36 protein-coding genes, 1 tRNA gene and 1 pseudogene (2 of these 38 cut by a window edge) are annotated in these 57,671 nt (G+C 59.9%); 22 read left to right on the top strand and 16 right to left on the bottom strand.

Annotated features, from left to right (window positions below; all coding sequences use genetic code 11):
• Both CZ322_RS00990 and CZ322_RS00985 read right to left on the bottom strand, forming a co-directional pair.
• Positions 1–31, bottom strand: partial view of a hypothetical protein gene (locus tag CZ322_RS00990; protein WP_087069850.1) — the beginning only. It extends 1,112 nt beyond the left edge of the window; 31 of the gene's 1,143 nt are visible here — the first part of the coding sequence; it begins with the start codon at positions 29–31; its stop codon lies beyond the left edge, outside the window.
• A gap of 246 nt (positions 32–277) precedes the next feature.
• Entirely contained in the window at positions 278–1,825 is a 1,548-nt protein-coding gene (locus CZ322_RS00985; RefSeq protein ID WP_087069849.1) for a zinc-dependent metalloprotease, read from the bottom strand.
• Positions 1,826–1,966: 141 nt separating this feature from the next.
• Between CZ322_RS00985 and CZ322_RS00980 the strand changes: the two genes are divergently transcribed.
• The 3 genes and pseudogenes from CZ322_RS00980 to CZ322_RS00970 all read left to right on the top strand — a co-directional run bounded on the left by CZ322_RS00980 (position 1,967) and on the right by CZ322_RS00970 (position 7,837).
• Positions 1,967–3,103: a YlbL family protein gene (locus tag CZ322_RS00980; protein ID WP_087069848.1), complete on the top strand. Its 1,137-nt coding sequence runs from the start codon at positions 1,967–1,969 to the stop codon at positions 3,101–3,103.
• A gap of 142 nt (positions 3,104–3,245) precedes the next feature.
• Positions 3,246–6,326 (top strand): UPF0182 family membrane protein, encoded by a 3,081-nt coding sequence (locus CZ322_RS00975; RefSeq protein ID WP_087069847.1) that lies wholly within the window; start codon positions 3,246–3,248, stop codon positions 6,324–6,326.
• A gap of 243 nt (positions 6,327–6,569) precedes the next feature.
• Positions 6,570–7,837, top strand: a pseudogene (locus CZ322_RS00970) (Na+/H+ antiporter family protein).
• 214 nt (positions 7,838–8,051) lie between these two features.
• On the opposite strand, the gene CZ322_RS00965 reads toward CZ322_RS00970, so the two are convergent.
• Entirely contained in the window at positions 8,052–12,329 is a 4,278-nt protein-coding gene (locus CZ322_RS00965; protein WP_101595339.1) for an FIVAR domain-containing protein, read from the bottom strand.
• 508 nt (positions 12,330–12,837) lie between these two features.
• Between CZ322_RS00965 and CZ322_RS00960 the strand changes: the two genes are divergently transcribed.
• Positions 12,838–12,911, top strand: a tRNA-Met gene (locus tag CZ322_RS00960).
• Positions 12,912–13,016: 105 nt separating this feature from the next.
• On the opposite strand, the gene CZ322_RS00955 is transcribed toward CZ322_RS00960, so the two are convergent.
• Positions 13,017–14,441 carry an IS3 family transposase gene (locus CZ322_RS00955; RefSeq protein ID WP_087069845.1) on the bottom strand — a complete coding sequence of 475 codons (1,425 nt, stop codon included), beginning with the start codon at positions 14,439–14,441 and terminating at the stop codon, positions 13,017–13,019.
• 293 nt (positions 14,442–14,734) lie between these two features.
• Between CZ322_RS00955 and CZ322_RS09795 the strand changes: the two genes are divergently transcribed.
• Together CZ322_RS09795 and CZ322_RS00945 are read left to right on the top strand one after the other, a co-directional pair.
• A complete protein-coding gene (locus CZ322_RS09795; protein WP_143231794.1) occupies positions 14,735–15,064 on the top strand; it encodes a hypothetical protein in 330 nt (109 codons plus the stop codon).
• A 101-nt stretch (positions 15,065–15,165) separates the two neighbouring features.
• On the top strand, positions 15,166–15,492 hold the full coding sequence (locus CZ322_RS00945) for a DUF3024 domain-containing protein (RefSeq protein ID WP_087069843.1): 327 nt from the start codon (positions 15,166–15,168) through the stop codon (positions 15,490–15,492).
• Between the two features lie 108 nt (positions 15,493–15,600).
• On the opposite strand, the gene CZ322_RS00940 is transcribed toward CZ322_RS00945, so the two are convergent.
• Both CZ322_RS00940 and CZ322_RS00935 read right to left on the bottom strand, forming a co-directional pair.
• Entirely contained in the window at positions 15,601–16,419 is an 819-nt protein-coding gene (locus tag CZ322_RS00940; protein WP_087069842.1) for a zeta toxin family protein, read from the bottom strand.
• Positions 16,412–16,687: a hypothetical protein gene (locus CZ322_RS00935; RefSeq protein WP_087069841.1), complete on the bottom strand. Its 276-nt coding sequence runs from the start codon at positions 16,685–16,687 to the stop codon at positions 16,412–16,414. The genes CZ322_RS00940 and CZ322_RS00935 overlap by 8 nt, the downstream gene beginning before the upstream one ends.
• Positions 16,688–17,113: 426 nt before the next feature.
• Here CZ322_RS00935 and CZ322_RS00930 point away from each other — a divergent pair, with 426 nt between their 5' ends.
• A complete protein-coding gene (locus CZ322_RS00930) occupies positions 17,114–18,022 on the top strand; it encodes a LysR family transcriptional regulator (RefSeq protein WP_087069840.1) in 909 nt (302 codons plus the stop codon).
• A gap of 20 nt (positions 18,023–18,042) precedes the next feature.
• On the opposite strand, the gene CZ322_RS00925 is transcribed toward CZ322_RS00930, so the two are convergent.
• A complete protein-coding gene (locus CZ322_RS00925) occupies positions 18,043–18,501 on the bottom strand; it encodes a MarR family winged helix-turn-helix transcriptional regulator (protein WP_234984401.1) in 459 nt (152 codons plus the stop codon).
• A 657-nt stretch (positions 18,502–19,158) separates the two neighbouring features.
• Here CZ322_RS00925 and CZ322_RS00915 point away from each other — a divergent pair.
• The 3 genes from CZ322_RS00915 (at position 19,159) to CZ322_RS00905 (ending at position 24,406) form a co-directional block, all read left to right on the top strand.
• Positions 19,159–21,669 carry a Rib/alpha-like domain-containing protein gene (locus tag CZ322_RS00915; RefSeq protein WP_101595608.1) on the top strand — a complete coding sequence of 837 codons (2,511 nt, stop codon included), beginning with the start codon at positions 19,159–19,161 and terminating at the stop codon, positions 21,667–21,669.
• Positions 21,670–21,786: 117 nt separating this feature from the next.
• Positions 21,787–23,379, top strand: a complete 1,593-nt coding sequence (locus CZ322_RS00910) for a SpaH/EbpB family LPXTG-anchored major pilin (protein WP_101595610.1) — start codon at positions 21,787–21,789, stop codon at positions 23,377–23,379.
• A gap of 100 nt (positions 23,380–23,479) precedes the next feature.
• Entirely contained in the window at positions 23,480–24,406 is a 927-nt protein-coding gene (locus tag CZ322_RS00905; protein ID WP_143231793.1) for a class C sortase, read from the top strand.
• 80 nt (positions 24,407–24,486) lie between these two features.
• On the opposite strand, the gene CZ322_RS00900 is transcribed toward CZ322_RS00905, so the two are convergent.
• The gene (locus CZ322_RS00900) at positions 24,487–27,402 is read right to left on the bottom strand and encodes a Rib/alpha-like domain-containing protein (protein ID WP_087069834.1); all 2,916 of its coding nucleotides are present in this window, start codon (positions 27,400–27,402) and stop codon (positions 24,487–24,489) included.
• A gap of 511 nt (positions 27,403–27,913) precedes the next feature.
• Between CZ322_RS00900 and CZ322_RS00895 the strand changes: the two genes are divergently transcribed.
• From CZ322_RS00895 to CZ322_RS00875, 5 genes are all read left to right on the top strand, one after another.
• Positions 27,914–28,837: a hypothetical protein gene (locus CZ322_RS00895; RefSeq protein ID WP_087069833.1), complete on the top strand. Its 924-nt coding sequence runs from the start codon at positions 27,914–27,916 to the stop codon at positions 28,835–28,837.
• Between the two features lie 503 nt (positions 28,838–29,340).
• Entirely contained in the window at positions 29,341–35,880 is a 6,540-nt protein-coding gene (locus CZ322_RS00890; protein WP_101657665.1) for a DUF5979 domain-containing protein, read from the top strand.
• A gap of 35 nt (positions 35,881–35,915) precedes the next feature.
• Positions 35,916–37,370 (top strand): SpaH/EbpB family LPXTG-anchored major pilin, encoded by a 1,455-nt coding sequence (locus CZ322_RS00885; protein ID WP_087069831.1) that lies wholly within the window; start codon positions 35,916–35,918, stop codon positions 37,368–37,370.
• Positions 37,370–38,257: a class C sortase gene (locus CZ322_RS00880; protein WP_087069830.1), complete on the top strand. Its 888-nt coding sequence runs from the start codon at positions 37,370–37,372 to the stop codon at positions 38,255–38,257. Before CZ322_RS00885 ends, CZ322_RS00880 begins: the two co-directional genes overlap by 1 nt.
• On the top strand, positions 38,199–38,999 hold the full coding sequence (locus CZ322_RS00875; RefSeq protein ID WP_087069829.1) for an isopeptide-forming domain-containing protein: 801 nt from the start codon (positions 38,199–38,201) through the stop codon (positions 38,997–38,999). Before CZ322_RS00880 ends, CZ322_RS00875 begins: the two co-directional genes overlap by 59 nt.
• A 46-nt stretch (positions 39,000–39,045) precedes the next feature.
• On the opposite strand, the gene CZ322_RS00870 is transcribed toward CZ322_RS00875, so the two are convergent.
• The 3 genes from CZ322_RS00870 to CZ322_RS00860 all read right to left on the bottom strand — a co-directional run bounded on the left by CZ322_RS00870 (position 39,046) and on the right by CZ322_RS00860 (position 40,519).
• Positions 39,046–39,408: a hypothetical protein gene (locus tag CZ322_RS00870; protein WP_234984400.1), complete on the bottom strand. Its 363-nt coding sequence runs from the start codon at positions 39,406–39,408 to the stop codon at positions 39,046–39,048.
• 390 nt (positions 39,409–39,798) lie between these two features.
• Positions 39,799–40,311 carry a hypothetical protein gene (locus CZ322_RS00865; protein ID WP_180948682.1) on the bottom strand — a complete coding sequence of 171 codons (513 nt, stop codon included), beginning with the start codon at positions 40,309–40,311 and terminating at the stop codon, positions 39,799–39,801.
• Entirely contained in the window at positions 40,289–40,519 is a 231-nt protein-coding gene (locus tag CZ322_RS00860) for a hypothetical protein (RefSeq protein ID WP_087069828.1), read from the bottom strand. The genes CZ322_RS00865 and CZ322_RS00860 overlap by 23 nt, the downstream gene beginning before the upstream one ends.
• Before the next feature lie 322 nt (positions 40,520–40,841).
• On the opposite strand from CZ322_RS00860, the gene CZ322_RS00855 reads away from it, so the two are divergent.
• Complete coding sequence (locus tag CZ322_RS00855; protein WP_087069827.1) at positions 40,842–41,576, top strand: YczE/YyaS/YitT family protein; 735 nt, start codon at positions 40,842–40,844, stop codon at positions 41,574–41,576.
• An 8-nt stretch (positions 41,577–41,584) separates the two neighbouring features.
• Here CZ322_RS00855 and CZ322_RS00850 read toward each other — a convergent pair whose 3' ends face one another.
• A complete protein-coding gene (locus CZ322_RS00850) occupies positions 41,585–42,376 on the bottom strand; it encodes a DeoR/GlpR family DNA-binding transcription regulator (RefSeq protein WP_026429210.1) in 792 nt (263 codons plus the stop codon).
• A 315-nt stretch (positions 42,377–42,691) separates the two neighbouring features.
• On the opposite strand from CZ322_RS00850, the gene CZ322_RS00845 reads away from it, so the two are divergent.
• The 5 genes from CZ322_RS00845 (at position 42,692) to deoC (ending at position 48,736) form a co-directional block, all read left to right on the top strand.
• Positions 42,692–43,678 carry a carbohydrate kinase family protein gene (locus CZ322_RS00845; RefSeq protein WP_159454963.1) on the top strand — a complete coding sequence of 329 codons (987 nt, stop codon included), beginning with the start codon at positions 42,692–42,694 and terminating at the stop codon, positions 43,676–43,678.
• A 2-nt stretch (positions 43,679–43,680) separates the two neighbouring features.
• Positions 43,681–44,445 carry a YczE/YyaS/YitT family protein gene (locus CZ322_RS00840; RefSeq protein ID WP_087069825.1) on the top strand — a complete coding sequence of 255 codons (765 nt, stop codon included), beginning with the start codon at positions 43,681–43,683 and terminating at the stop codon, positions 44,443–44,445.
• Positions 44,442–46,853 carry a glycyl radical protein gene (locus CZ322_RS00835; RefSeq protein ID WP_087069824.1) on the top strand — a complete coding sequence of 804 codons (2,412 nt, stop codon included), beginning with the start codon at positions 44,442–44,444 and terminating at the stop codon, positions 46,851–46,853. Before CZ322_RS00840 ends, CZ322_RS00835 begins: the two co-directional genes overlap by 4 nt.
• A gap of 115 nt (positions 46,854–46,968) precedes the next feature.
• The gene (locus CZ322_RS00830; protein WP_087069823.1) at positions 46,969–47,997 is read left to right on the top strand and encodes a glycyl-radical enzyme activating protein; all 1,029 of its coding nucleotides are present in this window, start codon (positions 46,969–46,971) and stop codon (positions 47,995–47,997) included.
• A 31-nt stretch (positions 47,998–48,028) separates the two neighbouring features.
• Positions 48,029–48,736 (top strand): deoxyribose-phosphate aldolase, encoded by a 708-nt coding sequence (gene deoC / locus CZ322_RS00825; RefSeq protein ID WP_087069822.1) that lies wholly within the window; start codon positions 48,029–48,031, stop codon positions 48,734–48,736.
• Positions 48,737–48,955: 219 nt separating this feature from the next.
• Here the strand turns inward: deoC and CZ322_RS00820 are convergent, their stop codons facing one another.
• From CZ322_RS00820 to CZ322_RS00805, 4 genes are all read right to left on the bottom strand, one after another.
• On the bottom strand, positions 48,956–49,999 hold the full coding sequence (locus CZ322_RS00820; protein ID WP_087069821.1) for a glycosyltransferase family protein: 1,044 nt from the start codon (positions 49,997–49,999) through the stop codon (positions 48,956–48,958).
• Positions 49,996–52,617, bottom strand: coding sequence for a sodium-translocating pyrophosphatase (locus CZ322_RS00815; protein WP_234984399.1), 2,622 nt, complete (start codon positions 52,615–52,617; stop codon positions 49,996–49,998). Before CZ322_RS00815 ends, CZ322_RS00820 begins: the two co-directional genes overlap by 4 nt.
• 502 nt (positions 52,618–53,119) lie before the next feature.
• Positions 53,120–53,317, bottom strand: coding sequence for a YbdD/YjiX family protein (locus CZ322_RS00810; protein ID WP_051278537.1), 198 nt, complete (start codon positions 53,315–53,317; stop codon positions 53,120–53,122).
• 12 nt (positions 53,318–53,329) lie between these two features.
• Positions 53,330–55,801: a carbon starvation CstA family protein gene (locus CZ322_RS00805; RefSeq protein WP_087069820.1), complete on the bottom strand. Its 2,472-nt coding sequence runs from the start codon at positions 55,799–55,801 to the stop codon at positions 53,330–53,332.
• A 542-nt stretch (positions 55,802–56,343) separates the two neighbouring features.
• On the opposite strand from CZ322_RS00805, the gene nrdD reads away from it, so the two are divergent.
• Positions 56,344–57,671: the 5' portion of an anaerobic ribonucleoside-triphosphate reductase gene (gene nrdD, locus CZ322_RS00800; protein WP_087069819.1), read on the top strand. Its footprint extends 832 nt past the window's final position; the window shows 1,328 of its 2,160 coding nt (coding positions 1–1,328); its start codon is at positions 56,344–56,346; its stop codon lies beyond the right edge, outside the window.

The raw sequence follows: 57,671 nt of genomic DNA, 5'->3' as shown, positions 1-57,671 counted from the left end.
AATACACCCCTAGCGGCGAGCGGATCATCATGAGAACACCTTGAACAACACCATGGGCACAGCATAAAAAGCACAGCGCCACAGCGCGACAGCCCATCCACAGGCCCGGGCGTTATCCCCAGGTGCACTCTCGCCACACTGTTCAGGGAGCTTAGTTATCCACAGATCGCCCCGCGGGCCCGGCCGAATCGCCATCGCCAGAGCTAGCGGGAGATCGGTCAGCTAGCCGTGCGCTCAGTCAGCTAGCCGCGCGATCAGTCAGCCAGCGGCGGATCAATCAGCTAGCAGAAGGATCAGTCGTTCCAGAGTCCCCGTTGGCCGCGGGCGGCGTCGTCGTACCGAAACCCGGTTCGTGCGGCGCGTCCCCGAAAGGCGTGCCTCCGTCACTATTGCTCAACAGTTCCTCGAGGAAAGCGTCCAGCTCCTCATCCAGCGCGGAAGGCTGCTCCTCCGGGGAGAAGAAACGATCCGGATCATCCAGATGCTCGGGCAGCGGCAGCAAATCGGGATGCTTCCAGAGCGCGTCGCGCCCCTCCATCCCGCGCTCGCGAGCGGCCCGCGCCCAGAACGCCGCCGCCTCCCGCAACCGCCGCGGCGCAATATCGAAACCAACAAGCGGACCGAAAACGCGGTTCGACGGCGCTTCGGTCACCTCGCGGCGCGTGAGAGCCTCCGAAAGTTTCATACTGTGGGGCAGCTGGGCCGCCACCGCGGTGCTCGTGACAGCGCTCACCCAACCGGCCACCAGCGAAACAATATGCTCGAGGCGCTCGAGCGTGGCCTGCTGTGCGGGGGTGCGGGTAAAGGCGAATACCTCGTTCATATCCAGCTGCGGCATCTGCCCGGACATGAGTTGCTCGGGATCGAGCTGGAGTTCGCGGACCTTCTCCTCGATGGCCTCGGTGTCGATGGCGATATCCGCGGCGTAGGCGGCCACGGCGTCCAGGATCGTGCTGCGCAGCCACGGGACCTGGGAAAAGAGCCGGGCCGCGGCCTGTTCGCGCACCGCCACGTACAGCTCCACTTCGCGCGCGTCCACATCCAAGCCCTCGGCGAAAGCGGACACATTAGCAGGTACCAGCGCGGCCGTTTCGCCCTCGACCAGCGGGAAGCCGGCGTCCGCGGTACCGAAAGAAATCTGGGCCAGTTCAGCCAAACCCTGGCCGTATTGCATTCCTAATAACGACGCCGTCATTCCGGCGAGCATCCCCTCGAGCCCTCCGGGGATCCCGCCGAGCATTCCGCCCGAGAGCATCTGGCGCATCTCCTCCGGGGCACGTTCCAGCTGTGAAGTGAGAGCCTCGCCGAAAGCCCGCGCGAGATTCGCGCCCACCGGCGCGGTGAGTTTACGGAACGTCGGGAGGGAATGCGCGATCCAATCCAGGCGCGACCACACCTGATTGGGGCCGCGCGGCGGATCGAAAACCGTGACCGGATCGAGCCATAAACTCGCCACGTCCATCGCCGAACGAGCCTGATCTCCCGCGGCCGCGGTGGGAAGTCCCGGGCCGGCCTTATTCACGGTATCCCGGGCCACCTGCTCCCCGATTTTCCAATTGACCGGCCCGTCACCCGAGGAGCCGAGCATGGCGCGGATCTGATTCATGACCAGCCCGATATCGGCGGGCATGCCCATCCCCGGCATGCTGCCCGAGTTTCCCGTGCCGCTGCCGGTGCCGGCAGCTCCGCCGGGCTGTGCATTGCCGCCGGGCTGTGCGTTGCCGTCGGGGGCGAGGGAGCGCAGGATTTCCTCGGCAGCGTCATCGCCGAGCACCGCCCGCAGCATCTTTTCCCATTCGTCACGCGGCTGTGAATTCTCAGTCATTCTTCTCCTCGAGGTCCACCACTAAGCCTAAAACACCGCCGGCCCGCGCGGGTAGGCGCCTCAGCCCCTGGCGCAGCAGCCGGTATATAAAGGTGAGCAGCGGTAGGCCTGCGCCGCGCGATCAGGCATGATGGATAGGTGATGAAAAAACGTGGTCAGGTAGGTAGTCCCCGTTCCGCGCGCCGCGGTTCCCGTTCCGCGCGCCGCAGCGGTTTCGCTTTTGCGAGCCTGGCGGCCCTCGCCCTTCTTATCCCGGGTGCTTACACGGTGGAAATGGCCGGCCCGGCCCTGGACGTGACCGGGGAAGTGGCCGGCACCCGGCTGGTGAAGGTGGAGGGCGTGCCCACCTATCCCACCGATACCCAGCTCTATATGACCACGGTTTCCGCGGCCGGCAATCCCGAGGTGGGAACCCTGGGCGCGCACGCCCTGTGGGCCCTGGTCGATCAGGAATCCCAGCTGGTGCCGGTGCGCCTGCTCTACCCGCCCACGCTCTCCAGCGCGGAAGATGATGCCCGCAATGCCGAACTCATGAATAATTCCCAAACGGTGGCGGCCGCCGTGGCCTTGGAAAAGGCCGGCCACCCCGTCACCATGAAGCTGCGGGTGGTGGAGATCCCGGAAGGTTCCCCGGCCGCCGGCCAGCTTGAGCCAGACGATATTATTACCGGCATTACCGCTCCGGGCGCCGCCCCCACCACCGTCTCCACCTTCAGGGATCTCTCGAAAGTCCTGCACGCCACCGAACCGGGCAGCACCGTGACGGTTTCCTACCAGCGCGGCGGCGAAGCCGGCACCACCACGATCATTACCGCGCCCTTCCCGCCCGACGAAACCGGCTGGGTCCACCCCGGCTCCCTCCTGGGCGTTTCCCTCGCGGTGGAGGATGTGCAGCTGCCGGCCACCGTCACCTACGCGGTGGAAGGCATCGGCGGCCCCTCGGCCGGCCTCATGTTCGCGCTGGGCATGTACGACGAACTCACCCCCGGCTCCCTGGGCGGGGCCGCCGCCATCGCCGGCACCGGCACCCTCGCCTTCAACGGGGAGGTGGGTCCCATCGGCGGCATCCAGCACAAGATCGTGGGGGCGCGCGAACGCGGCGCCACCGATTTCCTCGCCCCGGCCGCGAATTGCGGGGAAACAATCGGGTACGAACCGGAAGGCTTACGTATCTGGGCGGTGCGGAATTTTGACGACGCCGCAGCAGCCGTCCGGGACATCGGCGCGGGGCGTACCCCGAAACTCCCCACCTGCCAGGATGTGGCCGCGGGCCGGTAGGGGCGTGTTCGCGGGCGGCGTCGTCGTACCAAAAAACCGTTGACGCACGCGCGATTCTCAGCTTTTTCCGCTATGTTTGATAGGGAATAGTGATGGCCGGGCGCGCCTTGCGCTGCGCCGCGGAAGAAGTTGAGGATTTCGTTTGAGTACAACCGCACATCCCCGTTTGAGGCGGGAGACGCCGGGAGCTTTTTGGTGGACACTGGGTGTTCTGGCCATTCTGCTCGTGGCGCTCGTCGTCGGATCGGGCGTTTACACCGACGTTAAATGGTACGAACAAATCGGCGCGGCTCGCGTGTTCTGGACCCAATGGGGCTGGACCATCGCGCTGGGCACCATCGGCACCCTCCTGGTTGCCATCGTGCTGTGGCTGAATTTCCGCCTGGCGCGCAGCAAGGACGAGGGTATTATGGCCCCCAGCGTCGCGAACTACCGGAAGGCGGCGGAAAAGTACCGCTGGGCCACCAACCTGGGCCTGCCGCTGCTCGCCGGCGTGATTTTCGGCGCGCCGCTCTCCGGGGAATGGCGCACCTACCTCATGTGGATTTTCCGCACGCCTTTCGGGGATACGGATCCGCAATTCGGGCGCGATGTGGCTTTCTACGTTTTCACGCTCCCGGTGCTGCAATCGGCGCTGAGCTTCGCGATCACCCTGCTGGTGATCGGGGCGATCGGCGCGGTGCTGGGCCATTATCTCTACGGCGGGGTCACGGTGGATTCAGGCAAGGTGCGGGTACGCAACCGGGCCCGGGTGCATTTCTCCGTGCTAGGGCTGCTCGCCTTTATCCTGGTGGCCGCCTACTTCTGGCTGAGCCGCTACACCCTGCTGCTCTCCAATAATGATCGTTTCTCCGGGGCGTCCTATACAGATATTAACGCTAAGCTGCCCGGGCTCACGATCCTGGCGATTACCTTCCTGGCTATCGCGGTGCTCTTCGTGATTTCGGCGCTGCGCGGCTCCTGGCGGATTATTACCGCGGGCCTGGTGGTGGCCCTGGTGACCGGCGCTACGGTGGGCTGGGCCTGGCCGGCGCTGGTGGAACGCTTCCGGGTCACCCCGAACGCTATCGAGATGGAAACGCCGTATATTGACCGCAATATCTCGGCCACCCTCAAGGCCTACGGCCTGAACGATATCGAAACGATCCCCTATAACGCCCGCACGGATGCGGAAGCCGGGCAGCTGCGTAATGACGCGGAATCCACCGCGCAAATTCGCCTCCTCGACCCGAATATCGTCTCGCCTACGTTCAACCAGATGCAGCAGAACCGCCAGTACTACGGTTTCGCTTCCCAGCTGGCGGTGGATCGCTACAACCTCAATAAGACGGACCGGGATACCGTGATCGCGGTGCGTGAACTCAATCTGGACGGCCTGGGCCCGGACCAGCGCAACTGGGTCAATGACCACACGGTCTACACCCACGGCTACGGCGTGGTGGCCGCCTACGGCAATACCACCTCCGCTTCCGGCGCCCCGCAATTCCTCCAGTACGGTATTCCTTCCCAGGGTGAACTGGGCGAATACGAACCGCGCGTGTACTTCGGGCAGAAGAGCCCCGAATACTCCATTGTGGGCGCGCCGGAAGGAACCGCGCCGTGGGAGATTGACTATCCTTCTGACGCTGCGGAAGGCTCGCAGGTTCTCAATACCTATACGGGCGACGGCGGCCCCTCGGTCGGCAATTTCTTTGACAAACTCATGTTTGCCATCAAGTTCCGCTCCACGGATATTTTCTTCTCCGACCGCGTGACCTCCGAATCGCAAATCCTCTTCAACCGCGACCCGCACGAGCGGGTGCGCAAGGTGGCCCCCTACCTGACCTTGGACTCCAAGGCCTACCCGGCCGTGGTGGATATGGACGGGGATCCGGCCACCCCCAAGCGCCTGGTGTGGATTATCGACGGCTACACCACCTCGAATAACTACCCGTATTCGGCGCGGGAATCCCTGGCGGCGGCCACCACGGACGCCCTCAATTCGCGCGGCATGTACGGGGCGGCCTCAGGGCAGGATGTCAATTACATCCGCAACTCCGTCAAGACGGTTGTGGATGCCTATGACGGCTCGGTTTCCCTCTACAAGTGGGATGAGAAGGACCCGATCCTGCGGGCCTGGGAATCGATCTTCCCGGGCATGGTGCAGCCCCTGGAGAAGATGTCCGGGGATCTTATGGCGCATGTGCGCTACCCGGAGGATTTGTTCAAGACCCAGCGTTCGCTGCTGACCCGCTACCACGTCAAGGATCCGGCATCCTTCTACTCCGGTGGTGACTTCTGGAATGTTCCCAACGAGCCGGCGGTGGATACGGCCGGGGCCAGCGGGATCGCGGCGGCGCAAACCGATAGCAAGCAGCCGCCCTACTACCTGACGCTGCAGATGCCGGGCCAGGATTCCGCGGAGTTCTCCCTGTCCACGGGCTATATCCCGGGTGGTCAGACGGACCGCAATATTATGACCGGCTTCTTCGCGGTGGATTCCAATGCGGGCTCCACGCCGGGGGAGAAGCGCGAAGGCTACGGCAAGTTGCGACTCCTCGAGCTGCCGCGCGACCTCACGGTTCCCGGCCCGGGCCAGGCGCAGAACAACTTCCTCTCCGACCAGAATGTTTCCCGCGCGCTCAACCTGCTGCGTTCGGGCGGTACCACGGTGCGGATGGGTAATCTGCTCACCCTCCCGGTGGGGGGTGGCATGCTCTACGTGCAGCCGGTCTACGTGCAGGCTTCGCAGGGCACCACCTACCCGCTTATGCAGTACGTGCTCACGGCGTTCGGTGACGGGAATATCGGCTTCGCGCCCACCCTGGAGGAGGCCCTCAACCAGACCTTCGGCGGCGATTCGGGTGCCCAGGCCGGGGACGCCGGATTGCAGAACGTCAAGGAAGATATTTCCGCCGGGGATGGCAAGGCGCCCGCAGCGGGCACGCCCGGTGCTACGCCGGGTGCCACGCCTGCTCCCGGTACGACGACGCCCACCCAGCCCGCGCCCCAGCAGCCCAGCGCTGCGCCCGGTGCGCCGGCGCCCGCTCCGGCTCCGGCCGCGGGGGGTACCCCGCAGGAGCGTTTGGACGCCGCGCTGCAAAGCATGAAGCAGGCGGTGGGCCAGGCTGATAGCGCAATGAAGAGCGGGGATTGGGCGGCCTACGGGCAGGCCCAGAAGAACCTGCAGACTGCGCTGGACCAGGCCATCGCGGCCCAGAAGGAGCTGGAAGGGGCTAAGTAATCCCGCCTAGGGCGCAGCCCGGCAACCCGGTAGGGCTGGCCTGGCAACGCTCCTCTCACGTGGCGGCCACCTGAAACCGGGTGGCCGCCACTGGCGTATCTGGGGGCGGAAGTGGCGGCGTCGTCGATAAAAATGCGGCGGAATAGCAACGCGCAGCGGCCGGTAGTGCAATAAATAATAGAAAAGCTGCACATTTGTGGATACTTATCCAGGCCGCGGGCGGGACTGGGTATATTCAGCTTTATGAATGCTGTTGTGGTGGCTGTTTGTTTGATGCTCCTCCTCGCGGTACTTCGTGTGCACGTGGTACTGGCTCTGTTTATCGGCGCGCTGGTGGGCGGTGTGCTCAGTGGCATGGGGCTGGAAGGGACCATGGTGGCCTTCCAGGAAGGCCTGGGTGCTGGGGCGAAAATCGCGCTCTCGTACGCGCTGCTCGGTGCGTTCGCGATGGCGGTGGCCCATTCCGGGCTGCCGCGTTTGCTTGCCGATTGGATGCTCGGCCATCTGCGCAGTTCTGATGGTGCGGGCTCGCGCAAACGCACCTTCACCCGCTGGGCAATGCTTGCCGGGATTTGCGCGATGGCGGTTATGAGCCAGAATCTCATCCCGGTGCATATCGCTTTTATCCCGCTGCTCATCCCGCCGCTGCTGGTGGTCATGAATAATCTGCGGCTGGATCGGCGCGCGGTGGCCTGTGTTCTTACATTTGGCCTGGTGACCACGTATATGTTCCTGCCTATCGGCTTTGGCAAGATCTTCCTCACCGATATTCTGCTGGGGAATATCGCGAAGGCCGGCATGGATGTGAGCGNGGCGGCGCCGGTGCGAACGGTGCCAGCAGCTCGGGCGCGAACGGCGCGGCCCCGGCGATTTCCCGCTACCGCATCGTGGTCTCACTCGTGGCCATTCTGGTGTGTTTTGGGATCCAGCTGGCGCTCAACGCGGTGGACTCGGATGCCGACGCGCTGCTGGTGGGCGCGCTGGTCGGCCTGTGCGTCTTCATTTTCTCGCGCGCCGTCAAGCTGCACGAAGCCGACGACGTTTTCACCGACGGCATGAAAATGATGGCCCTCATCGGCTTCATTATGATCAGCGCCCAGGGCTTCGCGAATGTCATGAGCGAAAGCGGGCAGATCGAACCGCTCGTGCACGCCACGGCGGCGATGTTCGGGAGTAATAAGGCGATGGCTTCGCTCGCGATGTTGCTGGTGGGGCTGCTGGTGACGATGGGGATTGGTTCGTCCTTCTCCACGCTGCCGATTATCGCGGCGATCTACGTGCCCCTGTGCACCACGCTGGGATTCTCTCCGCTGGCCACCGTTTCGATTATCGGCACGGCCGGCGCGCTGGGCGATGCCGGTTCTCCCGCCTCGGACTCCACTTTAGGGCCGACGGCGGGGCTCAACGCAGACGGCCAACATGACCATATCCGCGACTCGGTCATCCCCACCTTTATCCATTTCAATATCCCGCTACTCATCGCGGGCTGGGTTGCTTCGCTGGTGCTGTAGCGGGGGCTTCCGCAAAGTGCAAGTCAGGAACGGGCCTGACAGAGTGGTACTGCACAACAGAAAATCAGGTGTTGGCCGTAGCTCCAGTACCACTTTGTTGGTGACCTGAGCGGGTGCCTGAACGCTTCAGGTATGCAGGGCGCAAAAACGAGGGTGGTAGGAAGCTTGGGAGCTTCCTACCACCCTCGTGGTGTATCAGGCCAATGCTAGGGCACTATGCCTTGCGGCGGCGTACGCTCACCAGCGCAGCGCCGGCCGAGACAGCCGCCAGCGCAACGAATGTGCTCATGGCGACTTCAGTACCGGTGTGCTGGAGGGCCTTCTTCTTGACCTTCTTCACAACCTTGCCGGGCTCGGAAGGCTGATCGGGCTGAGGCTCCTCAGCTTGGGGCTGCTCCGGCTTCTCGGGAAGCTTGACGCCGCTGATCTCGGCGCGAGCGTTATCGAGAGCCGCGGTTGCCTCATCAACCTGGGCCTGCGTGGCGTTCGCGTCGGCGAGCACTCGCTTGGCGTTGGCAAGCGCATCGTCATAGGACTTACGAAGATCTTCCGAAGCAGCGGAGTACTTCGGGTCAGCCTTCGTGGACTCGTCCTGGCCGATGGAGGCTTCGAGCTTGTCCTTAGCCGTCTTGGCGGCTTCGGTCAGCTTAGCGCGAGCATCATCCAGGTTCTTGGTCGCTTCATCTACCTGAGCCTGGGTGGCGTTGGGATCCTCGAGGACCTTACGCGCAGCCTCAAGGGCTTCGTCGTAGTTCTTCTTGGCTTCCTTGGCTTCGTCCGAGGCGTTGTCGCCGGAGGCGTTGTTGTAGGCCGGGCCGGCCTTGGTCGCGTCGTCCTGGCCGATGGAGGCTTCGAGCTTGTCCTTAGCCGTCTTGGCGGCTTCGGTCAGCTTAGCGCGAGCATCATCCAGGTTCTTGGTCGCTTCATCTACCTGAGCCTGGGTGGCGTTGGGATCCTCGAGGACCTTACGCGCAGCCTCAAGGGCTTCGTCGTAGTTCTTCTTGGCTTCCTTCGCTTCGTCCGAGGCATTGTCGCCGGAGGCGTTGTTGTAGGCCGGGCCGGCCTTGGTCGCGTCGTCCTGGCCGATGCTGGCTTCGAGCTTATCCTTGTCCGTCTTCGCGGTCTCTGTCAGCTTCGCGCGAGCGTCGTCCAGATTCTTGGTGGCCTCATCAACGGCAGCTTGGGTAGCGTTCGGATCTTCGAAGACCTTGCGCGCAGCCTCAACAGCCGCATCGTAATTCTTCTTAGCTTCCTTCGCTTCGTCCGAGGCATTGTCGCCGGAGGCGTTGTTGTAAGCCGGGCCAGCCTTCGTCGCTTCATCCTGGTTGATGGAAGCTTCGAGCTTATCCTTGTCCGTCTTCGCGGTCTCTGTCAGCTTCGCCCGTGCGTCATCGAGGTTCTTGGTCGCTTCATCAACCTGAGCCTGGGTGGCATTCGGGTCCTCGAAGACCTTACGCGCAGCCTCGAGAGCCTCGTCGTAGTTCTTCTTAGTTTCCTTCACCGCTTCGGGCGCGTTCTCGTCGCTCGCATTGGTGTAGGCAGGGTCAGCCTTGGTGGCTTCGTCCTTTCCGATGGAAGCTTCCAGCTTGTCCTTGACGGTCTTAGCCGTTTCGGTCAGCTTCGCCCGGGCATCATCCAGATTCTTGGTCGCCTCATCAACTTGAGCCTGGGTAGCATTCGGATCCTCGAAGACCTTGCGTGCGTTGTCCAACGCGGTGTCGTAGTTCTTCTTGGCATCCTTAGCCTCGTCCGAAGCGTTCGGGTCAGAAGCGTTCGTGTAAGCCGGATCAGCCTTGGTCGCCTCGTCCTTGCCAATGGACTCTTCAAGCTTATCCTTCACGGTCTTGGCCGTTTCGGTCAGCTTGGCGCGTGCGTCGTCCAGGTTCTTGGTGGCCTCATCGACTTGCGCCTGGGTGGCGTTGGGGTCTTCGAAGACCTTGCGCGCAGCCTCAACAGCGGCGTCGTAGTTCTTCTTCGCTTCCTTGGCTTCGTCCGAGGCATTGTCCCCGGAGGCGTTGTTGTAAGCCGGGCCAGCCTTTGTCGCCTCGTCCTGGTTGATCGAAGCTTCCAGCTTGTCCTTCACCGTCTTCGCGGTGTCCTCAAGCTTGGCGCGGGCATCGTCCAGGCTCTTGGTCGCTTCATCAACCTGGGTCTGGGTGGCGTTGGGGTCTTCGAAGACCTTGCGCGCAGCCTCAACAGCGGCGTCGTAATTCTTCTTCGCTTCCTTCATGGCCTCGGGCGCGTTTTCGTCGCTCGCATTCGTGTAAGCGGGCGTGGCCTTGGTCGCCTCGTCCTTGCCAATCGAAGCTTCCAGCTTATCCTTGACGGTCTTGCCAGCCTCGGTGAGCTTGGCGCGAGCATCGTCCAGAGCCTTAGTTGCTTCATCAACCTGAGCCTGGGTAGCCTTCGGGTCATCGAGAACCTTACGCGCGGCCTCAACAGCCGCGTCGTAGTTCTTCTTAGCTTCCTTCACAGCCTCAGGCGCATTCTCATCGCTCGCGTTCGTGTAGGCCGGGCTGCCCTTGGTGGCATCGTCCTGACCGACGCTCGCCTGCAACTTATCCTTGACCGTGGCGCGCTTATCCAGCGCAGCCTTCGCGGCCTCGAGCGCGTCCTGCGCGGCATTCGCCTCGGCCTGCGTCGCGTCGCCCTTGGCGAACAGATCGCGCGCGGCCTGAACCGCGGTGTCGTAGGCCTGCTGTTCTTCGGGGGTCGCGTTCGCGTAGATGGGATCGGTTTTTTCGACGACGCCGTTCTCATCCAAGGACTTCTTGAGCGGGACCTTGGTGGTCGTGTACTTCTCCACCTCGGTGCGTGCGGTATTCAGTGCATCAAGCGCAGCATCGACCTCATCCTGAGTGGCCGTCGGGTTAGCGATCACCTTCTGCGCCTCGGCAAGGGCTTGGTCATAAGCCTGCTTCGCGGCGGCTGCCTGGGTGTTCTTTGCGGTATCCGGGGTGCCGTCCTCATTGCGGAACACCTGGTCGTTGGTGTTCTGGTACTCCGGGGTCGCCTTGAAGGTCGGGTCCTCGTTCACCTTGGCGATGAGCGCGTCCTTGTCGGAGACGGTCACCGCGCGGATGGCTTCCAGGCCGTTCTGCAAGGCGGGGTCGATTTCGGACTTGTCGGCGACTGCCTTCAGAGCAGCAATGGCGGCATTCGCTGCCTCTTGAGCAGCTTTCTTGGCGGCTTCCTTATCAGCCGGCTGCGCGCCGGGTGCCTGGTCGATCTCAGCGGTCTTCTTTTCCAGTTCAGCCTTAATCTGGGCGAGAGCAGGAGCGATGTCGATCAATTCGTCTTTCGCCGTCTTGAGCTCTTCGCTCAGCTTCTTGTAATCCGCAGCAGTCTTGATTTCCTCGGAAGATACAGCCGCCTCAGCGGCAGCGATAGCCTCATCCAACTTGGCAATCGACGGGTCGGACTTATCAACAACCGTGGTTTCCTTGATCTTCTTGAGCGCCTCAAGTTGTTCGCGCAGCAGCTGCTTCGCGGCCGGATCAGTCTTCTGATCCACGTAGAAGGCCTCGAAAATCGGGGTGACGTAGTGCTTCACAGAGCGCTGCAATCTCAAGGTTTCCGGATGGTGCCAGTTCTCGAAAACCCCGCTGGTAGATGCGAAGTCAGGAGTGATCTGAACCTTGTAGTCCGTGATGCCCGCGGGAAGATCAATGGGCTTGGAAGTAAAGTGCCCCACAGCGCCTGACTTCACGCTAGTCAGATCAACCGGAGTCTTGTTCGTGAACTGAGTGGCGTGCTGCATAGCGCTTTGAGTAGTGGAGTATTGAATATAAGGAATACTCGTTCCATTTGCGATTTCCGTTTCCGTAGCAGGAGTCTTATCGAAAATCGGCTGGCCACTACCCCCACCAATGCCGGTGACGGTGTATTCGTCCGTTGTCTCACCGGTGCTGGGATTGAAGGAAGCCTTGTAGAATTCCTTCTCCGTGCCATCTTGGGTAGCGAGAACCCGAACGGTATAGCCGGCCGGGCGAGTCGTCTGTGCTAGGGAACCGGTCGAGAAATCGACGACGACGCGGCTTCCATTTTCAGGTGAGTAGGCCTTGAAGTTGCGTTCGATGCCGTAGAAAGGCTGGACGAATTCGCTCCCGTCAATCTTCTGAGCTCCGGTGTAGAACCCTTGGGAATCGTATCCCTGGCCGAGTGCCAAAAGGTAGGGATGCTTACCGGTTGCCTGTTCGTCAATAAAGTACTGAACTTTATTGTTGTCGCTTTCGACGACAGCTGTGCCGGCCATAGAGTTGATGTACAGGCCGTCTTCACGAGCTTTGGCCACCACGAACTTACCGCTGTTGATAGCCTTCCATCCGCCGAGCTCAGTTACTTCTTTAACTGCGCCGGGTTCCAGGTTGAGAGCCGCGACGGCGTCGTTGAGGGCCTTATCGGCAAGGTCATTATTCTTCACGGTTTCCGGCAGCGCTTGCAGAAGCCCGTGGTAGTAGTCGTCTGATTTGCCTTTTTCGTACGGTTGCATTGTGGCATTCGGATCCGGAGCGGCCTCGGAGCCGCCCGTTTCTGCTGCCAGAACGCTCGCGGGGACCGCGAGCGCCGTTGTCGCTAATAATCCGGCGAGGGCGGCGCTAAAGGCGCGTTTTGCCCCCCCCCCCCGAAAACGCAGTGTGGTTCGCATAACTACCTTTACATTCGTGGTTGAGACGTAGTTGTGGACGGGGATCGGTGAGATTTCGTCCGCAATTACATAAAAACGCAAATGCTGAATATAGTTCAGGGTTGCGTATATTGCTTAATATAACTGACTCTTGAGGACTTTGGCCACAGGTAATTTTGACGCCTCTCACACGTATAACCAGGGCGAATATACGCGGTAAATGCTGGCTGAAATGGAATGAATCGGGTGGCTGGCAGCTTGCGTGGCGTGGTGGCGGGTGTTGTGGTGTACGTGGTGGACGTGGTGGACTAAACGGGAGGTTGCAGATCACACTTGCGCGAACGTGAGGAGTCGGGTATAGTAGAAAAGTCGCCGCGGGATGGAGCAGTTCGGTAGCTCGCCGGGCTCATAACCCGGAGGTCAGAGGTTCAAATCCTCTTCCCGCCACGAAAAAGGCTGGGATCCCAACGAAAAGTTGCTGGGATCCCGGCCTTCACTGCATCCCAGAATGGCAATCGGTGGGGTTAATAGACAAAAGGGGCTGCGGACTGTTTATTGGACATTATCGCTTAAAACCGCTTGACGATGCTCCACAATCGTTAAACCATCGAACTTCAAGGTAATACGCTTCTGGTTATAGAAGAACATATACTCGTCTATCGCCTCGCATAACTCATCGGTTGTAGCCCACTTCTTCCCGTGATAAATCTCGGTTTTCATCCGCCCGAAAAACCCCTCACAAGCAGAATTATCCGGACTACACCCCTTCTTCGACATCGACCGCGTCAACCCGTAACGCCGCGTAAGCTCAATCCAGGACACAGACCGGTAGTGGACTCCCCGATCCGAATGGATCACGAGTGGATGCTCACTCTGGCCGGCTTGTAGCTCGTTTAGACGCTGGTGCGGGAGGGTTGCCAGGGCGTTTTCAAGGGAGGAATCAGCCAACACTGAGGTTGGGTGTAATCCCCTCGTATACGCCACGACTTTCCCGTCATAACAGTCAATAATCGGGGAGAGATAAACCTTCCCGTTAGCTGCGTGGAACTCGCTGATATCCGTGAGCCAAAGCCGTCCGGGCTCATCAGCGTGGAAGTCACGCTCGACTAGGTTTTCCGGTGCCGGGCTGATCTCCCCGCCGTAACTAGAGTACTTCCGGCGTGCTTTGGCATACCTGACCGGGATTTCCTCTTCCCGCATCAAGCGCTGGATGACTTTCTCCGAGACCACATACCCAAGCTTTCTAAGCGCTAAACGGATACGCCGATACCCATACGTATACAAGCCCTCGCGCGCGATCTGAGCGATCAACTCACGCAAGCGAGCATGCTTGTCAGGCCGCTCTAGCTGTTTAGCGGTGTAATAGTACGAGCTTGCCGGCAAATCCAAGGTATCTAAGACCATGGCTAGCGGCGTGGTAGAGCGTAGCTGGTTAGCTACCCGTGTTTTCTCTACCGCTTCACTGCGCCCGCCTGTGCGGGCTTTTCCTTTTTTTGCTAGCTCGAGCTGGGCTTTCAAGACGCGTTTCTGCACGATTAAATCGGCTACAAGAGCACGTAATTCTTCCGGGTCTTGGGGTAGCTGGGCTTCCAGTTGGTGGCGGGTTTTCGCTTTGATCTGGTCGCATTCTTTCTCGTTCATGAGTCCTAGACTGCCTTCCGCATCCCACTTTTTAACCCAAGCATAGATGTTTGTGCAGTTCACGATTCCTAGATCCTGGGCGATAGTGTAGGCGTTTTCCCCGCTGCGGAATCGCTTGCAGGCAGTTACTTTCACGTCCGTTGATATTTTCTGGTTAGGGGCGTGTTTCTTCGGTTTTCTCTGCTCTGGTTTCTCGTTGCTATTCCGGATCCATTTGTAGAGCGTGTCTCGGCCTGGGTAGCCCAGTTTACGGACTGTGGCGGTTACCGATTGCGTGCGTTGGTAGGTGGTGAGGGCTTTACGGATCTGCTCTCTCGTGTACGTACGCTTACTCATTGAACGTTCTCCTTAAAAATCTCTAGGAAACCGTCCGCACCCCCAAAAGTGGGTCTAATGACGGCGTGTCGTTGGCCTGAATCCAGCTCGGAGCCGTACGAACTGGGTTCACAAACAAAGTGCGAGGGTTGCACCTGATTTCGTGTCTCTAACGCGCACTATGGCGCCTACACGGCCCAGAAAGCGCACTCTGACACCTCTGCCCACCCCATGACTGTGTCGCGTGGCAGCCCGGACGTAACGAGTTTTCCGTCGAGGCATGTCGCGCAACGCATGTCAAGGAAGTCAGCTTATTGAGCTACGTGACCTCAATAAGGTCGACTTTTCATTGGCATGGCAAGGAAAAGTCCGGGTATAAGACCCACCATTTGTCTATTAGCCCAATCGGTGCCGGAAACATTCATCAAAGAAGATTCGAGAGGGGCGATCCGGCAATGACAACACGACGGCAAGCGGCCCAAAGAGGCGCCTCGAAAGCCGCTGAGATCATTGCTAATCCGGGACAGAGGGTCTCAGCGAAGAAACGACGCTCCGGGGAGATTGCGATGCTGCGAGCGAATCTCAAGATGGAGATTCAAATGCAAAAGCGCCTGCGGGAACAAAAGGACTTCTTCACGTTCTAAACAGATGCCACCGCTACCAATCCCCTGGATCGGAAGCGGTGCAACCCGAACTGAAATCAGGGGGATACACCCCCTAAGGAATGATCTCTTACCATGTACGCATGGCTATTCCCGAAATCACTCTGCGCCGTATCGAGCGCTGGTGTGACGCGCTCGTCCCCGATTCATTCAAAGATGAACTCAGGTACGAGTTCGCTGTTACCAACAATTACATCGTGACTATCCTCGAAGTGCGCCCGGCGTGGAACGGCGTGGGCGGGCCAACGCGTGCTCCGGTTGCGCGCCTGCGCTACATCCGGAAACAGTGGAGCCTGTACTGGTGCGACCGAAACCAAAAGTTCCACGCATACGATATTGAGCCCAGCCTGCTCGTGGACGACCTCCTCGACTACATCGAGAACTCCAATGACCCGATCTTCTTCGGATAGCTCCTTGCGCTGAGCGTGCGATTCTTGTTGCGCTAGTCGTGCAGAGTTAACCTGCGTTCACCCGCGGCTTCCTGAATGGCTACCTTCGCCGCGTCACGTACGAACGCACTAACCAATATCGCTCACTGCCGCGCGAATGTCATCCATGAACCCACGAACCTCGGAATCATCGGGAGTAAAACGCGTTACGCCTTCTTCAAGCGCCGGGAGATTGCGGGCAAGTTGTGCCTTTTCCGCATCGCTAAGAGTCCTGTGAAACGCATCTTGAAACGCCAGCACGCCGCCCGGACCTGGCGCTTCATCGTAGAGGTAGTCACCGTCGCGGTTCATGACCGTGAACCGGTCAAAGCGAGTATCGCTGGCACATACCGCGGCAACGGTCCGTTCAAGAGCTGCAACAGCTACCTCGTGTGCCTGGGGCGGCGTCCAGCGGGAGGTGCGCCCCGCGAGCTGATCCAAGTAAAAGCGTTCCAGCAATCCCACTTGCGAAAGCAGCGGCGGGACTGCCACCACCACAGCGTGGGTGCGCCGGCCGGCCTTCCGGGCTTTGCCGGCTTCTTCGATGATCATCGTGGTGTTACGCCAGGTGCCTTCCACGAGCGTGGAAAACGAATTCTGTATCGCCCACTGCATGCACATGGCAATCCACTGCCCCGATGCAGCCGCAGTCACGTCGGGCATCCGCAGGGGATCATTGCGGATCAACCACTGGTAGTCCGGGTGAAAAGCCCGCAGGTCGTCCCCAATAATCTGGGTGATGTTCTCCTCGCTATACCGGGCTAAGAGGGCTCTTTGCCCGATAGTTTTACCTGCGCCGGGCTGCCCACCGAGGAAAATCGAGACCGGAGCACGCGAGGCTCGTGCTTTCGCAAAAATGCTCGGCGCAACGTTCTTGAGCCACTCTTCACGAATGTCGAAATCACACATGCGAGAGCGTGGTGGGTAGATGCTCAAGCAGTGCGTTCCAGGAGTTAATGCAGCGAATCTGCCCGGCCCGGTCTTTCCAGTGCACAGCGTTGCGCTGCTCAACCAACTCTACGTATTTGCCTCGATACGCAACTTCGAGTGGCTCATCGCCTGCCAAACGAGCCTGGCGTGAAAGCGAAATGTAGCGCGCGCCCAGCAGCGTCCCGGCTTCGTAGAACACGTCGTACAGCACCGTGTCCGAATACATTTCATAAGGTACAGCCACCATGCACCCCTCTCTTTCGTTTCCATCCTAAAGGGGACGAGTAGCCGGAGCTACCAAGTGCCCGACAAGCCCACATGACACCATAAAAAGCACGGGTCCTCTTCGAGGACCCGGCGACAACGCTTCCTCACGGGACTCGTCGTAAGCACCACGCTAACCAACAAACAGCCGTCAATCAAGACCCAAAATCCACGAGCGCCAAAGCCTATGAGGAGACGATGCTCATCGACGACGCTCATCACGGACGTACCCAGCGGTCATTCTCCCCCTTGCCTCCCCGCCCTTGGAAACTTATTCTAGGACTGACGTCCCAGCGGGCGGTTTTCCTAGTTGTTTTCGCATTGTTCAGCCTGTATATCTAAACTGGGCAAGGTGAATCCATTCACGTTGTCCACAAGGGGCATGGGGCATGCATAGGGGAGGAAATCAGTGAAACTTCAGCACTTGGAGGCTTTCGTGATGGTCGCCCGGGTCGGGTCCGTCAAGGATGCCGCTACTGAGCTTGGTTGTAGCCAGCCTTCGGTGACGAAGCAGATTCGCGAATTGGAGAAGACTCTCGGCCAGGAACTCCTGGATCGCTCCGGCCGCGGCGTTCGCCTTACCCCGGTGGGCATCCTTTTCGCCGGCCGGGCCCGCGAAATCCTCAACCTCTCGCGCCGCACCGTTGAAGAGTTCAGCATGCTCCACGGTGAGATTGGCGGGCACATCGTCATCGGCACCGTTGAGAGCGCCGCGGTCGCGGATATTTCCCAAGCGATCAAGAGCCTGCGCGATAACCACCCCGGCGTGAGCGTCACGCTCCGCCGGATTCGCCGCGAAACGGTGCTCGAACGCCTCTCCAGCGGCCTGCTATCTTTCGCCATCACTCCCGATGCCTGGGACCTGGCCGGCTATGAACGCCTCGCCCTCCCCACGCGCGATCGCTGGGGCATCCTGGTTCCCGCAAGTTCTCCGCTCGCCGCCCAGGAATCCGTCACCCTGGAGGAACTCGAAGGCGTCCCGCTCATCTGCCCGGACGACAGCGTCGGGCACCGGCAATTGGCCACCTGGCTCGATGACCACGGCGAACAATGCCAGGTGATTTACGACGTCGTCTACAACGCCCCGCAACTCGTTGATGCCGGCGTGGGCTACGCGGTTGTCAATGACTGCTCGGCCGGGCGCTGTTCGCATCTGGGCCTGATGTTCATCCCGCTCGCTCCCGCCACAAGCGCGGGCATGAGCCTGGTGTGGGATCCGGCCCGCGCCCTCACGCGCGTCGAACTCGCATTCCTGGAAGCGGCACGCGGGGTATGTGCGCAGCAGCCGGGCTTAGAGACCGATTTCTACACGATTTGAATCGCGCTCCCGAAAGGACGCTAACTCAGAGGCCCGCGCTGCCCCGCCCCAGCTTCACCCGACATCCGCTGAAACTCAATCCGCCCCAGCTTGTCCACCAGATAGGCGTGCACCAGCGACGCAAAAATCGGAGTGGCCGCGCGCAATAACGCCAGGCCGGAGCCGGTAAGGGTGGCATTGATGCCGCGGGCATCGTCTGCACTAATGGAGCGGTGAACAAGCCCGCGCCGTTCCAAGCGGCTCACGGTTTGCGAGGTCCGCGCGCGAGAGTGCGTGAGAAGATCGGCTAAAATGGTCATGCGCAAGCTGTGGCCGCTCGCCTTGGATAGGTGCGAAAGAACGTCGTATTCGTGCAGGGAAATTCGATAATTCGCCATCAACGCCCGATTTACAGCTTCGATAGCCAAGGAATGCGCGCGCAAGTATTCTTGCCATGCTTGCTGCTCATCATTCGAAAGTGAATTAACCCTTACACTCACAAGACAGTCCTTCCGTAAAGCCTGGTTTGATGGCTCGGTTCGCCCGTTGCGTGAAATCGTTTCGGACTGGTCTTGCCTAGAAACGATCAGTATTGCGGGATGTAAATCTTNTCAATATGTTGGTGGCGGTTGGGTGGTGGGGGGGGGGGGGGGGGGAGGGGGGGGGGGGGGGGGGTGGGGGGTGGGGTGGGGGTGCTTTCTGTGCGTGAGTTGCGCCTGCTAGACATGCGCCCAACTATACACCCCCTTAGATAGAATAGACAGAGTTGAGAACGATTATTAATAGTTACGCCGATTTATAAACATGCATGGAAAAATGGACTGTTGTGCCGATTTTGTCTGATTTTTTCGCGCGCTCAAGGTTTCCTAAACGTAACGTATCGCACTCTCGATAGCTTTTTCGTTATCCGAACCTCAATTTTTTCACACGTGTCAGACAAATCTGAGTGGCGCTGTAGCGCAACCGTTTCGCGCATTTTTGGCCATAAGTACGACGACGCAGCTCCGGCGTCTCTATGTTGCTAAGCGGTTGGCAATAAATAGACGAAAAGCATCCAATAAATTAAATCCGCTCTCTTATTGTATGCATCTTTCCGAATCGTTATCCTCTGAAAAGTCCATTTCCTCGCTATCTAACCGACTTTTGGGAAGTTTTAAATGGGTTTCGTCAAGTGTGCTTCGCGTGCGGTCAGCGGTCTTCGTCGCTTAATGATCGCCATCCTTGCCCTCATGCTAATCGGTGGAATCACAATATTTACTCCCGGCTGGAACGCGATGGCGGCAAAAGTGTGGTGGGGCCCAGAAGGCTATGTTTGGTATACCTCTAACCACTCCGATCTTCACAACACCCACAAGCTTGTGGACGTTGATCATTCGAGTGTCAATCTTCCGAATGGTCGGAAGTTGGTCACTTATATCGCCCATTTTAATCGAGAAAAGTCCCCGGCTGCTTTTTCGGGCCGCGCGTGGCTCAATGTCTATTTACCCAAGGGGCTGATCGACGAAACCATCCGCATTACTCGCGAAAAAGAGGTGCAAAAATTCGTTTTTGGCGGCATGAAATGGCAATGGGAAACTGTTGCGCATCAACAGACTATTGGTGATTTTGACGCTTCCGATACGCGTGATGCTGGTCTTTGGCCGGAACCTAGATTTGACGAGCATTGGGATAAAGGCTTTATTCAGACAGATCCACTTCACGGCTCGTCAGCTGGTTCTTCGCAGGTGTGTCAGCTGACAGAGTGGAAGAATGGTGGGAAGTTCGGTCGTTCGTTGTGGTCGTATGAAGCGGGCACCAATGTATATCACCGGTGGATGATTACTGCCGAAGTGGAGCAGGACTTCGACGTTGAGAACGAACCGGTCATGGTTGGCTATAACTCATCTAATAGCGTCTCAAGTTGGGAAAATCATTTTATCTCCTACGGGCCGTACGACATGGATGGCGATGGAATGACCGATGTCCAAGAAAAAGAAAATGGGACAGATCCATACTCCGGTGCAGTCAAATACCCCACGGTGAAAGCCGAATATGGCAAAGTTGTGGCTGTTAAGCCGTATATTCCGCAGGGTAAGCTGGACTACGATAACTCAGGGCAGGGCAGCTGGCATTTCGTTGAGGATTCCTCGAAGCAGTCGTTTAGGAATTTTCCCGCTGGCACTAAATTCGCTTTGCCGCAGAGCCTCCCGAATTCTATCCAGAGGGTCTATACCCGTGACGTCAAAGAAAACCAGGTCTTTTTCAATGAAGATACCGGCGAGTTGCTATTTAGTCCCTCAAAGACGAACCGCGGTCAAACGGTGCCATTTGAAGTGACCGTTAACTATCCTCTAGTGGATAACTGCCGGCCACCTCAGTATAACCTGACGAAACTCGACATCGAAGTAATTGTTCAGGCTAATCTCTATGCGCCGGTCTACCAAAAGACTGAGGTGCAGGCAGGAAAGACCAAGACCGTTGCGGCACCCAAAGATTATGAACGCGAACTGCCTTCGGGTACTCGTTTCGAAATAACCGCTGAGGGTAAACGCGATTATTCGTGGGCAACCATGAAATCCGACGGATCCATCGATCTAAAACCAGGATTCGACGTGACTCCGAAAGACTATTCAATCCCGGTTGATGTGACATACCCGGATGGGTCGATGGAAAAGATCACTGCACCGGTCGAAGTTACAAAACCGGATAAGTTCTCAGATTTTTATCGTCCTGCTTACAAACCGGTGACGGTCAAAGCCGGCGAAACTGGCAAGGTTGAACCGCCGAAGGATCCTACCCGTTCCCTGCCACAGGGCACGAAGTTCTATAAGGAACCAGCGAGTACGATTCCTTGGGCTAAAGTCGACAAGAATACCGGTGAGATCACCTTAACTCCGGATCGAACCACTAATCCAAATGATTACTCCGTGCCGGTGAAGGTAGTATATCCGGATAACACAACCAGTGTCATTGTCGCTCCGGTGAAGGTCCTTGAATCAGGTTTGGTTCCCGGTGACTTCAAGCTACAAGTTACTCGTGGTTTGATTCCGGTCAGCGATATTGTTCTTGCGGAGGGGCAGCCTCTCGACCCCGTGGTGGATATTTCTGCCTCCCAGAAACTCAAGGTGGTAGACAAGATCCGTTTTAAGACGGTTTGCACGAAGAAGAGATTCGACGGGATTCCTGAGACGATCTATCGAGGCGCTATTAACGGTTGGGAGTTGAGATCTCCGGTCAATTATTGGCCCAAAGCAACCGAGGCCCAGGAAGCCGATTTCGCTCGCACGGGTATGAAGAAACCCGGGATTATCTATAAACAAGACGGTGTCGATGCCCGTTCTACAACGAGCTTCATTGACTCACCGGGTGGTAAGCATCCGATGGGGCCGGGGATTTATGAATGCTCCTTCTTCGCGTCGTCAAATATGAGCGGTTTTGTGAGCACCGCTGGCGGGGAAGACAAACTCATGCCAGATGGCTCTATTAATTCCTTGTATGCTTCTACGCTACTTGCTGGTAAAGGACTTATCTGGGATGTCAAGACCATCAAAATTACCGTGGTGCCGCAGCTCGTCATGCCAAAAACTGGTGGAGTGGGCGTTACTCCAGCCTTGGCCGTGATTGCATTTGCGAGCTGTATCGCTCTGGCCGGATGGTGTGCAAGGAGTAGCTATCGGTACCGAAACTAAATCCAACCAATCGACTGCGCCGAGGTGAATGAAGTTCCTCTGCGGGGCCCGTATACCCAAAATTCGGGCGAAGTCATCTTCGTCGGAAACAATTCAACTTCTCAAAACTGATCAGCTTTGGTCATCTACAAAGAAAAGGAATGGGAAACAACCATGTTAATCACGAAAATCCGTAAGGTTGCGGTGGCCTGCGCCGCGACCTTGGGGCTGGTCGCCACGGGCATCGCCGGTGCCTCAGCGGCGGACAGTAATGTTGCACCCTGGGATAAAGGGGCCCCGGCAACCGGCTCTATCACCATCGAGAAAGCCAAAGACGGAGAACCTACGGCCAAGGTTGCTGGAGCAGAATTCACCGTCAAGCAGGTTAATAAAATCAATAACAAACCGGTCACGCTCAACACCATGGCTGGTTGGCGCGAACTTGCCAAGAATGTTGATAATCTCAATAATGGCACGATGACGGATAGTCAACTCGAGCTGGGGAATCCCGAAAAAAAGCAAACCGGAACTGATGGCGTAGCTAAGTTCGAAAATAAGGCCGTGGGCTTGTACCAGGTGGCTGAGTCTAAGGTTCCCTCTGGTTACTCAAGCGAGGTCAAGACTTTCTACGTAACAATTCCTCAGATTAACGGCACCGCCCAGAAAACAACTACTTTCGACTATAACGTGGTCGTCAAGCCAAAGAATAAGGACTTGACCTCTAAGGTGACCAAAGTTGCCGACACGAGTGCGTTAGTTGGTGCCGGGGATACAATTGGCTACACCATTACGGCTGATTTGAATAAAACAAAGGATTCCAACGGTGGTAACGAGCTCACTAAGGATGATATTGTCGGTTTCAACGTTTTTGATGACGCACTCAAAACTGCATATGACAACGCTAGCAAACCCGCTGCCGTCACCAAGGTTACGGTAGAGGGAACTGATTTGACTAAAGATACCGACTACAGCGTTAGCGTTGCTGACACTCCGGGTGATGATACGCGTAGTCGCATCAAGGTCGAATTTACCGATAAGGGCCTGGAAAAGATTGTTGCTCAAGCTAATATGGAGGCTAACAAGTCCAAGGCTGTTAAGATCGCGGTAAAACTCGACTTTGTAGTTGCTAAGACCGCACCTGGCTCTGTTATTAACAAATATGGTTTTACTCCCGGTCATGGAACAGGTGAAACCCCCTCTGGCCCCGTGACGCCTGGAGATAACAAGCCAGGTGGGCCCACTCCTAATCCGGAAACCAAGTTCCTAAAGATGAAAATCAAGAAGGTCTCAGCAAAGAACGGAACAGCCATTAAGGGCGCCAAATTCAAGCTCTTTGCCAATGAGCAGGAGGCGATCAAGTGTGCCGCAGATCCATCGGGAGATAATTGCAAGGCTGCTTCAGCTCTTGGCGACTTGGTCTCCGGCGAGGATGGTTTCACTGCAGAGGTTCTGGTTAAGTCTGAGGATAGGTTCTATGCAGTTGAAACAGAAGCTCCCGATGATTACGTTCGTGCTACACAGCCCGAAGAAGTAAACGCTAATACGGTGAATAAGCGAGGCTTCTTCGAGTTTAAGGTAGAAAACGTTGCCAAGGCGGATTCCACCTTCTGGTTCAATCTGCCAAAGACCGGTGCTTTTGGTGTTGGTCTGTTCGCTTTGATTGGTCTTGGACTTGTTGGTGGCGGTACGGCGATGTTCGTGCGCTCTTCCAAGTCCCGTAAAGAAAACTAAATACACTCTGGTTTAGCACCTTTTCCAGTCTGGAAAAGTAGCGGCGCCGCCCTTCACACCTCCGAGGAGGGGCGGCGTCGCTCAGCCATATATTCATCATTTGCAACCATTAGATTTTAGGGATTTTGTGAAAATGAAAAAGCGGGCGAACTCTAAGCGCCCCCGATTCATGCGCGCGCTCCTGCTTGTACTCGCGGGAACGCTATGCCTGGCATACCCGCTGGTATCTACACTCTGGAACAATTATCAAGCCAAACTCGTTGTCCAAGACTACGTTGGGCATGTTAATAAGCAAGCGGAACAGGTAGCCCTTGATCACCTGGAGTCCGCACGCGAGTACAACAAGAATCGAAAAGCGGGTACCTTCACCGATCCCTACTCCCATACTGATATCCCAGCCAAGGCTGACGACCTCGCAGATTTCGAAAAATACTTAGAGACTCTCAACGAACCAGCCGGGGCGATGGCGACCGTGACGATCCCCGAAATTGGAGTTAATCTGCCCGTTTACCACGGAACCTCCTATGAGACCTTGCAGCGTGGTGCAGGGCACCTGTACGGCAGCGACCTACCCGTTGGCGGAACCGATAGGCACGCTATTATTACCGCGCACTCGGGCCTGCCAAATTCCACGATGTTCGACCAGCTCAACCATCTGGACAGTGGGGATATGTTTTATATCAACGTGCAGGGCACCACGCTCCAATACAAAGTTACGGACATCAACGTTGTTGATCCGACAGATATTAAGCTGCTGCAACGCCAAACAGGACGTGATCTTGCCACGCTGATTACCTGTACCCCTTATGGTATTAATTCGCATCGCTTGCTGGTCACCGGTGAGCGGGTATTACCTGACCGAGTTGAGCCGCCGCCGGCTGGGCACCAATGGTCATGGTGGATGACCCTCTTCATCTTCGCAATCCTTGCAGCCCTTGCCATTTGCGCGATGATTATTTTTGCCGGGCTTCGTAGACGAAAAGATGAAAAGAATCGGCACGCGCCCAAGCATGCCCTTAAAGAATAATTTCTGTGTTCTGAGTTCAAGACGAGAAAAAAATGCCCCGCGCTTGATCGGCGCGGGGCATCTTTTGTCGGCGGGGCCTATTAAATGTGGGCTTCGTGGTTCCTTCGTATAACAAGGAAACCGGCCGTAGCTGCGGCCGCTGCTGCGGTCAGCCACCAGACAGTGGGGGCACCGCTCGCGACAAGCTGGTTACTCGGCGTGGGAGCTGCGGATGGCGAACTTGAGGGAGAAGGCTGTCCGCTTGGTAAAGCTTCCGCCGTTGGTGCGTCGGTAGGTACGTAGGCGCTTGGATGGCCAGTGGGCAGCGCATCAGCAGCAGGCGCCGTTTGCGGGACATACTCTGTCGGATGCCCGGTAGGCAGGACATCTGCACTGGGCGCATCGGAAGGTACATACTCGCTTGGATGCCCGGTGGGCAGAGCGTCGGCAGTGGGGGCAGTTTGCGGAACGTATGCAGACGGGTGCCCGGTTGGCAATGGTCCTGCGGTTGGGGCAATCGTAGGAACATATTCGCTTGGATGCCCGGTAGGTAGGGCATCTGCGGTTGGTGCGGTGGTGGGCACGTAGGCGCCCGGGTGGCCAGTGGGCAGAGGATCCGCCGTCGGGGCATCGCTGGGAAGCGCCCAATAGGGGAGGAAAGGCAGCTTGATGACCCAGCGGGCCTCCTCACCCGCCAGGCGATACCCATCATCCGACCCGGGATCAGCGATGCGGTACTGCTTAGCCGCTTGCTCGGTGAGCTGCGCCGTCGTTAATGAATACGGGCCGTTCTCCTCAGGTTCCCCGGCCGCATTGTAGCCGCCGTTCGCAATTGTATAGACGAAAATATCGCGCAAGGGATCAGACTCCCCGTACACCGGCGCCTGCACCGTGCCGTAACCACCATGCTCGGGCGCGGGCAACACAAGCGGCGCGCGGGGCGTGACCGGACGGCAATTCGGCGCGGCATCGAATTCATAGGTGAGGCCCTCGGTATCGCTCCAGCCAGAATCGCCCGCCAGCACGTGGTAGCTGCCGAGATTCTCCGGACGCAGGGTCGCGTGAACCCGGTAGCGGGCGATGCGCAGCGGATCGGAGGTTGCCTGGCCGGCGCTATCGAAAGCTTGAACATCATAGGTGTAGACCAGGCGCGCCCACGGGATAGCGTCAAAAGACAAGGTGGCGGGCTGGCGGCAATCATCCCTGCGCACCAGCGCCGGCGCCGGCGGGAAAGGCACCTCAAGTTTCGGCTGCTTGCGGAGCGTAAAAGTCCAGCTGGGGGCCGGATCGGGGAGGCGATACTGGGCGGGAGCTGTTTGCGCGAGGGCGACAGTGATGCGGACGGTCTTGGATTCGTGGCCCGGCTCCGCGGACTCGTTCAGGGTTTCTTCGCTGTAGCGCAAGGCCTGGGCGCGCGGATCCGACGTGGGGTACGTGGGGTAGGTGATGGTATCCCACTGGCCAGCCGGGCCCTGCTGGAGCTCGGGGGCTTCCGGGGTGAGAATCTCCGTGAGGTCATCGGGGTTGGCGGTGGGCAACGCAGGCTGCGTGGGCGCGACGGTGGGCACACTGCTGGGCGGCTTGGTGACTTGGATGGGGACGGTGACGGTGGAGCTTGAGCCATCGGTGAAGGTGACCCGAGCCGTGGCCATATATGGTTCTGGGCGCGCGGTTGCGAGTGAAAGAGTTGAATAATCCGTGATGTCCTCGACGCGGGCCGTGGGCGGAAGCGCCGGGGTGGCGCTGATATTGTCCAGGATATTGACGGAGCCGCCCTCGAGGATGGTTTCGGGGGTGGCGGAAAGCTGGTACACCTCGGCGTCGGTGAGCACGGTGGTGTAGTGGAGTTCGCTGAGGTTGGGTTGGCGGTAGCCGCTCTGGTGGATCTCGTGGCGCTTGCCAACGCGGAAATCGGTGCCCATCCAGTCGGGGAGCGTATTGATGCGTTCTTCGAAATAGGAACGCGAGCCGTGGCCGTTCGCGGAAGTGCCGATGCTGAGGGCGCCATCGAAAGTGCCCACCGGCGCGATAGTGGAATCATTATCCACAATGTAATGCCGGGCGCGGCCCTGAGCGGTGAGGCGGCTGATGGTGGTGTTTACGTCATTGAGCCAGTTGTTGAAAGCGTTGCCGCGGACCTTCGGGGCGTTGAAGGTGAAGGCCTGCTTATAGGCGGTGATATGGTGCTTTTCGGCCTCCACCAGGCCGCGGGCGGCGAGGTAGCCGCCGAGGGAATGGCCGGTTACGTAGAGGTTGTTGATGGACTCATCGCGGCCCAGGTGGAGGAGGGTGTTCTTCATGCTAAGGGCCTGGTCCGGGTCGGTACCGAAGAAGAGGTTGAGGTCGTCGTCGTAATCGCTGGCGGCGCTGGTGCCGCGCACCGCCAAGACCTGCACCGAGTTCTTGGGCAGGTGGACGTAGTTACTGGTGTTTTCGAAAAGCACCGCGTCGAAACCGTTGGATTCGTGGAAGGACTGCCGCATCCGCCAGAAAGGCGCGAGCTCCTTATTCATGAGGGCGTATTCCTGGCGGTCCTTGTGCAGATCCGTGAGCTCGGCGTGGCGGTTGAGGACCTTTTTGATATACGGGTCATCGCGGTAGGAGAGCTCCATAAAAAGCGCCATATCGCGCGAGCTGATATTCCAGACCAGGGGCTCGCGGTCCGCGGAATCGATGTGGCCATCGCCGTCGCTATCCTCGAGGCGCGGGTGAGTGTTATAGCCGTAGTAGGTGCGCCCGCCCTGCGAATAGGTGTACAGCTCCAGGCTATTGCGCAGGCCATCACCATCATCATCCGCATCCGGCACCAGCACCGGCTGCTGGTAGAGGAGCGAATCCACCCGGCCATCGGGAAGGCGGATTTCCCCGCTCGCGATCATGGCGGCAGTTTCGCGGGTGAGGGGGTGGTGTGCGCCGTCGTTCCCATGGGCGAGGGCGGTTGCGGCGAGCGGCGCCGTTAAGGTGAGCGCCAGAAGCGCCGTGCATGCGGTGGCGAGGATTTTTCGACGGTTTCCCACAGTGGCCCCTTGGGTGAATAGTGCCCGCCATAGTGAACTAAAAGTGATGACTTGAAGTGACACGGTACCGGAGGTATCGGCGGGTTGAAAAATATGCTGAGGAAGTTTTATATGCATAAAGATGCCCGGAGGTAGTGGGAAAAGTGTGAGATTCAGGCGTTTAAGCGCATAAACCAAAGCTTGTCTATGTATTTAAAAATACTTTCCAGACTGTGGAAAAATGTGACGCATCTGTAAATGTGTAATCCTTAAATACCATTTGCTTGTGGCTTTTCTGGATTTAGCCTGGGAGTGGTTCGGAGTTATGGCCGCCGGTAGTTACTGCGTGGGGCCGGTGGTCGCTCTGACGAAAATACATCTTTTACCACGTTATGGGAGAAAACTATGAAGGTGAAGAAGATTGCTGCTGGCGTGGTCGCCGGAGCTGCCCTTATGTCCGCGGGGGGGGGGGGTTGCATTTGCATCCCCGAATGACGCCAATGACGTTAGCGTAACCGAGACGGCTGACGAGGTGAAGGCCCGCGAAGACGCGGCTGCGGACGCCTGGGAAGCTGCCGCCAAGGCTGACGCTGATTCGAAGAAGCTGGATACCGAGACTGCCGAAGAGGGTAAGGCTCGCGAGGATGCTGCGGGTGACGCTTGGGAAGCTGCGGCGAAGGCTGACGCGGACTCCAAGAAGTGGGATACCGAGACGGCTGACGAGGTGAAGGCCCGCGAAGACGCGGCTGCGGACGCCTGGGAAGCTGCCGCCAAGGCTGACGCCGATTCCAAGAACTGGGATACGGAGACTGCTGACGAGGGTAAGGCTCGCGAGGATGCTGCGGGTGACGCTTGGGAAGCCGCGGCTAAGGCGGATGCCGATTCCAAGAACTGGGATACTGAAACCGCTGAAGAAGGTAAGGCACGCGAAGACGCCCACGCTGACGCCTGGGAAGCCGCGGCTAAGGCGGATGCCGATTCCAAGAACTGGGATACCGAAACCGCTGAAGAAGGTAAGGCACGCGAAGACGCCCACGCTGACGCCTGGGAAGCCGCGGCCAACGAGGCCCTGAAGAAAGAAAGCGATCCGGGCACCACGGATCCCAAGGTGGACGACACCACCAAGGAAGACCCGAAGGTCGATCCGAAGGATGAGGATCAGCAGAAAGACAAGCCCGCCGATAAGACCGACGCTCCGAAGGTAGAGGACGGCCAGAAGGGTGAAACCCCCAAGGCCGAAACTCCGAAGGTGGAGGATAAGAAGGCGGATGCCCCGAAGGTAGACGCCCCCAAGGCCGAAGCGAAGAAGGATAACGCGGGTAAGGAAACCGCCAAGAAGGCGGAGGGGAAGACCCTCGCGAACTCCGGCGCTGAAACCGGAATGCTCGCGGGCGCTGCTCTGCTTCTCGCCCTCGCGGGTGGCTCTTTCGTGACGTACCGGAAGTTCGCTCGCTAAGTAATTGTTCGCGAGGCGAGCGTTTGTGCGCTAAGCATGCGTTTGCTCATCGTTCCTGAAAGTTGATGTATATCCGCGTGTAACGCACCTTCCCATTGGATATGCATCGGCGCAATAGCCGCCGGGTCCATTAGTGCGGTTGGTCCCGGCGGCTTTTTATATGCGCGAGCGCCGCTGTGCCCGCCGCTGCGCGCCCGCGCGCGTGGCCGTGCGGGATGGCTCATACCCGCTTATGTAGCTCCGCTTCTACCTGCGATAGTATTCACGTTTTACTAAAATACAAGATTCCAATTCTGAATTACGGTAGCGGAAGTATATGTTTGTCTTTTACAATCAGTGTGAACGATATTTATTCACCCACTGGAGCTGTCTCACTACGTGGCGGTGATAAATATCGAATAAACCAATTTTGTAGAGGGAAGTCTGTGGGTATGCATACTCGTTTTCGACGCGTACTTACGGCACTTATTGCATCGTGTGTGCTGTTCTCCATACTGCAAGCCGTGCCGTTCGTTCCGGCTTCTACCGCGCACGCCGCGGGAGCCGCCACGTATCCGGTATTCGGTTCCGATGATGATCCCTTCCCCGCAGACCCGCAGCGCCCCACCCTCGAAAGTGACGAAGGCGCCGAATCGGTCGCCTTCGTTTTCGGATTCGGCATGAATACCGGGTGGGCCACCATGGGCGGCGCCACCGATTACATCGATAACGGGTTGTGCCCCAACGAAGAAAACTGGCCGGAAGAATACCGCAAAGAAGGCAAACGCTCCCGGCAGGAAAAGCGCGGGAAAGTCTGCCGCAACTGGGACCAGAACCTCGCCCTGGAACGCGAAATAGCACGCCACCGCGGCAGCTCCCTTAAAGTTGGTATCTACACTTTTGCCCGCAAAGCCGATGTACAAGACGGCCGGCTCTGGAATAACACTCCGGATCTGAAAGCCACCTCGCTGCAAAGCCCGGAAGGCTACCAAAAAGTCGTCGATAAAATCCGCTCCCTGGATGGTTCGAAGGATGGCAAACTCCCTGTATGGGACCACGGCAATAACCTCCAGTACGGGCTCGGGCTGGTCTACCGCGATATGGTCGAATACGAACGCGAGCAACTGGAGAAAAACCCGGGCGTCAAACCAAAGCCCCTGTACACCAAAATCATTGTGCTCACCCACGGCGATAACCGGTACTACCTGGACGGCACGGTCAAGAAAACGGGTGCGAGCTACGAGGCGGATATTAACGCTCTGGACGTTGATGCCAAGTTCATGGACTATCCGGAAACCTGGACTAATTGGGGTTATAACAGTTCGGATGTCACCCGGCGTGCCGGAAACGTGGCCGCTATGGGCGTCGCCAGCCTGCTGCGCGGCAAGAACGCCGATGTGCGGGTGCTCGGCATGGGCGAATGGACGAAGAGGTTTTACTACGAAAAATCCCTGAAAACAATCGCGGAAGCCATGGTCCCGGGTCAGGAAGACCGCTACGAACACATCGATTTCCCCACCAAAGGTGATGACGCCACCAACTACTGGGGTACCGTGGGCGGCTCGAATTACTCCAAGAACGGCATCGCCAACGGCACTTTCGAAGGAGTGCTCCACCGGTGGATTCTGGAACAAAAAAGCATCTCCATTACCTCCGATCTCATTGATGAAAATTTCCGCTACCGGGAGCCGCATCGCGGCCAACAACTCGCCGTAGAGATCGCCGGCGGGCAAACCCTGAACCTCACCACAAATGACCTCGGGCGAACCGCCGTCCGCCTCACCGGGCATAACACTTCCGGCGGGATAACCGTGCGGGAAACAGGATCTCCGCTTTCGGTTACCTCCACCATGCTCGGCAACGAGCCACGCTGCTGGGGCATTGATAGCCGGGACGGCCAAGGTAAAGAAATATCGGCAAGCGCGCTGCCCGTGGATAAGCACGGCCGCAGTGGTTTCACGCTTTCCGGGGATCAGCTCAACCATTTCTACTCCATTAAATGCTCGCTGTATTCCCGGCCCCTGCAAGACACCCAAATCATTAAGAAGGCGCAGGTCACCAACGAACAAATTCGTTTCGAAGTGGGTGGCTACCCGCACGGCAACCCGCCCACCTACACCGGCGGCGCCGAATACGATATTGAGTACTCCTGCACCGACCCGCTGGGCCGCGATACCAAAGCGGTTATTGCGCAGGGCACTGAAACCCGCCGCCTCGAAAACGTCAATGTAGCGGTCACGCTCCCGGCCATTAACGTGGGAAAGCTTCCGGTGGGAGCGCAATGTACCATTCGCGAAAAGATCAAGATGCCGGGCGGGCGCAGCGCCCAAGAACTCTCGCAGTTCTTCACCTCCAGCACTACGCTGAGCGGAACTAATTACCGGCTTGATCACGAGAACCCGCAAAGTTCCCACGGGCAATCCGTTTCTGCCGTCTCCACGGGTACTGTTACTTCCGCCCCGGATAGCGCCGGCGGCAGCACGGGCGGCACCGGTGCCGGCAGTGCGGGCGGCACCGGAACCACCAGCACCCTGGTCTCCGAAACGATCTATTCCTCGCAAATGGCGTCGGTCAGCGTGGACGTCAAGTTCACTAACTCCGGTGCGGATCCGGCCCTCAAGGCCAAGATCGCGGCGGGGGAGCTCCCGGAAACAGTCCCGGTGTACTACAACTGCCGCTTTATGCCCGATCCCACCAAACCGCCCGAACTTCCCGAAACTAACCAGGGATCCTATCCCGGCTTCGTGGGCGCGGGCTACGTTGATGTGCCCGTGGGCGGCGGCACGATCACCCTCGGTAAGGAGGGCGACCGCGATGTGTGGCCGGTGGGGACCCACTGCCTCTTCTCCACGGTCCCGCCGGCCGGCGGTGCCCCGCAGCCCGGCGGCGCGCAGCCGGCAGGTTCCCGCGTGAACGTTCCCGGATTCACCGTCACTGATTCCTTCAGCTCGGATATTTGCGCGGCCGACGCCAAAGAACGCCCCGGCGAAGCGAAACAATGCGCCCAAGAATACTTCTGGGTGCATTCGGGCGGGAACCACAAGATCCATATCACCCAGGACCTCACCCGCCAGCACGGCACCCTCAAAGTCACCAAGCAATTGAGCGGCCCGGCCCAATCCCAGGGCGTGGGGCAGGAATTCCCTATGCGGATGCAATGCACCGATAGTGGGGTGCAGGTCCCCATCGGCGAAGGCGCGGATGCCAAGCCCGCTCACGATTTCACGGTGGGGCACGGTGCCCCGCATACCGTGACGGGCGTGCCCGCCGGCGCTGCCTGCACCATCACCGAACAGGCCACGGATCTCGCTACCGCCACGGTGGCCCCGCTGGCCCCGGTCCACCTCGCCCCGATCACCGATGTGAACACCATCAGTCAGGTCACGATCACGAATACCCTGGACTACAAATACGGGCAGGTGCAGGTATCCCACAGCAGTGATTTCGCGGAGAACCTCACCGACCCGCAGCTCCAGCAGCGCCTCACCAGCGTCGAAAAAGAAGTCACGCTGACCTGCCGTTTGCCAGATGGGGGAGCCCTCCCGGAGCAGCGCGTGCGGGTGACCGATTCCGGCAAGGTGCCTTTCCCCGATCAGATTCCGGCGGGGAGCACCTGCTCGCTCTCCGCCCGCCCCACTGACCTGGGCGTTCGCGTGGACTACCGTTCCCCGAGCGTCAGCATTACGGTGGGTGCAGACGCGGTCACCGAGGTGGACCTGCGCACCACCTTCGAGCTGCCCAAGGCCGGCGCGATCAACTTCCACCCCAAGGTCCAGGCCCGCCCCGGTTACGCCCTCCTCAATAGCAAGGTCCCGGCGACGGCTCCGGCAACGCTCACGTGCGGTTCCGTGACGCGGAACGTTGAACTTGACCTTGCTTCAGGTACGACGACGACGCTCAGCGGCGCTCCCATCCCGGAAAATACCGCGTGCTCTCTGGAAGTTAACCTCGGGGATAGCCCGCTCCTGAGCCGGGCCAGCCAGGTGCGTATTGGTGATGAGCTTTCCGAGAAGAAGGACGGCACGAGCGCCGTTTTTGAATTCACCTCTCCTGCGGCTGATAGTTCCCTCAATATCGAAGTGAGCGCCTGGTTCGGGGTGGCCCGCACCGAGGTCACCCTCACATCGCAAGGGAATGTTTTCACCTCTCCCAATGCGGAGAGTCAGGAACGCATCCCCGTCCCGTCCGGGTGGAAAGAAGCTCTCTTTAAGAAGGAAAACGGGGAGATGGCTATCGGCGCGAACCTGGTGTGCACCTACCGAGAAGGTGGGGAGAGTGCCACGGAAAGCACCCCGATTGAGGTACGGCCCCGCAGTGAAAACTCCACTACCGTGGCGGTGCCTTTCGGGTGGACGTGCGAGCTCGCGGCCAATCATGATTCCCTCCAGGTCCCCGGGGCTACCCTGGTGGATTCGCGCTGGCAGATCCCCGCTGATCGTGGCGGGCAGCCGGGCACCCCGCAAGCCGGAGCCCGGAACTCCTGGGTGGCTGACGGGCCTACCACCGCGAAACTCATTGCTGATTACCGGATACAGCTGGCCTCCTTCAACGTGAAGAAAAACGTGGGCGGGGAAGGCGTTGCTATTATTTCCGGCTCCAAAGAATTCACCATCAATATTTCCTGCTCCCTCAACGGGCTCCCCATCGATATTCCCGCCCCGCGCAAGGCAACCGATACGTCTTTCGATGCGGTGGGCAGCTTCGGCACGGACCTGGCGGCGCGCCTGAGTAAGACTGCGCGGCAGCACAGCGTGACTATCGGGCGCTTCCAGCAGGGCGAATGGAATCCCATTGACGCTCTACCGGCCGGCGCGGTGTGTACCGTGGAGGAAACACCTGCTTCGGTAACGGTGGAGAAAACTCAGTGGGATAAATACTGGCAGCTTGCCGCCGGATACCGTGGCCGTGAAGCCGCCCAGGCCTGCGTGGCCGGATCGAAGGCGTGCCGCCCGGTCGAAGGCGCGGGCGCGGAAACCGCCCAGGTATTCCTACCCCGGGATACCCCGCGCCGGGATAATCCCTATCCGGTTCCGGCAGCACCTTCGGGAACAGCCGCGGCCGGAACCGCCCCGGCCCACCCGAAAGTCCCCGAGGTGCTCCCGGAAAACTTCGCGGGAACCATGGTGGTGTGGAATAACTACACCTTCCAGAAAACCAAGGTACGGGTGGATCTCACGGCTTCCGGAACCGGCGCGCAGCTCATGAACGATGCCGATTACAGTGCCCGCCTCTACTGCCGCCCGCCCGTCACCCTGACCGAGGCGGAACAGGATGCACTGCCCGAGGGCGCCAATGCCGCCGGAATTATCCAAGCAGACCTCCGCTTCACCGTGGATGAGCAGGGCAAACGCAGCGCGGTTGCCAATCAGCTCATCCCGGTGGGCTATTCCTGTGTACTGGCCCAAAAGAAACTTCCCGCCTATGACACCCGGGTAGAAGCCACCATCGCGGCCGTGCCCGGCCAGCCCACCCGCACCGCAGCCGCGGAGCAGGTACGCGAATTCTTCGCTTACGGGAACGGCAAGAGCCTGGTGGATACGGATACCAACCTCAGCCTGGGCGTAGGCGACCAAACCCTGTTGGCCTTCACGGTTCATCCCGATCTCACCGGGGCCGGTGCCGCCAGCGAAGTACCGGAAACCGGGTTCAGCATCACGAACCTCATCGAACGCATCCCGGCGCAGCTGACTGCCCAGCACATCCTCGATACTCCCGATACCGAGTGGCGCACCTCCGTTGGCGTGCAACTCGTGGCGGAGAAACAACTGGCCTACACCCTGCACTACCGCTGCCAAGATGCCTACCTCAAGGAAGAAGGAAATCCCAGCAGTCCGAAGATCACGGAAGGCAGTATCGCCCTCCCCGCACAAAGCAGCATCGCGGTCTTCGGGCCAGAGCGATTTATGCCGGCCAGCTCGACGTGCACGATCTGGCACACCGTGGCGGGCGCGGATCCACTCGCGGACTACGGAGGGCGCGTGCACTTGCTTCCCAGTCTCAAGGTAGAAAGCACAGCCGGAACCGCGGTAACCGAAGCCAAACTCGATGCGGCGCTCGATACCGTGCAAGCAAGCGGGGTGCAGCTCAGTGAAACCCCGGGAAGCACCGTGACTTTTAAGGATGACTACTTCTATAACCGGCGCACCTACGAACTCGGCAGCGCGGTAGTAGGGGAGCGCGCCGAAGAAGTGAGCCTGGACCAGCTTAACTACAGCTATACCTGTAAGCTGCCGCTGCTTCCGGGTATCCCCGCGGGTACTACGCAAAATGGCCAGCTCAGCCCGGTGGTGAACCGTGCGTACGCGCAGCTCCCGGTTCTTCCCGCCGGGTCGGTATGCGAGGTGAGCGGTAACCCGCCTGCCGTGCCGCGCTACGTCCGGCTCCACACCCGGTGGGTGGACTGGGGCGGAGAACTCGGCCTGCCCGATGAGGTAGCGGATGGTAGCGGCGTCGTCGATCCTCTCACCAGTGACAGTTTTACGCACGCGGCCGCGAACGATCTGACCGAAAAGCCGTTTACGGTGCGTCTGGACGAGGCGCACCCGAAGGGTGTGCTGCTGTATCACGCGGCCAATAATGGCGTGCCGGTGCTCATTCAGAAGGTGGACGCGGCGGGGAAGCAGGTCCCGGATGCGAGCTTTGCGCTGTATAAGGGCAGCCTGGAGGCTCAGCCGGAGGAGCTCGTGCGCGAGGGCGCGGCGGGCACGTACCGGCCCGCGCAGGATTTGGACCCAGGAACGTATTACGTGGTGAATACGAATGCGGGCGCGCATGCCGGCCAGCAACTGCCCTTCCCCTTTGAGTTCACGGTGGCGAACGGGAACGGCGTGATGAGCCTGGCGGATCGCACTCAGGCCAGCGGGCTCATCCAGCTGTTCACCCCGGAGGGCGCGAATGCTTCCGGGGGCGAGCAGAGCATTACGGCGACGGGGAAGTGGACCATCCAGCTCGCGGACGTGAGCGTGGGCGAACTGCCGCATAGCGGTGGCTGGCGGCCCTGGGTGATTGCGGCCGGGGTGGCCCTGCTGCTCGCGGCGCTTATCCGCATGAATCGAAAGCAATAAAACAGAATTACACGCACAACTAAGAGGAGAGGACAATGTCCATCAAAACAATGGCTCGCGGCCTGGCCGGAGTGGTGGCGCTCGGGCTGGCAGCGCTCGGGCTGGGCTCCACGGTGCCCGGCGCGCAGGCCGATAACCTCATCGACCCGAATTCCACGTACACCCTGACCGTGCACGCGCAAAAAGGGCCGGCGAGCGCGGAGGCGGCTACCGGGCAGGAAATAACGACGCCGGGAGAGGTGATTCCGGGCGCGAAATTCAAGCTCGAAAAGTCGACCATCAATGTGACGACGAAAGACGGGTTTGAGAAGGCGCGGAAGGGTGAGTTCGGCGAGGCGGATACCGCTTTCACTCAGAGTACTGAGCAAACCGTGAACGACCAGGGCACGATCACCTATTCGGATCTCAAGCCGGGCTACTACCGCTTGACCCAGACTTATGCGCCGGTTGGATACAGCCCGGCCAAGGTCTCCTACATTATGGTTCCCCTTACCGACCCGCAAACCGGCAAGTACATGGACAATATCCACGTGTACCCCAAGTCCACCGATGCGGGGTCAGTGACGAAGAAAGACATCACTCCGGAAACTGGCTTGGTGACCAAGGGGTCAAAGATGACCTTCCAGATCGACACCAAGATTCGCAAACTCGCGGAAGGTAAGAAATATGATTCCTTCGTGGTGACCGATACCCCGGTTGCCGGCCTGGAAGTGAATGGCGCGAAGGGCGCTGTGAAGAGCGTCGTTATCGTTGAAAGCGAAGCAGCCGCAGCGGGCGAAGCCACTACCACTTTAGAGCAGGCTGATTACACCGTATCCGACGGCTCCACGGTTGATCCTGCTGTGGAAAAGAAAGTCATTACTCTGACCCAGACCGGTCTCGAAAAGGTGACGGCAAACCAGGGCAAGTTCCTGCGCGTGATCCTGGAAGCTACCGTGGCGGATAACGTCACTGATAAGGTCTCCAACTCCGCGGATGTCACCAATAAGGCCGATGACGAATCCACCTCGACCACGGTCAGCACCCCGGGTGGAGAGAACACTCCCAGCACCGTCATGGGCAAAATCAAGATCAATAAGTACGAAACCGGCAAAACTGACCCGCTCGAGGGCGGCAAATTCGAGCTCTACGTCTGCGGTGAAAACGGTAAGGTTCTCGAACAGAAGCTCACTATTGACGGCAAGAGCGAATTCGATGCCGCAACCGCTATCGGTCCCATCCGTGCGCTGACCGGCCCGAACCTGTGCGTCAAGGAAGTTAAGGCACCGGAAGGTTACGAGCTGAATCCGGATGCGGCCTCGGTCAAATTTGACGCCGCAGCTATCACGGCAGCGAAAGATAAAACCGTCGAAGTCACCATCTACAATCACAAGACCAGCGATTTCGCTTCGAAGCTCCCGCTGACCGGCGGCGCCGGCATCGCGGCCTTCGTGCTGGTGGGCTCGCTGCTCCTCGCGGCCGCCTACCGTCACTCCCGCAAGGTGGCCTAATGAAGCATCTGAGGGATGCCTGGCGTTCCACCGCGGTGACTGTGCTCTTGGCACTGTGCGGAATTGGGGTGCTCTTGTATCCGGTGGTGGCAAGCCAGTGGAACAACGCACGCCAGCAGCACGTGGCACGCCAGTACGCGCAGGAGGAACGCCAGGTACCCCCGGAACTCCTCACCGAGACCCTACGCTCGGCCGAGGAATACAATAAACAAACCCCGGGCGCGCCCATCCTGGACCCCTGGCTCGCGCGGGTGGCTAAAACCAACGACCCCTACCAGGCGTATCTGCGCCAGCTTGCGATACTCCCGGAAATGGGCCGCCTGGTCATCCCGGCCACCCACGTCAATCTGCCCATCTACCACGGCACTTCGGACGAGGTACTCCAGAAAGGCATCGGGCACCTCTACGGCTCGTCCCTCCCCGTTGGCGGACCGGGCACCCACGCGGTACTCACCGGGCATTCGGGCCTGTCCAGCGCCACCCTCCTCGATAACCTCTCGAAGGTGAGCGAAGGCGACGCGCTCTACCTGCAAGTCGCCGGCCGCGAAATGAAATACCAGGTCACCTCCATTAAAGTTGTGAAACCCGACGAGGTGGCGAGCCTGGCGCGTGTGGAGGGCGAGGACCTACTCACGGTCATCACCTGCACCCCCTACGGCATTAACTCCCACCGGCTGCTCGTCACCGGCCGGCGGGTCCCGCTCGAGGAAGCCGGTGTCCCGGACGTCGCCGGAATCGCCTGGCCAACCTGGATGATCGCGATTCTGGTGGTGTGCGCGCTCGCGCTCGTATGGCTACTGTGGTGGCTGATTCGGAGGAAACATAACGATGACGAAAAAACTGATAGCGTTCTTCAGCCTGCTCGTCCTCCTGCTCGGCACGCCTAGCCCCGCGCACGCCTCCCCGGTCACCGGCGACGGCCAAAGCGCCGACCTCACGCTGCTCGATCCCCAAGCCCGCGGCGAAATCACCATCATCCGTACCGGCAATAATCCGTACGACGACGCAGCTGCCGCACTCACGTGCGGCAGCGCGCCATCCGGCCGGCAGGTGCGCCTGCGCTACGTATCAGGTATCAACCTGGCCACCGATTGGGGCCGGCTAGGTGGGCTCACCGTAGAGTGGGCGGCTCAGCACATCTCCCACGAATGGATCGAGGTCACCGATAGCGCCGGGCGCGCCACCTTCGCTGATCTTCCCGTCGGGCTGTACCTGGTGGATGAGCTCGCGGGTGATGAATCTGCGGTGGGGGATCCCGAGAAGGAGAACTCTGGCTGCCGGAGAATCGCGCCTTTCCTGGTTACCCTTCCCGTGACGGAGAAAGGCACCTGGAGTTACCGGCTCGAAATCACCCCGAAAATGATCAACCCCGCTGGGCCGCACCCGGAACCTTCCCCAACCGCCGCTCCGCCCACTCAGCCCGCGCGTCCAACGCCTCCAACGCCTAGTGAACCTACTGCGCCGCCTGCCGAGCCGCAGCCCTCCGACCAGCCACAGCGCACCGGGTGGGGATTCCTCACGGAAACTGGCGCTGCGGTAGAGATGCTTCTGGTGGTAAGCGGCGCGCTGCTAGGGTGCGGCGTCGTCGCAAAAATACGACAGCGGCGGGAACGGACCGGGCACAGGTAAGTAACGACCGGGCACACAGGCGTACCGGCCGAAAGCCGCCTATGGGCTACTTTTCGAGCGTTGCGAATACTCGGACTGCGGTGGCGGGCTTGTTACGGATCGCGGATTCCAGTTGGATATCCTCCCAATCCTCGATGCCTTGGTTGAGAGCTTCGCGTGCTTGTGGTGTGCACGCCACGCCGAGCTCGTCAATGACGAAGAAGAGGATTTCTTCCAGGCAGGGTCGGAACCAGCGCCGGCCCACCGTGAAATGAATATCAGCAACGTGGGGAGTGCGAGCCTCGTTCTTGATGCGCCGGCGCGAGCGGCGGGAATGAGTGCCACTCAGGACCAGGGCGTGTGTCCATTCATCGCGGTGGGAATGGATCTGGATATGGGCGCAAGGAATACTCGAACCTGAGTCGTGCAACTTTTTGGATTTTAGGATTTTCTTCGACGTTTGCCCTGTTCAGGGGGTTGTGGTGGGTGGTTTTGGGTCACTAATCGGTAGCGGTGTTTTAGCTTGACCGGGGCCGGGCCGCATTTTCTACGTAAATCGGGCACCTCCTCGGGTGCCACGCCTGGGACCGATAGACAAAATAGTTACTAATGGTGGCGTGGCGTTGGAATGGATCCGGGTGCGGACCCGCACGAACTGGGTCAGCAAACAAAGTGCGCGGGAGAGCACCGTTTGCACCCGATTTCGTGTCTGTAACGCGCACTATGGCACCGACACGGTCCAGAATGCGCACTTGACACCTCTGCCCACCTCGTGGCTGTGGCACGTGGCAGCGGCTCGGTGCTGTTTTTCGGCCGTTGCTTACGCCTGCCCCAACGGTGCCGGCGTGCTTTGAGGCGCGATGGTGTCGGACGCCCGGCACGCAGTGGCGTTTGAGTCGCGCAATTCGTATTGCGCTAGTCGTGCGAATTTACCATGCGCGTGGACAACTGGGGCACTAAGGTTGCACGACTCAGGTGTCCATTCATCGCGGTGGGAATGGATCTGGATATGGGCGCAAGGAATACTCGAACGTGGTGAGCGAATATAATCCCAGCGCACCAGCGGCTCGCTGTTTTTTGCTCCTCGGATGACCGAGAATGTTGATTCATTGACGCTGAGTAAACCGGTTTTCGAATTAAGGAAAACCTCGTAATCAAAACGGACAAAAAGGAAACGATCAACGCGAATATCGCCAAACAATCTTTTTGAGGGGAAAGCTCCCCTTGCGGTTTCTTGTTTCACCAGTGAAAAACTGGGATCAATCAACTCCCCAATTCGCTGTAGATGTGCCGCAAACTCATCGGTGCACTCATTCAAACGTGCGTTCACCACGGTAATACTCCTCAAAGCGATCCAGACCTATCATCTCGAAATAAGCGTCGGACTCTTTTGGTCCGAGCTGGTAGTTATCAGCGCGCCAGTCGAATTCTTCGCGGGTCATTCTGACCTCACGTAGGATTTCTTCTTTGCGCTTGAGAACATCTTCAAGCGAGTTAAACGTAAGCTCCGGAATATTCAACCGGTCCCCGTAAATATCCATGTGTCTCACTCCTTCAATCGCGAGTTCCGGGCGGTTACCCGTCCTTCTCCGTTATTCTCGCATGGTGCCAAGGCACAGCAAAGAGCCAATTACAACGCTGTGGACAAGGGTGACGTTTCGCGATTCTGTGGATAAATTCGCGCCCGCGCCCAGCCCGCTACCCACCCGGTCCTGACCCAGCTAAGCAACGAACCGGACGCACACGTACACTGGCGTAAAGCGACCTCCGCCACGGCCCAGGAATTGCCCGCTCGCATGCACTACGCTGGTGATGCCGCGGTGTGGCACGGCGGCTTCCCTGAGATTGAGAAGGTAGCTCGTCATGTTTGAGTCACTGTGCTGCGCCCGCGAATGGACCTTGCGCCCGGGCAGCCTGCTGCGCCGCTCGCTGGTCTGCCTCATCGGCGTGATCCTCACTGCGATCGGCATCACCGTGGCCCTCAAAGGTCACGCCGGCGTGGACCCCTTCACCGCCCTACTCCAGGGCGTCAGCCACATCACCGGCCTGTCTTTCTCCTGGGTGGTCCCGGTGGTCAATATCGCCCTCATCGCGCTCATCTTCCCCTTCGACCACAAAGTCCTCGGGCTGGGCACCGTCCTCAATTTCACCCTGGTCGGGGTGCTCGTCACCAGCTTCACCAGCACCCTCGACTCCATCTACGTTTTCACCTATTCAATCCCGGGTATGCTTGCCCACTTGGCTATCGGCCTGGTGATTTTCGCGCTGGGGCTCTCGCTTTATATCACGCCGGACATCGGCCAGGGCGCCGCCGACTGCATCGTCCCCGTACTCCTGCGCCGCTTCCCGAGCCACTCCTACCGCACCTTCCGCGTGGCCCAGGATTTCATCGTGGTCCTCATCGCCCTCGTGCTGTTCCGCTTCGATTTGAGCAGCGGCGTTATCGGCATTGGCACCGCGATTATGGCGCTGGGGATTGGTGTCGTCGTCGATTTCTTTAACCGTACGGTCGCGTACCGTCTTGTTGGTACGACGGCGTCCTACACGGCACGCCCCGCTCCCGCTATCACCGATATCGAAGCTGAGGCACAGGCCTAAAGCGGGTCTCAGGGTGCGGTGGCAATAATCGTCTCCACCCCGGCGGCCGCAAGCTCCGCAGCGCTCGGTTCGCCCGGCGGCGCAATATCCGTAATAAGAATCGGGATCTCATCAAGCGCGGCAATGGAATACATGGTGCGGCGCCCGAATTTGCTGTGATCCATGAGCACCACCGAGGTTTCCGCCGCCTGCATCATCGCAATTTTCGTTTGCGCGGTGTACTCGTAAGGATTCGTGAGGCCCCGGGCCGTCATCCCCACGGTGGAAAGCAAACACATATCCGCTTCGATATGGCGCAGCGCCGTGACGGTCATCGCTCCGTGACAAGACGATAACCAGGTGTAATACAGCCCGCCCAGCAGATAAATCTGGATGCCGGCCACGCCCTCCAGGTGCTGGGCCACCAGATGCGAATTCGTGATCACCGTGAGCGGCACCCGGGTGTGGAGCATGCCCAGCAGCGGGATAATCGAAGAAGAATCATCCAGAATGAGGGTCATATCCGGGCTAATAAGCTCGAGGGCCTTTTCGCACATGGCCTGCTTGGCATCCCAATTGACATGCGCGCGCACCTCCGGCGGAATCTCGGTAGCCACCGAACGCTGCGGCACAATCAGCCCGCGGGCCAGCACCACTTCCCCGTGTGCCTGGAGCTCGGCAACATCCCGATAGATCGTGGAGAGGGAATATCCCAGGCGACGCGCCAGCTCTTTGACGGCCATCGGGCCGGTTGCGGTGAGAATCTCCCGGATCGCACTCAAGCGCGAGGGGCCTTCGCTCAGGGATTGCTTCGTTGCCATATTTTGAGAGTACCAAAGCGCTCGGCCAGCTCAGGGGATATGCCCGCCGGCGCCGTGTCGCGGGAAAGCGCGGGAAAGGTGTGCGGAACGCGTCCACCACCCGTGCGAAAACGCGCCGGTAGCACCCGAGAAAACCGCGTGAGAAACCACGTGAGAAAACACCTGAAAATATTCCCACCGCGCCCGCGAAAATTCGCTCCGAAGCCTGCGGATTTTTCCTTGAAATTCCGCGGAAAACTGTCGAATCTCGCGCCCTGAGAACGTAGGTTAATACCAATGACCACGAAACAGCCGCGACGCTCAAGGAGGAGCACAGTGCGAGGATTGACATGCGTGGGGGACATTGTTACCGACTTCTCCCCGATCATCGGAACCGGAGCCTCGAAATTCGCTTTCGAAGCAAATGTAGGAGGTACCGGCGCGAATTGCGCCGTCGCCGCGGCCCGGCTGGGCCTGGATACCCTGCTGGTCGGATGCCTGGGAGATGACTTCATGGGCCAGTACGCCCGGGAAGTCCTGGACGGTAGCGGCGTGGATACCAGCCTGCTCAATACCAGCTACGGAGCCTGCACCTCCCACAATTTTATTTCCCTCGATAACGGCGACCGGAGTTTTACTTTCGCCATCCAGGGCAGCGCTTACCCGGAGCTCGTCATCACGGATGAATGCGCCCGCCAGCTGCTGCGCACCCGCATGCTCTATATTTCCGGCGTAAATTTCGCGCACGAACCGCTCAACGCCACCTCGCGCAAACTCATTGATACCGCGCGGGCCGCGGGCGTGCCCATGTCCATTGATTTCAATTACCGCCTGGCCCTCTACGGATCGGAAGAAAACTACCGGAGCCTGCTGCTGCCACTGCTCCCGGAATTCCAGATCGTCAAGGGCTCCCGCGAAGATTTCCGCATTCTCTTCGGGAGTGACAATCTCAAGGATGTTGCCGCGGATATCCTCGCGCGCGGCCCGAAGCTGGTGGTCATGACCGCCGACCACCTCGGGGTGGCCTACGCTACCCGCTCCGCCTACGGGGAAATCCCCGCCGTTTACAGCTCCGTGGTCGATACCACCGGGGCGGGGGACACCCTCATGGGCGCCCTCCTCGCGCAGCTGGATAGCCACGGTGGTATCGAAAAGATTAACGACGACGCCCTGCGGGCCAGCGTGGAATATGCCAATGTAGCCGCCGGTATTGCCACCCAAACGCTCGGAGCTATCCCCTCGATGCCCACCGCGGCCGACGTTGCGGAGCTCCTCGACGAGTTAGATCAGCTCAACTCCTGCGCAGAAACGAAGGTGGCCTAAGCATGCGTGATACATTCTTCTCCGCCCGCGAATGGACGTTGCGCCCCGGTAGCCTGCTGCGCCGCTGCCTGGTCTGCCTGCTCGGCGTCATCATCACCTCAATGGGAATCACGGTGGCCCTCAAAGGCCACGCCGGCGTGGATCCCTTCACCGCTATGCTCCAGGGCGTGAGTTACGTGACCGGGCTGTCCTTCTCCTGGGTGGTGCCGCTCGTCAATATCGCCTTGCTCGCGATCATTATCCCCTTCGACCGTAAAATCTTCGGGTTGGGTACCGTCCTCAATTTCACCCTGGTCGGGGTGCTCGTCACCGAATTTACCAAGGTCCTGGATTCCATCTACGTTTTCACCTACTCGGTACCCGGAATGCTCATCCACCTGGCGGTAGGCCTGCTGCTGTTCGCCTTCGGGCTTTCCCTCTACATCACCCCGGATCTCGGGCAGGGCGCCGCGGACGGCATCGCCGCGGTACTGGTGCGCCGCTTCCCGCAGCGTTCCTACCGTTTCTTCCGCATCGCCCAGGATTTCACCGTGATCATCATCGCCCTCCTGCTCTTCCGCTTCGATCTGAGTGGCGGCGTGATCGGGGTGGGAACCGTGGTCATGGTGGTCGGCATCGGCGTCGTCGTTGATTTCTTCAACCGCACGGTTGCCGGAAAGCTGGTAGGAGCGCCGTCGCCCCTCACCACGCACGCACAAGCACAACCGGAACCCGCCGCAGAATTTTCACACACATCCGCTGTTCTTCATCAAAGGAGCGCATCATGACAAGCACCGTACCCGCCCGCGAAGCGACCTTGAGTTTTCTGGCTCCCGAGCGCACCGCGTTCCTCAACGAACGCATGCGCGCGGCCGTGCCGGCCATCTGCACGGAACGCGCCCGTATCGTCACGCAGTCCTACCGCGAGAGCGAAGGCGAACCGGCCGTGATCCGGCGCGCCAAGGCCCTGCGCGACACCCTCGCTCAGATGAGTATTTTTATCGACGACGCAGAACTCATCGTGGGTAACCACGGCTCGAAACCGCGCTCGGCCCCGCTGTTCCCCGAATTCGGGCCGCTTTCCGAAAAGGAACTCGACCTTATGCCGGTGCGCAAAGTCGATACCCTCCAGGTCAGCCCGGAACAAAAACGCGAATTATTGGACGAGATTTATCCCTACTGGGTGAATCGCTCCAATGAGGACCTGGCCCGCCACCTCCTCGACGAGGAAACCAACCGGGTGCTTTCCGCCGATAATCGCCCCTTCGATACTCGCTCGCGGGCGCGCTCCGGCTACGGGCACTATATCCCCAATGTGCGGCGCATTATCGAAGGCGGCTTCATCGCGGTGGAAAACGAGGCGCGCACGCGCTTGGCGGAGCTTTCCCGCGGGGACGCGAATTATTCTGATAAGCGCGTTTTTTACGAAGCGGTGCTTATCGTGGTGGATGCCGTGCGTATTTTCCAGCAGCGTTTCGCGGAGCTGGCCGAGCGCATGGCGGCCGACTCCGTGGATCCCGGGCGGGCCGCCGAATTGCGAGCCATCGCGGAGAATTGCCGGCAGGTACCCTACCGCCCCGCGCGCACGTTCTGGGAGGCCTGCCAGGCCTACTGGTTCGTGATGCTCATTGACTATTGCAGCCAGAACGGCTCGGCCATTTCCGCCGGGCGTTTTGACCAGTACTGCTACCCCTACCTGCGCGCCGACCTGGATTCCGGGCGCCTGAGCCGCGCGGAAGCCCAAACAATTCTTGATGCGCTGTGGGTCAAACACATCGATATCATCAAGGCCTGCACCTATTCTTCGGCGCGCAATAACGGTGGTTTCTCCACCTCGGTGGCCCTCACCCTGGGCGGCGTGGATGAAAATGGGGAAGATGCCGTGAACGAGCTTTCCTATATGTGCCTGGATGCCGAACAGGCGGTCTTCAATTCCGAACCGAATGTTTCCATTCGCGTCTCGCATAAAACTCCCGACGCTTTCCTCGACCGGGTGCTGCGCATCCTCGTGGAAAACGAAGGCGGGAAGGATCCTTTCTTCAACGACGACGTGATTATTCCCGGCCTTGTTGAGCACCGCCATATGAGTCTGAAAGATGCCCGAGATTGGGCGATTGTGGGCTGTGTGGAACCCACCGGGCAGGGGAATACAATGGGGCGCACCAATTCTTGCCACTTCAACCTGGCGAAATGCCTGGAGCTGGCCCTTCATGACGGGCGCTGCCCCATGAGCGGGGAACAGCTGGGCCCCCACACCGGGGACTTCACCCAAATGCAGAGTTTTGCGCAGGTGCAGCGTGCCTATGCCGCGCAGGTGGATTACTTCGTGGAAATGATGGTCTCCACCCTCAATACCATCGAGCTGCTCCACGCCCGCGAAACACCCCATATTTATTGCTCCACCGTGCTCGATGGTTGCCTGGAAAGCGGGCGCGATTGCACCGAGGGCGGCGCGGTCTATGACGCCACCGGGGTGAACGGGGTGGGCCTTCCGGACGTGGTGGACTCCCTGGAAGTTATCCGCGAACTTGTTTTCGAACGCAAGGTGATGACCGCGGCACAGCTGCTGGAGGCCACCGCCTCCGATTTCGCCGACGAAGTGATCCAGCATCGCTGCCTCAACGTGGCCAAATACGGTAACGACCTCACCCGGGTGGATGACCTGGCCCAATTCGTGACCTCGCAATACACCGATTCGGTATACCGCTTCCGCTCCCCGCACGGCGGCTATTTCATCCCCGGGCTGTTCTCCCTCTCCTCGAATACCCCGCTGGGCCGGCAGGTAGGGGCCTTGCCTTCCGGGCGTGCCGCGGGCACCCCGCTGGGTGACGGCGGGATTTCCCCCAAGCACGGGATGGATACCAATGGGCCCACGGCGGTGGTTTCCTCCGTGGCGAGCTGGGATCATTCCGCGGCCATCAACGGGGTGAATCTCAATATGAAATTTGTTCCTGCCATGCTCAAGAAGCCGGCGGATCGCCAGAAGCTCATTGACCTTATCCGCGCCTATTTCGTGATGGGTGGGATGCATATCCAATTCAATATTCTCTCCGGGGAAACCCTGCGGGCCGCGCAGCGCGAACCGGAGAAATACCGCGGGCTGGTGGTGCGGGTGGCCGGATATTCGGCCTTCTTCGTGGAGCTGGACCGTGAAATCCAGGACGAAATTATTTCGCGCACGGTTCAAGAGTTGTAGCCCCAGCCGAGGCAACGAGCCTCGAGCAGAGTCCCGAGCAAGTTCCAGCGCAAGCTCCGAGCAAGTTCCCGCGCAGCAGCCCTCAGCAGACCCCGATAGGAAGAAAGGAGTGCAGATGTCCCGCGTTCGCCTCGCCACGGTTTTCAACGTGCAGCGGTATTCGATCCACGACGGCCCGGGCATCCGCACCGTCATCTTCCTCAAGGGCTGCTCGCTGGCCTGCGGGTGGTGCGCCAACCCGGAATCGATCAACGGTTTCCGCGAAGTCATGTTCGCTCCCGATAAATGCATCGACTGCGGGATCTGCATCGACCTGGCCGAGAACGGTGAAGTGACGCGCGGCCCCGAAGGCACGGTGGTGCTCCACCGGGAGAAAATCAAGCCCGCGAACCTCGAATGGGCCGAAAGCTGCCCTACCGGGGCGCTGAGCGTATACGGCCAGCGCCGCACCGTGGACGATCTGGTGGAAGAAGCCGCCCGCGACAAACTCTTCTTCGACCGCAGCGGTGGGGGAGTGACTTTCTCCGGCGGCGAGCCGCTCCTGCAAGCCCAATTCGTGGCGCAGGCCTGCGAAGAACTCCACCGGCGCGGCATCACCACCGCGGTGGAGACCTGCGGGAATGTGCGGCTGCGCGCCATCCAGCTGGTCGAACCGCATATGGACCTTTTTATTTGCGATCTCAAATTACTGGACGACGACGCACACCAGCGTGCAACCGGAGGAGGCAACGCCAGGATTCTCGAAACAATTTCCTATCTCGGGGAACACCACGGGGCGAGCACGATGGTGCGCACCCCGCTTATCCCGGACGTCACGATGGCCAGCGCCCAGATCGACGCCAATATCGCCTTTCTACGCTCGGTGGGAGTGCGCCACTATGACGTGCTTCCTTTCCACCGCCTCGGCACCGGAAAGTACACCGGGCTGGGCCGCACCTATCCCTTCGCGCATACCGAAACACCCGCGGATGAACTGGTGGAAGAGTACCGCGCTCGGATTCGCGCGGCCGGAATGAGCACGGAGTTCCCCGAAACTCCCTTGATCCACGCGGATGTATCCGCCCTACCCGATTCTTCCGAATCTGATTCTGTACAACCTGAGTCTTCACACCCCAACCACATGGCCCGCCGGGCCATGGCATAACCGCCCGCGAGGGCAGAAAGAAAGGATAATCATGGCACAGCCGGAGAAGAAAGCCGCTCAGATGACGCGCGACGAACTCGCCTCCTACATCGATTACTCCATCCTCAAGCCGCAATTCACCACCGAGGAAGTGGTGGAACTGGCGCATACCGGTATCAATTACAAATGTGCCACGCTGTGCACCAACCCCTGGGCCCTGGATGTGGTAGCACCTTTGCTGCCCGGGACCGGGGTGGGAATCTGCGTCGTCGCCGATTTCCCCTTCGGGCAGGGCACCGCAGCCGATAAAGAAATGCTGGCGCGTGCGTACGTCTCGCGCGGCGATATTCAAGATCTTGACCTGGTCATTAACTACGGGCTGCTGCGCGAAGGCAAGTGGCAGCAGGCCGCCGAGGAAATCAAGCCGGCTATCGCGGTGTGCCGCGAGGCGGGCGTGGTCACCAAGGTGATCCTCGAAACCGATGCTCTCGATAAGAAGGCCATCGAGGGCGGGGTGGAAGCGGTGATCGCCGCCGGCGGTGACTACGTGAAGACCTCCACCGGTTTCTACACCGGCGGGCCCACGGTTGGCGGGGCGCGCGATGTGATGGCGCATCTCATTGAGGTGACCGACGGCCGGGCCAAGGTCAAGGCCTCCGGCAATGTGCGCGACCAGGCCCACTACTTCGATCTCATCGATATGGGCGTAGAGCGCATCGGGGTAGGTTACCGCTCCGTGCCGGTGGTGCTCGGCGAGTAGCCGTACCGTTGTGGGCAACTAGCCCGAGCACCGGTGGGGGCGTACCTGCGTGCGAGAATCCGCCCCCGCCGTAACGTGATGACGGCGCCAGCAGAAGGATGTGCCCTGCTGGCGCCGTCGTTATATGTGCTCGTGGGCGATACGCGAAGCGGTGTCGTTGGTGGCGGAAGTGGCGCGAGCCGCCACGCAAACTGTGCGTCACGCAGAGTACGCGGGCCGCTACCCGAACCAGCGCTGCACCGCGGCCACGATCTCGCGGTCAAACGCATCATCGGAGTGATGCGCGGCGATCCACTCGCGGAAACTCCCGCCGCAGGCCGCATCCAGATCGGCCCGGCATTGCGCGGTGCGGGTGAGAACCCGGGTGAGCATGGCCGCCGCGGCCGCCTCATCGCCATCCGGATAGAGGAAGGGATAGTTTTCCGGAAGTAGCGCGCGGGCCCAGGGCACATCCGGGAACACCCCGAGTGCCCCGGCACCCAGGGCCTCCACGTAGGAGAGCCCGTAGGATTCCTCCGCGGCGGTGGCCAGGAAGGCCGTGGTGTGGGCGAGGGCCTGGTAATACGAGGTGCGGGTATCGGTCAGCGGCCCCACGTGCATCCACGGCAGGCGCGAATACCGCATGGCCTTCTCGGAAACCAGGTGTGCTTCGTGCAGACGCATCTCCACCGTGAGCGGGATGAGTTCGCGCACCCGGCTGAGCACATCCATGAAGAAATCGGGGCGTTTGCGCGCCGAGAGGTAAATCGCGGGATAGAGCACCACCGGGACCTCCGGTTCGCGCCGCTCCTGCACGTGGTCGAGGCGGAAACCGAGATTCACCCAGCCTAGCTTGAGCCTCCCGGCCAGCGGGGGCACCGTCCACTTATTCACCATCTCGCGGATCTCACCGGCAGTGCGCTCCGAATTGGCGAAGGTGGGGAAGAGCGCGCAGGAGAGGGCCACCGGGGCGATCTCCTCCGCGCTGTCCAGGGTGGAAACCGGCAGCCACACAAAATTCATGAGCCGCGGGGCGGGCCGGCCGGCCGCCACCCGGCCCGCGGCCCGTAGGCGCGCCCACAGGGCCGGGGTATCATGCACATCCATAGTGATGACCACCGTATCTGGGGCGAGCTCTTCGGCGGAAACCCCGCTGGGGTCAAGCACCACCGCATCCGGGAAAATGCGCAGGAGGCGGCGCAGCAGGGTAGCGCCGGCATCCTGGCCGGCTATTTTTCCTTCCGGGCTGATCTGAGCGCCGGACCAATGCACGGCGATATTCATGCCAGGACTCCCTTCTCGGGTTCGGATCCGGTGTCAAACCGGGAATGCGGTTCGAGCGCTGGTTCGGATACGGGCGAAGATTCAGGTGAAGATTCACGCGAAGATTCAGGTTCGGGTTCGTCCAGCAGCGGATCCTCGGTGGATGCCTGGATGCGCATGCTGTAGAACGAGCGGTAAATAAAGACGAGCGCGAGGGCCCCGAAGCACACCGCCAGGCCGGTGACCACCGCGGTGAGATTCTGGGCGTTGAGGCTCACGGCCAGCTCCACGGCGAGCAGGCCGAAGAGAGTCGTGAACTTAATAATAGGGTTGAGGGCCACCGAGGAGGTGTCCTTGAAAGGATCACCCACGGTATCGCCCACGATGGTGGCATCGTGGAGCGCGGTGCCCTTCGCGTGCAGATCCACCTCCACGATCTTCTTAGCGTTATCCCAGGCCCCACCCGCATTCGCCATGTAAATCGCCTGGTAGAGGCCGAAAATAGCGATGGAAATGAGGTAGCCGATAAAGAAGTACGGCTCGATAAACGCGAAGGAAAGAGTAGCGAAGAAGACCGCCAGGAAAATGGTGAGCATCCCCTGCTGGGCGTACTGGGTACAAATTTCGACGACGCGCCGCGAGTCATCGTGGGAAGCCCGCTCCGCATTTTTATCCAGATGGATGGACTCCTTGATGAACTCCACCGCCCGGTACGCCCCCGTGGTCACCGCCTGCATCGACGCCCCGGAGAACCAGAAGATCACCGCGCCCCCGCTGATAATCCCCAGCAGGAACGGGGCGTGCATGAGGGACAGCATCTCGATCCCGCTGGTCAGCCCACCGGTCAGCCCGATAATAATCGAGAAGATCATCGTGGTAGCACCCACCACCGCGGTGCCGATGAGCACCGGCTTGGCGGTGGCCTTGAAGGTATTGCCGGCGCCGTCGTTCTCCTCCAGCATGAGTTTGGCGCGATCCCATTGCGGGGCGAAACCAAAACTGGAGCGAATATCGGCGTCGATATTGGGGAGCGCCTCGATACGGGAAAGCTCGTAGACCGACTGGGCGTTATCGGTGACCGGGCCGTAGGAATCCACCGCGATGGTCACCGGCCCCATGCCCAGGAACCCGAAAGCCACCAGCCCGAAAGCGAAAACAGCCGGCGCCAGCATGAACTCACCGAGCGTGGCATCCGCGATCACGAAAGCCCCGGCCATGAGCCCCACGATGGTGATGCCCAGCCAGAAGGCGGAGAAATTCCCGGCCACCACACCGGACAGAATATTGAGGGAAGCCCCGCCCTGGCGTGAACTTTTCACCACTTCCCGCACGTGCCGCGAAGTGGTGGAGGTGAAGACCTTGACCAGCTCGGGGATAAGCGCCCCCGCCAAAGTCCCGCAGGTCACGATAGTGGCGAGCGCGAGCCACAGTGCGCCGTCGTTCCCACCCAAAACGAGCCAGGAGATCCCGTACACGCAAGCAATGCAGAAAATCGAGGTGAGCCACACGAGTGAACTCAGCGGTTTTTCGAAATTGAGGGTGGTGGCGCTCGCGTAGCGGGTGGCGGCCAGGCGCGCGTTGAGGCCGTAGGCCAGCGCCGAGGCGATAATCATGGCCACCCGCACCGTGAAGACCCACACCAGCAGGGTGGCTTGCAGCGCTGGGTCATGCACGGCCAGCACGATGAAGGTCACCAGCGCCACTCCGGTCACCCCGTAGGTTTCGAAGCCGTCCGCGGAGGGACCTACCGAATCCCCGGCATTATCGCCCACGCAATCGGCGATGACGCCCGGGTTACGCGGGTCGTCCTCATCAATTTTGAAGACGATCTTCATGAGGTCGGAGCCAATATCGGCAATCTTCGTGAAAATACCACCGGCGATGCGCAGCGCCGAAGCACCCAGAGATTCCCCGATCGCGAAGCCAATAAAGCAAGCCCCCGCCACATCCGCGGGCAGGAACAGCAAAATGACCAGCATCATGAGCAATTCCAGGGAAATGAGCACCATCCCGATGGACATCCCCGAACGCAGCGGCACCTGGTGCAGCGGGAGGGGCCGCCCGCGCAGCGAAGCGAAAGCCGTGCGCGCATTGGCCAGGGTATTCACCCGAATCCCGAACCACGCCACCGCGTACGAGCCACCCATACCCAGCAGCGAGAACGCCACCACAATCGCGAGCTTCCCCCAGGTGAAGCCCACCAGGAACTTGTAATAGACCACGATCACCGCGGTAATAAAAGCCCAGAGCACCAGCAGGAACCGCCCCTGTTTGACCAGGTAGGCTTTGCAGGTTTCGTAAATGAGGTCAGCAACCTCGACCATGGCCCGATGCACCGGAAGCTTACGCAGATTCATATACGTGATGAGCCCGAAGCACAGCCCCAGCACGCAGACGCCCACCCCGATAAGGAGGAGCAACCGGCCGGATACCCCGCCCACCGCGCTCACGCCCGACAGATCAGGCAATACGATATTTGCTTCACCTCCGTGCACAGTTGCCGCACCGGCGGGCGCGCTCGCGGAGGCGGCGCACGAACCTAGGGCAACGGGAGCCAGCGCGAGCGCCCCGAGCAGGGCCAGCCGCCGGCGTGGACGCGAGGTGTTCTTGTGTGTGGATACAGAAAAACAACGTCCCATAATTACCTCGACATAAAATGATGAGGCTCCTTTGCCTCTCTTTTATCCTATGCCGGCCAGGCTGCTAGTTCTTGGGACCAGGTACGACGACGCCGCTCCTGCGCGGGCGCCACTGTGGCCGCGCAGGGGCGGGTGGGCCCGCCGCCTAGGCCCGAGGTCCCGCGGTGAGGGTTTTCGGGGCGGGTGCGCCGGCGCGGTGGCCGCAAAGTGCAAATCCTGGACCTCGAGGGGCGCAAAGTGTAAGTCAGGAACAGATAATCGGGGAAAACGGTGCGTGGATGTGCACTTTGATGGTGGGCCAAAAAGGGGACACAAAGGAAGGGGACAAAGCACCGCCCCCCGAACGGCGGACCGAAGTCCGAGGTTCGGGGAGCGGTGCGGATGGCCAGTTTCCAGCCCGGCGATGAACGCTAGCCGGCACATTCGGCCAGCTCAGCGGCCGGCGCATTCGGCCGGCTCAGCGCCCGGCGCCAAGTCCGGCGTCTAAGGCCAAGCTCAGCGCTTAGCAGCAGCCGGTGGAGACATTCTCCTCGTCGAAGGCTGCGCGCTGGCGCCAGAACTCGCGCTTGGCGAGCGGCGGATGATCGGGATGTTCACGGGCGTGCCGGGCTACGTATTTCTCGTAAGCCGATTCGCCGGTGAAATCCCGCCACAGGCCGCGAGCGTGCGCCGCGAAGGCGCGGAGCTGGGTCATGAACATTGGCCTGATCTCCTAGCTCTGAGCGGACCCGGAAGAATCCGAGTCGCTGGCAGAGCTCGCCTTGGCAGCTGGCGGCGTCGTCGTACCGGAACCGGAACCGTGCGCGCCCGCACCCTTACGGTGATCGAAACCGGGAATCAAAGCCGGGTCGCCCACGACGGCGTATTCCGCCACCACCTTCTTCTCCAACTTGGTCGGGAAGAGCTGGGTGGGCGCGTAGAAGTTGGACTCCTGGTAGGGATCCTCGGAGTTCACGTACTTCTTCGCGGCGATAACCCGGATGATCTTGATAATTGCGCACACCAGCACGAAGGCCACCGTGGCCAGGAAGATCACGGAGAGCCAGCCCTGGATGAAGGTGTTACGCACAATCGCGGACTGGATGCCGATGGCTTCGGTATCCCCGGCGGCCTGCGCCTTCGCCAACGCTGCCTTCGCGTTGGTGTTCTGGGTGAAGTACCCGATGGCGGCGTCGGAGGAGAAGATCTTCTGCCAGGACGCCGCGAAGGTGACTACAAGGTCGAAGGTCGCGGCGATGCCCGGGATCCAGGCCCACTTCGCCCAGCCCTTATTGACCACCACCACGGTGCACAAAATCAGGGCCAAAGCGGCGATGAGCTGGTTTGCTACACCGAAGAGCGGGTAGAGCGTTTGGATACCGCCGCGCGGGTCGGTCACGCCCATGAGCAGCAGCGAACCCCAGGCCGCCACCACCACGGCCGTGGTAATCCACGCGCCCACTCGCCAGGAGGGATCCTTGAACTTGGGCAGCACATTGCCCAGGGCGTCGCCCAGCTGGAAGCGGGCCACGCGGGTCACGGCGTCCACGGCGGAGAGAATGAACAGCGCCTCGAACATAATCGCGAAGTGGTACCAGAAGCCCATCATGGCCTGGCCGCCGCCTACCTGGTGCAGAATATGGGCGATGGCCACCGCGAGGGTGGGCGCACCACCGGTACGCGAGGTGACGGAGGTTTCCCCAACGTCCTCGGCGACCTTATCGAAGGCCTCCGCTCCCACGTAGGTCTTCTCATTGCCGTTCTCATCCCAGGATTCCCAGCGGGCTTCCACCGAATTGCCGTGGGTATCGGTGACCGCGAGGTTTTGCACCGCGGCCGCCGAAAGCTCGGAGCGGTTATCGGTCATCTGCACGATGGCCGTGCCCGCCAGCTTATCGGTGGTGTGCTCGGAGGTATTCATACCGAAGTAGATACCCATATTGAGGGAGGAGGCCGCGGCCAGCGCCATAATCGCCACGAAGGATTCCATGAGCATGCCGCCGTAGCCGATCATGCGGACCTGGGATTCCTTCTGGATCATCTTCGGGGAAGTACCCGAGGACACCGTTGCGTGCATCCCGGAAAGCGCCCCGCAGGCGATGGTAATAAAGAGGAAGGGGAAGAGTTCCCCGGCGAATACCGGGCCGTCCGTATTCGAAGCGAATTCGGTGACGGCCGGCATTTCCACCAGCGGGCGCACGATGAGAATGCCCAGCGCCAGCACCACGATGGTGCCGACCTTCATGAAGGTGGACAGGTAGTCACGCGGGGTGAGGAGCAGCCAGACCGGCAGCACGGCCGCGAAGAAACCGTACACAATCATGCACCACACGAGGGTGGTGGGGGACAGGTGCAGGAACGCCTGGCCGAAATCGGATTCCGCCACGTAGCGGCCCCCGATAATCGCACCGAGCAGCGCAATGAACCCAACAATGGACACCATCGTGATATTGCCGGGCTGCACGAAACGCAGCCACAGGCCCATGCACAGCGCGATGGGGATGGTCATACCAACGGCGAAAACGCCCCAGGGCGAATCGGCCAGCGCGTTCACGCAGATCATGGCGAGCACGGCCAGCACGATCATGAGCATGACGAGGATCATGACCGCGGCCACGGCCCCGCCGATCTTCCCGATTTCATCCACGGCCATCTGGCCGAGGCTGCGCCCGCCGCGGCGCATGGAGAAGAAGAGGACGAGCATGTCCTGGACGGCACCGGCCACGCACACCCCGAAGATAATCCACAGGGTGCCGGGCAGGTAGCCCATCTGGGCGGCCAGCACCGGGCCCACCAGCGGGCCGGCGCCGGCGATAGCGGCGAAGTGATGCCCGTAGAGCACCACGCGGTTTGTCGGGTCGAAATCGCGTCCGTTATTGATGCGTTCGGCCGGCGTCGCGTTGGAATCGTCGGGCTTCATAATGGTTTTTTGAATAAAGAGCGCGTAGAAGCGGTAGGCGATCATGTAGGTGCAGACCGACGTCACCACGAACCACGCGGTATTGACTTGTTCACCGCGATAGAAGGCGAGCATGTACCAGCCCGCAACGCCGAGGGCTGTTACGAGGACCCACACCGCGATGCGCGGCAGCGTCCACTTCGTATGCGGTTTTGTTCCGACCGGAACACCGTGGCGGTTCCGGATAATATACTTTTCCTCTTCTTCGCTATAGCTCGGAAGAGCAGTGTCAGCTGGTGCACTCATAGCTGAAACTCCATTTATATGGGCCGGCGCGGTCCGCGTGGACGGCAGCGCTGGCATCTTGTGCGGATCCTCGGTTGAGTACCCGGGTGGCGTACGCCACCACATCCGATAATAAACGCGTGCAACAGTAATGGGTTAACTTACGTTCGCGTTAGCGCGCTATTTGTGGGCTAGACCACTAAAATGGTGGCTTGCGGTGATGAAGCACGACGACGCCGCCAGCTGGCCGCGGGCTGGCTTGGGGTGGAAGTGGCGGTTTGGAGCCAGTTTCGCACTTATCGCAAGATGTAGGGGTGGCGGGTGGGTGGTGCCCCTATAGGTAGTGGTAAGCTCGCCCGGTGAGCGCGAAACGCGGTGCCGAAAAAATGTGTTGCACATCATAAATTCGGCGGGCGCGGGGCAAGAGTGGCGCGGCGTCGCCCTTTATGGGGTCGGGCACGGCGTGCGCGGCTCAAAAAACGCACCCGTGTGGCGCACGAAGCACACCGGTGTCATTCTGGCCGACTACTATATGTAGTGTTCGAATTTTACGGAGGCACAAGATGTTGATTGATACCTCAACGACCACGGGGGTAGTCGTCACCAAGCGTGACGGTCGGTCGGTTAGCTTTGACGCCGGTAAGATCTACCGCGCAATCGCGCTGGCAATGAACAGCCAGGGCATCGACGATTACGCATTCGTTGAGGAAGCCACCCGCACGGTAATCGATCATCTTGATGCTGCCAAGCTTGACGTTCCCACCATCCAAACGGAAGTGGAAAACGTGCTCATGGCATCCCGCTACCCGCAGGTGGCGCGCGCCTATATCGAGTACCGCCACGATCGCGATACGGCGCGCGAACAGGCCATGGATATTTCGCGCTCCCTGGATAAGCTCATGCAGCGCGATAAGACGGTGGTCAATGAGAACGCCAATAAGGACTCCACTGTTTTTAACACCCAGCGTGATCTAACCGCGGGTGCGGTGGCCAAGGCGTACGCCCTCAAGTACCTGCTGCCCCCGGCGGTGGCCAATGCGCATATTAAGGGCGATATCCACTTCCACGATCTGGATTACAACCCCTTCCAGCCCATGACCAATTGCTGCCTCATCGATATTGAAGGCATGCTGCGTGATGGCTTCCAGATTGGTAACGCCCGGGTGGAATCCCCGCGCTCCATTAACACCGCTACCGCGCAGATCGCTCAGATCATCGCGAATGTGGCCTCCAGCCAGTACGGTGGCTGCTCGGTGGATCGCTGCGATGAAGTGCTCGCCCCCTACGCGGAACTCAATTACGCCAAGCACCTCAAGGATGCGCAGCGTTGGGTTGCCGAAGATAAGCGCGATGAGTACTGCTGGGAAAAGACGAAGAAGGACATCTACGATGCCATGCAGTCCCTGGAGTACGAGATCAATACGCTCTACTCCTCGAACGGGCAGACTCCTTTCGTCACCCTCGGATTCGGCCTGGGCACCAACCGTTTCGAGCGGGAAATCCAGAAGGCCATCCTGACCATTCGCATTAAGGGCATCGGGGCCGATGGCCACACCGCGATCTTCCCGAAGCTCGTTTTCGGGCTGCGCCGCGGCGTTAACCTCAACCCTGAGGATCCTAATTACGACGTCAAGCAGCTGGCCCTGGAATGCTCCACGAAGCGCATGTACCCGGACGTCCTCTCCTATGATCGCCTCACCGAGCTGGAAGGTGATTACAAGGCTCCCATGGGTTGCCGTTCCTTCCTGCCCAAGTGGGTGGATCCGGAAACCGGTGAGGCCGTGAACGCCGGGCGTAATAACCTGGGCGTGGTCACCCTCAACGTGCCGCGTATCGCGCTGCAGGCGCGCGGGGATAAGCAGCGTTTCTGGAAGATCTTCGATGAGCGCAT

The organism is Actinotignum timonense, from assembly GCF_900155575.1.
Classification (GTDB): Bacteria; Actinomycetota; Actinomycetes; order Actinomycetales; family Actinomycetaceae; genus Actinotignum; species Actinotignum timonense.
The sequence above is the reverse complement of the archived record's forward strand: the minus strand, read 5'-3'. Positions and strand labels throughout refer to the sequence as shown.

What these genes read in the sequence shown, in the direction of transcription:
- CZ322_RS00840 (WP_087069825.1), top strand. Translation starts at nt 43,681, where the DNA reads ATGCGTGATACATTCTTCTCCGCCCGCGAATGGACGTTGCGCCCCGGT.
- deoC (WP_087069822.1), top strand. Translation starts at nt 48,029, where the DNA reads ATGGCACAGCCGGAGAAGAAAGCCGCTCAGATGACGCGCGACGAACTC.
- CZ322_RS00955 (WP_087069845.1), bottom strand. Translation starts at nt 14,441, where the DNA reads ATGAGTAAGCGTACGTACACGAGAGAGCAGATCCGTAAAGCCCTCACC.
- CZ322_RS00875 (WP_087069829.1), top strand. Translation starts at nt 38,199, where the DNA reads ATGACGAAAAAACTGATAGCGTTCTTCAGCCTGCTCGTCCTCCTGCTC.
- CZ322_RS00855 (WP_087069827.1), top strand. Translation starts at nt 40,842, where the DNA reads ATGTTTGAGTCACTGTGCTGCGCCCGCGAATGGACCTTGCGCCCGGGC.
- CZ322_RS00965 (WP_101595339.1), bottom strand. Translation starts at nt 12,329, where the DNA reads ATGCAACCGTACGAAAAAGGCAAATCAGACGACTACTACCACGGGCTT.
- CZ322_RS00880 (WP_087069830.1), top strand. Translation starts at nt 37,370, where the DNA reads ATGAAGCATCTGAGGGATGCCTGGCGTTCCACCGCGGTGACTGTGCTC.
- CZ322_RS00945 (WP_087069843.1), top strand. Translation starts at nt 15,166, where the DNA reads ATGGCTATTCCCGAAATCACTCTGCGCCGTATCGAGCGCTGGTGTGAC.
- CZ322_RS00935 (WP_087069841.1), bottom strand. Translation starts at nt 16,687, where the DNA reads ATGGTGGCTGTACCTTATGAAATGTATTCGGACACGGTGCTGTACGAC.
- CZ322_RS00805 (WP_087069820.1), bottom strand. Translation starts at nt 55,801, where the DNA reads ATGAGTGCACCAGCTGACACTGCTCTTCCGAGCTATAGCGAAGAAGAG.
- CZ322_RS00985 (WP_087069849.1), bottom strand. Translation starts at nt 1,825, where the DNA reads ATGACTGAGAATTCACAGCCGCGTGACGAATGGGAAAAGATGCTGCGG.
- CZ322_RS00850 (WP_026429210.1), bottom strand. Translation starts at nt 42,376, where the DNA reads ATGGCAACGAAGCAATCCCTGAGCGAAGGCCCCTCGCGCTTGAGTGCG.
- CZ322_RS00860 (WP_087069828.1), bottom strand. Translation starts at nt 40,519, where the DNA reads ATGGATATTTACGGGGACCGGTTGAATATTCCGGAGCTTACGTTTAAC.
- CZ322_RS00810 (WP_051278537.1), bottom strand. Translation starts at nt 53,317, where the DNA reads ATGTTCATGACCCAGCTCCGCGCCTTCGCGGCGCACGCTCGCGGCCTG.
- CZ322_RS00885 (WP_087069831.1), top strand. Translation starts at nt 35,916, where the DNA reads ATGTCCATCAAAACAATGGCTCGCGGCCTGGCCGGAGTGGTGGCGCTC.
- CZ322_RS00980 (WP_087069848.1), top strand. Translation starts at nt 1,967, where the DNA reads ATGAAAAAACGTGGTCAGGTAGGTAGTCCCCGTTCCGCGCGCCGCGGT.
- CZ322_RS00815 (WP_234984399.1), bottom strand. Translation starts at nt 52,617, where the DNA reads ATGGGACGTTGTTTTTCTGTATCCACACACAAGAACACCTCGCGTCCA.
- CZ322_RS00915 (WP_101595608.1), top strand. Translation starts at nt 19,159, where the DNA reads ATGGGTTTCGTCAAGTGTGCTTCGCGTGCGGTCAGCGGTCTTCGTCGC.
- CZ322_RS00820 (WP_087069821.1), bottom strand. Translation starts at nt 49,999, where the DNA reads ATGAATATCGCCGTGCATTGGTCCGGCGCTCAGATCAGCCCGGAAGGA.
- CZ322_RS00835 (WP_087069824.1), top strand. Translation starts at nt 44,442, where the DNA reads ATGACAAGCACCGTACCCGCCCGCGAAGCGACCTTGAGTTTTCTGGCT.
- CZ322_RS00830 (WP_087069823.1), top strand. Translation starts at nt 46,969, where the DNA reads ATGTCCCGCGTTCGCCTCGCCACGGTTTTCAACGTGCAGCGGTATTCG.
- CZ322_RS00940 (WP_087069842.1), bottom strand. Translation starts at nt 16,419, where the DNA reads ATGTGTGATTTCGACATTCGTGAAGAGTGGCTCAAGAACGTTGCGCCG.